Below are 57,671 nucleotides of genomic sequence, written 5' to 3'. Positions count from 1 at the left end.
AGCTTCGTTCTACAGCCCGGAGAGCGGCCGCTGGTGCTGCTCAGCGCGGGGATCGGGGCGACACCTGTCCTGGCGATGCTACACGCCCTCGCGGCTGTCCGGTCGGCACGGCGGGTCCTGTGGCTGCACGGGGCCCGCGATCGCCAGCATCATCCGTTTTCCGCCGAAGTCCGTCGGCTCATGCCCGCGCTCCCGCACGGTCGCAGCCATATCCGTTACAGCAGGCCAGGACCGGGCGATGAGGTGGGCGAGGATTTCGACGCGACCGGGCACCTGTCGCGATCGGTCTTCGAAGAGGTGGGCGTCCCACGGGACGCGGATGTCTATCTCTGCGGGCCGACCCACTTCATGGCGGAGATGCGACAGGCACTTGCAGAATTCGGCATGAAGCCGGAACGCATCAACGCCGAGGTCTTTAACGGCGGTGGGTCGATGACCCCTGGCATCGTGGGCGCACCGGCGCGATCGCCGCATCCGCCAGGGGACGATGCCAACACCGGTCCGCTGGTGTCGTTCGCGCGCAGTGGCATCGCCGCACACTGGAACGCCGCGTCCTATCAGAGCCTTTTGGAACTGGCCGAGGCCTGCGACGTACCCGTCCGGTGGTCGTGCCGGACCGGCGTCTGCCACAACTGCGAGAGCGGACTGGTCTCCGGGTCCGTCGCCTACCAGCTTGATCCGCTCGATTCACCAGCGGAGGGAAATGTCCTGATCTGCTGCTCTTGGCCACAGGGGGATGTGGTGATCGACATCTGAGCAACGTCCCAGGCGTGGTGGCACGGGAGGAGGCGTCCACGTGCGGCCAGCGATCCGGTGATATCTGCTTCCGGGTCGTGGCGGCAAGCGCGCGAAGGTCCGGGAAGGGCGCGAAGCTACCGGACCTGTCGTCCCAGGCCATGTGGCCACTTCACCTTTATGACCGGACATTGGCGGGCTGGAGGTAAACGTCCGAGAAGGGGCGGGTCCAGCCACTCACAGCGTGGTACCATCCGTCGGATTTTGGCCAATAGGTAGATTAGTATTAACATACATGCTGCTGTTTGGATTTAAGAGAAATGTTAATATAGGTTTGATGAGCAATTTTAATATGACTGGCATAAATGAAAATAATGCTTTTTAAGCACGAAACTCTCGACACCAAATTTCACATGGCTCATATCCAAGCAAACTACAGATAAACGGCGCAGCTCCATGCATTATCTATATTAATATGCCACAATATTATTGCTTGCATTTTGGTCTTTCATTCTGGATTAATATTTAATTCATGGCCATTTGATTTCGACGTTTCAGGTGATACGGTGGATTGGTGGCCTTTGATCCTGGCCATGATGGCGCGGGCGGCGCGCTGATGAAGCGCTTCGTCCTCGTGAGGCTGTTCGGCCTCGACGACAATCTGGCTGCGCGTGGCATTGCTGACGGCTTCCTGAGTGGCGTCGCGGACGCGGGTGATCAGGCTGGGGTCGATGGCAAGGCTCTTCTCGCCGGCACGAACACCGATCGCCTCCTCTAGGAGGGCACGGTCATCCGTGATGATGGTGCCGCTGGTCGTACCGCGTGAGATGCCGACGTACATGCTGCGCCAGTTGATCAGGTTCACCCGCCAGGATTCCGCGTGCAGCACCCAATCCTTGGTCATGCCCTGCGCGCTGTAGGCGGTCACGGCATAGGCGTAGTCGTAGTGCTGGTGACGAGGCTCGGTGACGTCGAGCCGTAGCTCGCGTCCCTTCTCAAAGCCGATGGTCGCCTGATTGCCGTCGATGGCCGTGACGGTTCCAAAGTCACCGCGCGCCAGCCCGAGCCGGGTGTCGTTGCGGTTCCAGCGGATGCGGTCGCCGAGCTGCAGGTCACCTTGCGCCGGCTGGAAGACGTCCAGGTGGCGTGGGTCGATGCCGCGGGTGGCCAAGGTGCGGGCCTGGCCATCCCCGGTGCGGAGGGTCAGGCGATCCTGGCGGGTGTCGATCGCGCTGATGACGGCATATTCGCCCGGGCCCAGCCGTCCGTCCTCGGTGTCCAGGCCCTTGGCCGTGCGGATCACCTGGCCGACCGTATAGGAGACGGCCGACTGCTTCTCCGCGTTGCCGAGCCCGGCATCGAGCAGGCGGGTGCCGTGCGCCGTGGGCCCGGCCAACTCGCCCTGCATCCGCAGCAAGGTGCGGACCGTGCCCTTGATCGCCTCGCTGCCCTCCCGGCTGGGGTCGATCAGGAGGGTATTGGCCCGCTCCGCCGGAGAAAGGCCGGCGTAGTGCCGGGCCATCATCATGATCCGGTCGTTGGCGGTGGCCTCTTCGACGATCCGTCCGCTGTCGCGTTCCAGCGCCTGGAAGGCGGTGGCGGCATCGCGGGTGATGATGGCCTTGACCGCGGCGCGACCCTCGGCGGTTTGCTGGCGGACGATCTCATCGAGCCGGAAAGTCTCCAGGCCCCGCTCCTGCGCCTGGGTGAACGCCTGGCCGGCTTCGACGCTGCCGAGCTGGAGCCGGTCGCCGGTGAGGATGACCCTGGCGCGCTGCTCTTTCGCCGCCTGCAGCAATTCCACCGTTTTCCCGGTGCCGAGCAGGCTCATCTCGTCGACGATCCACACCTCGCGGCCATCGGCCAGACGGTCGAGCAGCCCCGGGGAGGCGCCGTCCCGCGCCAGGTCAGACAGGAAGCGGTGCACGGTCTGCCCTTCCAGATGGAGGGCCTTGCCGAGCGTCTGCGCGGCGGAGGCGGACGGCGCGAGGGCCCGCACGGTGTGGCCCGCGGCGCTGGCGGCAGCGGCGACGGTGGCGAGTACAGTGGAGGTCTTGGCGGTGCCGGCCGCGCCTTGCAGCACCACGGTCCGGTCGCGTGACCTGAGAATGCCGGCGGCGGCGGCGCGCTGGGCGTCGTTCCAGCCGTGCCCTGTCGCCGCGGAGCGCTCCTCCGCGGCCCGGACAGCGGCCTGGGCGGCGTTGGCGGAGAGGAATGGCCGTGCCGTACCCTTGGCATGGTCGAGCAGGTCGAACAGCTTGAGCTCGGTGCGGATGGCGGCGGGGGTCGTGTACCCGGGACGTATGGTATCGGCCCGGATCTGCGGCGAGGGCTCGGTGACGTCACGCGGGACCAGGGCGCCGGCCGTGACCAGGTGAGCGACCGCCCGTTCGACGGCATCCGGCGTGGCGCGCCCGAGCGCGAAGCGGCTGGCCGCCTGCATGAGCCGGTCATGCGAGAAGGCCTGCTCCCGTTCCGAGAGAGCGGAAATGGCAGTTTCAACCGCCTCCCGGGCGGCCCGCTGCTGCGACCAGGCGAACCGCGTATAGGACTGTTCGTGCCGCGTGGCGGTTCGCACCAGGGAGGCCAGCGCCCGCAGGTCCTCGCCGAGGCGGGCCCGCCACGCGGCCGTCAGCACGGCGCGGTCGACCGGCTCTTTGGCGCGGCGGCTCCGCAGGGCCGCATCCATCTTCTGCCCGGTCGACGCGGTGGCCCGGGTCAGCCCCTTGTCCTCGAGGCGCGCCTCGACCTGGGCGGAGCGGGAGGAGAAGCGGTCGAGGGTCTCCTGGCCGATACCGGCGATCTCGAAGGTGCCGTCCTTGCCGGGCACGATGTCATAGCCGAGGCGGCGGATTTCGGCGGCGAGATGGGCCCGGTAGAATTCCCCGCTGGCTTTGATTGCCTTGAGCATCGGCCTGCTCTCGATGCTGCGCCACTGCCCATCTTCGGTGCGGGTGGCGTTGCGCACGACGGCGTGAGTGTGAAGTTGCGGCTCCTGGTTGCGGTTGACGTCGTGGCGGAACAGGGCGGCGGCGAGGTTGTCGGTCTGGACGAGCGCGACATCTCCACCGTGGCGGACGCGGGTATGGACCTGGGTGCCCTCGATATGCGCCATCGCCACGCGCACGGCGTTGTCGTGTGCCGTGATCAGCCGGGTGTCGCCCCCGACCAGAGCGAGGAGGGAGACCGATTTCGGGGCCGACCAGGTCAGGTCCCAACCCGGCTTGTGCTGCCATTCACCGTTCCGCTCGGTGCCGAGCCGGGTGCCGTCCGGCAGCTCGCCGCGCAGGGCGGCCTCGAACCGCGCAGCGTCAACGCCGCCGGAGAAGCCCGCCGCGGTGGCGCCGGCGCCCCACCAGGCGCTCGGGCCCTCGGCCTCGGCGGTATAGTAGTTGTCCTTGGCGAAGTAGCTGGCGGCCTGGTTGGCGCTCTTGATGGCGGCGGCGGAGAGCATGGGGGACGCGGCCCGTGGTCAGAGCTGTGGGAAGGACTCGAGCCCGTCCTGCGCGGGCGCAAAGGTCAGGGCCTGCTCAGGGGGGCGATCCCTTGCTGGCTGGTCCGGCGTGGGTGGCTCCTGCGGTCCGGGGGCGGGCTGCGTGGTGGACGCCGATGCGGTGTCGGCCGGGAGCGAGGCGGCCGTCCGCAAATGGGCCGAGACCGACCCGGACAGATCCGCTTCCTCAAAGGGCGCATGCCGCTTTGGCCGGGCGGTCTTGCCGGGATCGGGTAGGCGGGTCCGGGCCACCGGGTAGGCGCCCGGCAGGCGCACATAGCAGTGCAGGTCCGGCAGGGTCATGATGTCGGTGGGCAGCACCACCCGCTCGACATCCCGCCGGGTGCCCAGGTTCAGCGATTCGTAGCTCATGTGTGCGCCGTAGCGGGCCGACTCCTCGGTGCGCTCCCGCTCGGCCTCGCCGAGCAGCCTGGACATGTACTCGGCGCTGAAGTTGGAGTTGAGCCGGAAGATGGCGGCGGTGTTGAACATCGAGAGGATCGCCTCGCCGCGCTCCTTGCCCCAGACGTCCATCAGCTGCTGCAGATCCTGCAGGCCGGCGACGACGCAGATGCCGTATTTGCGGCCTTCCTGCAGGGCAGCCGCGAGGCTGGGAAGCTGCTGCAGGCTGTCCAGTTCGTCGAGGAAGATCCAGATCCGGCGGTTCAGGTTCTCCGGCAGCGACAGGGCGGCGGCGATCGCGGTGTCCAGCAGGCAGGTGATGAGCGGCCGCAGAGCATCGTGCTCCCGCCGGCGCGAGCTGATGAACAGCCACGGCTGCGCGGTGTTGGTGGCGATCGCCTGATCGGCCGAGCGGACGAAGTCGGAGAGGCTGAAATCGTTGCTGCCGGCATCGGCCCGGAGGAAGCGCAAGCTGCGGATGTAATTGGCGGCGGTGACGTCGATGGCGGCGGCGGTGCGGCCTGCCTCCGGGTCGTAAAACCTGGCGATCTCGGTGCCGGCGAAGCTCCGCTGCTTTTCCTCGCGGGAGGCGACCACCAGCAGGCGGAACAGCTCAAGGACGGTGCGCGGCTGAGCCTCCTGGAGCAGGCGCAAGCCGGTGGAGAAGATGGCGCGGGCCGCGTCGGAGAAGAACTGGTTGGGGCCGGACGGCGAGGGGATGAGGGACGCAGCGAGGCGATCGGCGGCAGCGGGGTTGTTGATCTCGGCCCAGGGCGACCAGGACGCGGAGCGGCGGTCAAGCGGGTTGAGAATCCGGTCGCCGAGCTCGGGGCGGTAGAAGCTCGGGATGTAGGCACCGGCGATGTCGTAGAGGATGGCAATGTCGCCGCGGGCACGGATCTGGTCGAGCAAGCGGTACATGGCCTGGGTCTTGCCGGCACCGACCGTGCCGGCCATCAGAATGTGCTGGGTTTCCTTGCCGAGGACGAGGGGGATGGTGCCGATGGCGAGATCGCTGGCGGCGCGGCGGCGGATCAGGTCATCGGCCAGGCGCTTGTCGGTGGTGAGGCTGCGACCACGCAGGAGGTAGGGATCACGGGCCGCGCTGCCGATGGCGCGGACGCCAAGATAGAGGCAGAGGGCCAGGATCGGGGTGACCAGGACGCCGTACATGACACCGCGCCAGAACAGGTCGGTGATCGCGGTGGCCTGGGCGGTAAACCAATGGTTGGAGATGATTGACCCAGCGGGCCAGATCCGCGGGTCTCCCATCGGATGCAAGGGGCGCTGGCAGGCATTGCTCTCGCAGAGAATGGCGGCGATCTTCCACCAGGTGGCCCCAGCGATGGCGTGCTTTTCGGCGAGGGCCCAGATGGTGAGCAACGGCGTCACCGCGAAGCCGGCCAGGGAGATCAGTACGATCCGGATGAGGCTCTGCAGCTGGATCCGCAGGCGCAGGTGCAAAAGCCCGACGCCGCGGGAGACGTCGTCGGCGATGTGCTGAGCCTGCTGGTTCATCCCGTCGTGGCTCCGTGGCTTTCCGCGGCGGCCAGGGCTCGGCGATGCAGTTCCTGGATGTCGCTGAGCATCTGCGACGGGATGCCGGAGGGCGGCCGGAGTGTCTCGTCGGCGAGGAGCCGCCAGACCTGGATGGCCATGTAGGATGCTGAGGTCGCCTGGAGGGCGGTGGAGCGCACCAACCCCTCAAGAAAAGACAGGTGCGCCAATCCCGCCTGGATCAGTTTTTCGATCCGGCCTACCTGCTCCGACAGCTCGGCCAATCTCTGTTGGAGTTCCTCGATGCGACCATCGGGGGGAGTCGCTGGGCATGCCGGTCCGGTAGAGGGCGGAATCGCTTCGGCCCGAATAGCACGTTGCCCCAGATACCGCAGGAATCCAGCGGCGCTGGCGTATCCGGCGGATTGCGCCAGGACCGTGAGGACCTTGAGTTCCTCTTCCGAGACGCGCACGCATAGCTGCGGCCCGCGTTCTGCCTTCGGTTTGCTCATCAGTTCCGTGCTCTGCCGGTAACAGCCTGGGTCAGGAAAAGGCCGCCGCGCACCACAACGTTGTCCTTGATGGGGATGACACAGGCCTTGATCGACCGCGTGCCGGTCCGGATCACCCCGTCCGGCACCGCGGCGATGCAAGGAGAAGGAACGGTGTCCTCCGGAACCTTGCCAATCGCATTGAGGGCGATGACCTCGTTGAGGCTCGCGAGGCTGGTCAGCTCAGCAGCGGACATGCCGTGCGTGAGCAGGCCAGAAATCGCTTGCAGGGTGGCAGAGGTTTGCTGCGTGGCCTGGGTCAGGACAGCGAGGTTGTGGACATCGGCGGTCAGCCTGGTCATGGCGTCGGCGCCGCGGGCGTACCAGCCTATGATCAGACCGACCACAAGAAGCCCGACTGCAGGTACCATGAGAGCTGCCCAGGTCCGGAGGCGGGTATGCTTGCGGTCGGCGCGGAGCAGTTCCTTCAATGCGTCCTGGGCCGCGTCGACGAGGCCGGCGCGGATATGAGCCTGCTGTGCCAGCTCTTCCGCCTTGACCCGGGCCAGCGCGGCCTCATGCTGTATCGCGAAATCCTTGTTGAGCTGCTCACGCTGTTGATGCGCAGCCGTGGCAAGTTCAAGCTGCTGGCGTTGAGCCGTGGTAAGGATCTGACGCGTTGAGGTGCGTAGACCATCGTAGAGGGTCTGCAGGCCGCCCACGGTGGCAATCAGCGCCTGGATGATGGGATAGGCCGGATCCCCCTGGTAGGCGGGATGGCTCCGCGCGGCGTGGAGCTGCGCCTGGGCGGCGGCCAAGGCCGCCACCACTTCTTCGGGAGTTGGGACGCCACCATTGGCGGGAACGGCGGGTGGAGTGGTCGTCATTCGAACCAGCTACCGACCGGCTGATAGACCTGTTCCATGTTCGCGAGCCAGCCGCCGAGAATCAGCTGCTCGAACAGCCGGAGAGGTGGCGCCTGCGTATCGGGTTGGGCCCCTTCCTTGGCGTCGAAGAAGTTCAGCCGACGGGCCTCGACAGCCTGCGCGACCTTCAAGGCGGGGATAAGCAGCGATACGGCCGCATGTTCGTCGGTCAGCCGGCGATAGAAGGAGTGAGCCTGGATGTCGGCGAAAGACGAGGGATGCAGGGTGGGCGCAGCCGCTTCGTTGAAGAGGAAGGCGGTGGCGGTTGGGCGGAAGCCAAGGTTGTAGAGATTGGCGAAGGGTGACAGGTCATCGACCGACGTGCCAAGGGCGCAGCAAGTGACGACGGCGCCGCCCATCTGCTCGATGCTGCCGACGATGTGGGGCAAGAAGCGGACGACATAGGCGAGGCTTGTATCGCCGCCACCGAAATCGACCAGCACATGGATGCCATGAGGGATGGCGCTCAGGATGGTTTCAGACAGCCAGGAGGCGATGGCCTCGTCTTCGTAGGAGGGAGGCATGCCAACGCCTCCGATATATTGGCCGAGCACTGGATTGGTTTTATCGGCATCGAGAGCGATGAAGTTCTTTTGCTTCCGTGCCAGCTGCGCAATGTGATAGCGGATGTTCGTGCTTTTCCCCGTGCGGCCGCGCCCGATGAAGAATATGATCTTTGTTTTTCCTGAAACGTTGGTCTTTTGTGCTTGAAGCTTGGCACTTTGCGAGAATGTATCACGAAGATCGGCGTCCGGCATCGGCCGTCCCAGGGCAATTTCGGGAAGCTTTGCTGGCGGCTGAATCAACGAGACCGGATTGATGGGAGAGAAAGAGGTTGGTCCGCTCGCAGGCCTGCCCTTCTTCTTAACGTCGGTCTGCTCGTTCAAGTCTTGTTACCTCCGCTTCCAGTGTTTGTTGGTGCCTTCTTGGGGAAAATTCCCCGCTTTGGGTACGACAAAAAGGGCGGTGGCGGCGGCAGGTTGTCTCGCCAGTTCGCTGGTAAGCTCAGGGGCGAGGCCAGCTGCTCCGGAGAAGAGGCCGCAGCCGGAGCTTCCGGCGTTGTGACAGCGGCTTCGCCGTCATGTGGCGGGTCAGACGGTGCACAGGCAGCCACAGGCCGGGCAACTGAACTGGGAACTGCTGGCAAATGGAACGGGGCGCTGGACTGAGTCGTAAAGGCCGGCAAGGTTTCTACTGGCACGCTGAGCGGCGTCCCGCTTTCAAGATGAGATAGCGAGCCCTGAGAACGCTTCTCTCCAGGCAAAGCTCGCGTTGCCACCGATGAAGAAGCCGGCGCCCGGCTCGGCCGTCCTCCGGAAGCGCTCGTCTTATTGGGAATTTTCTTGGCGGATGGCCGTGAATGGGCAGCCGCGCGCCTCTGGCTTTTCCGAAGGGTATATGACCTTGCTTCCGACAATTTCTTTCGCAACTGCTTTTCTGACCAATCATTCTGGGTTCTATATTTAATTCCAGCGATATTGAGAGCATTGGCGATATCTGAGATCGCCACAGACTCTTCTTTCATTATTCTGCTAATTTTGGGCAGAATTTTCCTGATATGCCCCATCACCTGGTCGCCTGGAACCCAGCCAACGCGAAGCTGCGCAGCAATTTCCTGTAGTTCGTGAGAGGTTCGTGGACGTTTGTACACGCTGCGTTCTCGGTGCGATGATCTCGGAAAATCTGCTGGGAGAGTCTCAAGAGTCTAAAATTCTGTTTGGACTCGAACCAGTATCAATGCCGTGAGAGGCGGGGACAGATGGAGGAGCAGACGCGGGAATGGATGCAGGGGCGGATGCAGGGGCGGATGCAGGGGCGGATGCAGGGGCGGATGCAGGGGCGGATGCAGGGGCGGATGCAGGGGCGGATGCAGGGGCGGATGCAGGGGCGGATGCAGGGGCGGATGCAGGGGCGGATATGTTCCGGTTTTGACTGCTTCTGGATAGAAATCCGATATCACCGAATGTGATTAGTCTATGGATATTTCAATAAATTTTCGAAACTGGATATCCGCTGGCAGGCCCGGCCCAGCACGTCAGTGCGTATAGTGTGCGAGTTTGGACAGGCATGGCGGGCGGGGTTTGATTTTCTGCGTGGAGGTTCGGGCTTCGAAACCGCATCGGGCGTGCGGCGCCAGTGGCACCACCGGTGCAGGTTCGGCGCGCGGTGCCGTCCGTTTCCCGCCGCGGCTTCCTCTTTCGCGTGTACGTCACCGCGAAATGCGGTGTTGCTCCTGATGGCAATCGCGCCTCGTGAAGACCGGGCCGCGAGGACAGCTATCCACGCAAGCCTGGCTGCCCCGTGCCGGAGCAACGTGGCGCCTCCTTCATGCTGGGGCGCGGCCGCAAGGGGGGCTATGCCAGAGGGGCTCGGCCTACGGGTTCGTGGTGGCAGCGCAGGGGCGCCGCGGCTACCGCGGCCCTTTGAAGGGTGAGCGGGCGGAGCCCGCTCTCCGCTTGACTTCGCGGTCAGCCATCGCCGGTACCGCGTTGCGTGAGACGAAGGCGTTCGGCAGTAGGTCGGCAATCAGGGGGCCGGTGTTCTCGGTGACGCCGCCGGCGAAGACGACGTGGAATGAGCGGGCGAAGAGGGTGAACATTGGCCGGTCCTTCCGGGAGCGGGAAGGGCGGCGCGCGGCCGCCCTGGTCGGTCAGTAGGGCAGGTCCGCTTCAGTGATGGCGGTGTCGTCGCGGCCCCAGAGGATCTCGGTCTCGGTGACGCCGTCGTTCCATGCGTGGGTTTCGATGGCGATGATTTCGTAGCCGGCGGTGCGCATGCGGGTATTGTCGAAGGTGCAGTCGGCGCAGCGGACAACGGTCATGGTTGGAACTCCCTGTGCTCGGCTCAGCGGAACTGCTGATGAGCAGCGGGAATGCTGGGCTTCGTGACGGCTCAACCCCCGTGGAGGGAGGACCGGAGCCACGCGCAGCCACGCGCAGCGCCGCACGATGGTGCGGAATCGGTAGAGTGGTCAGGGGCGCGAGCATGGTGAGCATGGCGAGGACCGGACCGGAGCGGCCGCGCTCTTCGCGGCGCCGCAGGCGGGGTTGAACCGGCGCGACCTTGCCCGGCATTACACTGGCAAGACAGCAGCAAGCGTTTTGGTGGTGGGAGTTGGTGCTGTCGCAGGTGATGTGGATGCGCTCCCGTGCGGCAGGGGTCGTTACCGGTGGCCGAGACGCGCCGGTGGCGAGATGATGCGGGGCCGTGGTGGTGACAGGCGCCCGATCAGGCCTTTCACTCTTTGCGGAGGTGCAACGCCGGGTTTGGACTCTCCTGACACGGCGGGCCGGATGAGGTGGAGAGCTGTGTTGGCGCGGCCTGAGCCGAGGGATGTCAGCTGGTGGGGTCGTGTCGTCGGGGATGGAGCAGGACGAGACCGGCCTGGAAGCCGAAGGGCTTGCCGATCCGGTTCAACGTTGCCAGGGTCGGGTTGGCCTTGCCGGCTTCGATCTCCCAGACCTGGCGCTCGGTCAGCCTGAAGGCGCGGGCGAAGTCGGCCTGGGTCATGCCGAGGGCTTCGCGCATCCGGCGGACGGCATCGGCGACCGGCAGGCCGCCGGCTTCGATGTCCTCATGGAGCGCGCGGCGGCGTTCGCGGATTTCCTCCGGAGAGGGTGGCCTAAGGCGCGGCATGGGAGGCTCCATGCGCGAGACCGGCGACGGCGTCAGCCATCTCGGGGCAGCGCCCCATCGCCCGCTGGATCACCTGCGGGTCGAGGCCAAGCGCGCGGGCGCGATCGGGCAAGGCGCGGAGGATATCGGCCTTGGCGGCGAGGGTGCGCCTGAGTTGGCTTGCGTCCATGACGCCTGCGGCGGCGACCTCGCAGACGGTGTTCCAGTCGGGCGTCAGGTCGCGGCTCGGGCCTCCTGGCGCCTTCATGCAGGCCCAGGTGGTGGAGCGCCGCACGCCGGTGGCATCGAGGCGCATCGGGCAGAAATCGTAGAGCGGCGTCAGCCGGATGGTGCCATCGGTGTCCTTCTGCAGGGCGGTGTTGCGGCCGTGGTTGTCGGGGTTGCCGAGGGCGAGGTTGAGCAGGTCGCGCAGCACGTACTCGGTCACCTCGGTGGCCGGGTCGGTGCAGACCTCCCGGATGACGGCGAGGTAGTCCTCGTGCGCCGCCTCGTGGCCGAAGGCGGCGATCACGGCGGCGGCGACGAGGCTTTCCTGGCCGAGGCGGATGACCCGGCCGTCCTCGACGCGGCGGTCAAAACGGGGGATGAGCAGGACGTTGCCCCGGTGGGTGAGGGGCCTGGCACAGCGCAGGCCGAAGGCGCGGGCGAGCTCCAGGTAGGGGGGCTCGGCGGCGAGGATGAGCCGGGTGGCCTCGTGCCTGTCGCCGGGCCACTTGACGATCGCGTGGTCGCGGGCCTGGTCGTCCGGCACCAGGGGATCGGGATACCAGAGGCCGTCCCGCGCCTGCGTCAGCAGCACCTTCGGCCAGGCGCCCTGGACCCCCGAAGAACCGGCGGCGATGGCGGCGAACTCCTTCGCCAGTTCGAGGAAACGTTCGTCGAGGGCGAACACGTCCTCCAGCGTCAGGCCGGGCTGGCGCATGCCGGCGATACGGGCCTGTTCTCCGTCCCAGGCCTGCTTGACGCGGATATTGCCGATCGGCCCGCCGCCGGCGCGCAGCAGCAAGGGCAGGTCACAGGCGTTGGAGTCCGGGCTGATGCGCAGGGCGTCGGCGAGCACCTTGCGGGCATGACCTTGCGGCAGCAGGTCCATCAGGAAGGGGGGCCAGTGGCCGAGTTTCCGCCATTCGATGCTGAGCGGCAGGCGCACGCTCAAGGCGGCGTTGCCGCGCACCCTGCCGGTCATGCCGGGGTCGTGAGTGAAGCAGTAGCCGGTATCGTAGTCGAGCGTGGTGGCGCCCCGGTGCCCGGCCGCATCGGTGGTGAACTCGACCGTGGCGGCGTCCTGCCAGCGGTTGTCGAGGTGGATCTGCAATGTCACCCTGGCGGGCATTTTCTCCATTCCGATGGATGCCAACGAGACTATGGCGGGTTGTTAGCATCCACTGCAATGGATGTTTTTTGAGATGGCACTGCGACCAACCGCGCCGCGGTTCAGGCGAGGGGGGATGCTCCTATGTGCGGGCAGCCAGGCGGGGGGCGTAGAGCCACTTGCGCAGCTTGCGCGCGCCGATCCCGGCGCTGGCAGCGAGGCGCGGATTGATGAGGATGTTGGTTTCTTCCGGAGCGATCGCCGACGGCACAAGCAGGAGCGCGGTGTTGCCGGCGCGGAGCCAGGGGGAGGCGAAAGTCATGCTGGCCCGTCTCGCCGGCTCGGCATCCCAACTGACCGGCAGGCTGGTGAGGCTTTCGCGTTGCGCGGCAGCCCAGACGTCGTCGGGGATTGTCACGGCGACAAGGTAGCGGTTGAGCGGCAGGTCGTCGGCGTTCAGGTGAACAATCGTTTCCAGGGAGGCGAGCGCCGGGCTTTCGGAGGCGTACACGACGGGCAGGCCCGCCTCGTTCCAGCGGCCGCCGGTGGTCTTGGCGCCGGCACCGGTGAGGTCGTCGGCCTCATAGCCGGGCGCGTCGGTGGCGATGCGCCAGACGGTCCGGGTCACGCGTAGGCACCGGCCTGGATCTGAGCAAGGGCGGTGGCGACGACGGCCTGGCCTTCCATGGTGTCCATCAGGTCGACCGGGCGGATGCCGCCGAGGCTGGGCAGGGGCTCGGTGAGCCAGCGCGACAACCAGGCGGCGGCGTCGAAGCCCTCGGGGTTGCCGGAGTCCTCCATCATGGCCTGGAACTGGCCACGCAGGCGGGCGATGCCGAGGACCCGTTCGCCTTCATCACGCGAGAGCGGCAGATCCTGCTTTACCTTTTTGTTGAAGGTGGCGGCCGACATGTTCAGGGCCTTCAAGGCGGCGCCCTGGCCGATGGCGCGTTCGGCGAGAATGCGCTTCGCCTCGGTGGCCCAGAGGCCATGGCGGATCATGGAGATGCGCTCCTGGGGGGGGCGGAACACGTCGAGGTAGGAGAGCTCGGCGGGTGCGGTGCCCGAGGAAGGGGGGATGGTCCCGACCGAGGAGGCAGCGCGTGGCATGGCCATGCTCCTTTGAGCTTGATACCCAAGGGACCGGGAGACATCGCATTGCCAGGCATGCGATGGTCAGGCGATCAACCAGTCCTCGCTGCGCAGGCCCTCGACGCGGCGGAATTCGCCGAGATTGCCGGTGACGACGATCAGGCCACGGCTGCGGGCATGGCCGGCGATGAGCACGTCATAGGCGCCGATCATCTGCCCCTGCCGCTCGAGGGTAGCGCGGATCTCGGCGGCGTGGGCAGCAGCGGTGTCATCGAAAGGGAGCACTTCCAGACGGGTGGCGAAGTCGAGGACCGCCTGGCGGTTTTCGATCGGCCGTATCGACTTCTCGGCGCCGTAGAATAACTCGGTCAGCACCACGGTAGAGATCGACAGCGCCGCCGCCTCGGCGTTGAAGCGCGGGCGCAACTGCGGCGGCCGGTCGCGCAGCACACGGATGCAGAGATTGGTGTCAAGCATGTAGCGTAGCACGTCAGAATATCTCCCGTGCCTGGGCGGGGGGCTGGATGCGCTCGCCAAGGTCGATGCCAGGAGCGTCGAAGAAGTCATCCCAAAGCGCGCCGGCGGGGACGATGATCCGGCGTGTGCCATCGCGCAGCACTGCGACCTCGCGCACGCCGGGCGGGAAGGCGACGTCCTTGGGCAGGCGAACCGCCTGAGTGCGGTTGTTCTGGAAGAGGATGGTGCGTGCCATGGGGCTGGTCCTTGGGATATACAATCAGTATATACACCCTTGATCATGTGGTGACCATGCCTGAGACGGGCTCCCGTGAAAGCCCGTTGCTGCGCCTCCAGCACACACATGGATCCGCCCGCTTTCGACGTTGATGCGGAACTTCCCGCCCTGCCGCAGTCGCAGGTCGGCACGCATGTTGACCGGATGACCTGGGCGGGCGATGGGCAATGGCGCGGGCACCGCCGCCGAGGCCGGCGAACGGGTGCGCGTGATTGATGACGGCGTCCCCGGTGCCGAGGCGCAGGGCGCGATGGTCCTGAAACGCCAACGGCAGAGCCGAGGCCCTGCCGTTGGATGGATGTCTCGGCGGTAGAGGAGGGGCGGGCCCCAGACTGAAACGGGACCCGGATGATCTGTCAGGGGTCGCTGCACGGTTTGCTCGAAACTGCACGCTAAGCGGCGCGGGGCAGGAACGCGGCGCGAACATCGCGGAGCGGTCGGAGACCGCTGGGCGGCGGGGAGGCGGCTGCCCAGTCGTAGTCGCCGATGAGTGAGATGTGCTCCCATCCGAGCGGCGCGACGTGGGCCAGCAGCTCATCGGGGACCGGGACGTTGTCGGCGCGCAGTCGCCTGACGGCAAGGTCGAGGTAGATCGTGTTCCAGTGGACGATAGCGGCGGTGACGAGACTGAGGCCCGAGGCGCGGAAACTTTGGTCTTCGAAGGTGCGGTCGCGGAATTCGCCCTGACGGTGGAAGAAGACCGCGCGGCGCAGCGCGTTGCTGGCCTCGCCCTTGTTGAGCCCAGCGTGACTGCGCTGGCGGAGTGCCGGGTCGGACAGCCATCGCAGCACGAAGAGCGTGCGCTCGATGCGGCCGCTGGCGCGTAGGGCGCGCGCCAGCGTGTTGCCGGCGCCCGCCGCGGCGAGCCGGCGCAGGATGACCGACGGTGCGACGACCCCAGCCTCGATCGACGCTTTGACGCGCACGAGTTCGGACCAGCCGCGGATGATGGCAGCCGTGTCGATTGGGTCGCCGATCAGCGGCTCAAGCGGCGGGTACCGGTTCGGCTTCTCGATCGCGTACAGCTTGCGCTCGCGCAGGTCCCGGATGCGCGGCGCGAAGGAGTAGCCGAGCAAGTGACACAGGCCGAACACGTTGTCGGTCGCCCCGGCCGTGTCGGTGTAGTGCTCGGCGATACGGATGCTGGTGCCGTGCGCCTCCGGGCGCAGCCCGTCGAGGACGTAGGGTGCCTCGCTGGCTGTTGCCGCGATGACGCGGCTGAACATCGGCGCGTAGCGGCCGGAATGATGGGTGTAGAGCACCACGCCCGGGTCGATGCCGTGTCGCGCGTTGACGTCGCCGGCGGGTCCGGCGCGGCCGCCGGCACGGAAATACTGGCCATCCGAGGAGGCGTCGGTTCCATCGCTCCAAATCGCCGCCATCGGGTGTCGGTGCTGGGCTTCGACCAGCACGGCGCAGGCGGCGGCGTAGTTCTCCTCGCTGATGTGCCACTGCGCCACATTGACCAGGTGATGGTAGGTCAGACCGCGGGTCGCGTCCGCCATGCGTGCGAGGCCGAGATTGGTGCCGTCCGCCAGCACCGCGGCGAGCAGGGCGGGCCCCTCGGCAGCCGGGCTGCCGGTGCGCAGATGGGTGAAGCAGGCAGCGAAGCCGGTGGTGCGCTCGACATCGGCCATCACCTCAGTCACCCGCACCCGCGGCAGCATTCCGTAAACGCGATCGGCCAGCAGGCGGGCCTCGTCCGGGACGGTCGGCTTGGCCCGGGCGATATAGAGGCTGCCCTCCTCAATCTCGACGCCATCGAGCGCGCCGCGGGCGGCGAGGTCGGCAACGGCGGTCAGGCGCTCGTGCAGCAGTGCTGCCCGGGCGGCGAGGTAGTGCTCGGGGTGGCTCTCGCCGCCGATGGCCGGAGCGAGACCACCCCGATCATCTCCGCCGGCAGCAGGTAGTCCTCGAAGGCGCGGTGGTCGCGGGTGCCGGCGACCCAGACGTCGGAACTACGGAGGCGGTCGCGGAGGATGGCCAGCACCGCGGTCTCGTACAGCCGCCGGTCCGGAATCGCCTCGGCGAAAATCAGCTTCCGCCACCGCGGCGGCAGGAACGCCGCCGGCGGCCGCTGCGGCAGGGCGCGGGTGCCGTCGCGGTCCAGCGCCTTGAGCAGTTCGAGGGCGGCGAGCAGCGGGTCGTGCGGGGTATTGGACCGGAACTCGAAGGCGGCGAGGAACCGCGGCGTAAAGCGTCGCAGCACGGCGTAGCGCTCGGCGGCGGTGATCAGGATCTCCGGCTCAGCGGCGCCGGCGGCCGCATCGATCACGGGCACCGCATCCGCGAGGCGTGCCATGCCGACCTCGCGCTCGACCGCGGCCACACCTTCCTCACCGGCCGCGCGCGCCTGCTGCAACGCCGTGATCGTGCGGCGGAACAGCAGCAGCGTCCGCGCCACGTCGCGCCGGCTGGCCTGGAATCGCCTGTCGTCGCGGTTGCGGGCCTTGGTGAACAGCGCGCCCGTGTACTTGCCGAACATGGCCAGTGTCGCGTCGGCGAGGCGGGTACGCAGGTCAGCCGCCTGCGCGACCAGCAGCGCCGTTCGCCGGGCAGGCTCGACGCCCGCCAGGTGCTGGGCGGTCATGATGCCGGCTTCCTCCACCAGCCGGGCCAGGCGGGCCGGGTGGATGCGCGCTGCGCGCCCGGCGTCGATGCCGATGCCTCGCACCCAATCCAACCGGTCGAGCAGCGCCAGCATGTTGGCCGGTCCGGGCGCCTCCGGGGTGTCGCGCAGCCAGGCGAGGCGCGAGCGGCCCCGGAGCGCCGGGTCGGGCACCAGCTGGGCATCGAGCGTCGCACGCTCAGCGTCGCCCATGCCCTCGGCCAATCTGACGAAGGCGAGCCGGCGGGCCCTTGCCCGGGCGGCAAGGCCGATCCGCTCCAGCACTGCCGCGCCCGGCACGACGACGCCCTCCAGCCGCAGGTAGGCGAGCATGGCCGCGACGATCGGCTCGCCGCGGTCCGTGGCCCAGGCTGCCTCGGCGCCAACCTGGAGGCAGCCACGCCAGTCGGCCAGCCGGAAGCTCCGCAGGCGCAGCGCGGACTGTAGCTCGACGACGTGTTCGCGGCGGGTCTGGTCGCGGGCGGCATAATCGGCGAAGGCGGCGGGTGGGACGCCAAGCTGCTCCGCAACGAAGGCGATCAACGGTGCGGACGGGTGCTCTCCGGCCCCGAGCCCCATGCCGGGATAGCGGAGCAAGCAGAGCTGGACAGCGAAGCCGAGCCTATTGGCGGCGCGCCGCCGGGCGCGGACGAGGGCCAGGTCCGCCGCGTCCAGGACGTAGTGCCGCGCCATCTCGGCACGCTCGATTGGGATGCCGAACAGGCGGGAACGCTGTTCGGGGGAGAGCAGGGTGCGGCGGGGCATGGAGGCGACCTTGGCATCGGCGGAGCCGCCGTTCGTAAACCGATTGCCTTTCGAAGCCGATCTGAAAGAGGATACTGAAAGCTGGAACCGGAGGTTCTGCCGTGGCACGGCGACCCGTGCACAAACCCTCGTTTGCGAAAGCCGCCCCTGAGGCGACGAAGGCGATGCTGCTCGGCTACGCCCGGGTGTCGAAGGGCGACGAGCAGACGAACGCCCTGCAGGTCCGCGCCCTACGGGCGGCTGGCTGCCGGAGGCTGTTCGAGGAAGCCGCCTCGGGCGGACGGTGGGACCGACCGGAGCTGCATCGCCTGCTTGACCAACTGCGCGAAGGCGACGTCGTCGTGGTCTGGAAGCTCGACCGCCTGTCGCGGTCGCTGAAGGACGTGCTGCACATCATGGAGCGGATCGCCGGAGCCGGCGCGGGCTTTCGCTCGCTGACCGAAAGCGTCGACACCACCACGCCAGCGGGGTGGATGATGATGCAGATGGTCGGCGCCTTCGCCGAGTTTGAGCGCGCCATGATCCGCGAACGCACCTCGGCCGGGCTCGCGGCAGCCCGCGCCGAGGGGCGCGTGGGGGGGCGACGCCCGAAGCTGAATGCGGCCAAGCGGCGCGAGATCGCGGAAAGCGTCATTACCGGGCGCAAGTCAGGCGCAGAAATGGCGCGCCTTTACGGTGTTAGTCAGCCTACCGTGTCGCGCATCGTGGCGCAGTACAAGATCGGGATGCTCTGATAGATGTTCTACACGCGCCCGAATATCGATCCACTCAACTTGGATCTCGTTCGGCTCGATGGTGGCGGAAGCTGCCCGTCTCAGTTCTTTGGAACTACGGTAGACGGCCGATCCCTGTACATTCGCTACCGGAATGGCTGGCTCAGCGCTGAATGGGACGTCCCTGATTGTGAGCTAAGTCCGGGACGCAAGGAACTTGTGGAAGCGCAAATCGGCCCGATGTTCCACGGGGACATCCTGATGGAGCAGGTTTGTGACCTCTTGGGCCTCACTTTCTTCGGGGTCACACCGCCATTCACAGAAGAGGACAGGATCAAAGCGGCCGACCGTAGCCGGATACTCGACTGGTCCGGGCGGACAACCTACTGGGAGGAACTACTCCAGGTGACAAAGGAGGGCGGGACACACTTCGTCAAAACGCTGCAAGCAGCGTTTGGTGACGTGACCATTCTCGAAGCCGGCTGGAGACACTCGGGGCACGCATACATAGAGCGCGCGAGCGTCGAAGAGTGCGAAAGGCAGGCGACGATTGGCATCAACGCAGACCGAGCACGTCTGCACTCCATTCTGAATTCTGAACACGCGCGGCTTTCAGATTTGCGAGATATGTTCTCGCATGTCATCGACTTCCGATTTGACTGGAACAGTCGGTCAGATAGGGAGCGATATGTAAACCATAAGGAATTCAACAGCAGATTCTTTGAAGCGTTCGGCAACAAATCCGTCCTCGCCGAACGAAATTTCGGCATCATTAGCGGGGAGTTTGCCACCAACGACCCCAACTCGCGGGATTTTGTGAGCAGACTTTACGAGCTGATCGACGCGTGCTTCTCTCGTCAAGCAGCTTGGGTTGATCCGCAAGGAACCCTTCTTCGGCGGTTGGACAGGCATTCTTTCCACAGCCGCGATCTGACCGAGTGGTGTCGCCGGTCCCCAAACCACTACATCAGTTGGGGAGATGAGGATTTCGGCAACGGGAAGATCATCGCTGGCCTCAGAGCCTTGTGAGCCACCCAGGCGTGCATCGCCACAGCAGCCTCTGAGCTTAGCGTGCAGTCTCGAGCAAATCGTGCAGCGACCCCTGTCAGGTGGTGCCTTTGATGAGATGGACATTGATGGTCGATGAAGCCGCGGTCACCGTGATTTCGTAATGGCTGCACTGGGTGGCGTGATTGATGGTCCTGGTGCGGTAGGCGACGACGTTCACGCCGCCTGCGTGGCGGATACTATCGTAGATGATGCCGTTGCCGCCCGATGCCCGGATCGCTTCGCCGAACGGCTGCGAGGCGGCGTAGGTGTCCGGTGTGTAAATATCTGGCCGGGCGGCTTGTTGTCCCCGTATGTCCAGATAGGACCCGTCGATGTTGGCTGTGTACTCGCGGTACACCCGTTTGAGGCTGGCAACGCTGGTTGCCGCAGCTTCCCGGCGCAGATGATGCCCCACCTCGATGACCGCCGTTGGCAGAGACGCCGCCGCGTACCAGGCGCCCAGGTCCGCTCCGTTGAACCGCATCCCGCTGGGAGCCACGTGGAGGAAGGCCGCCATGATGATGCTGGAGTTCGGGCGGCTGTAGACCCAGTCGCTCTCAGGCAACCGCCGGACGCGTTCAGCCAAGAGGCGGTCGTTCGTCCACCCCACGAGGTCCAGCACGGCCGCCAGGTCGGCCGCCGTCGCGACGGTGTCGAAGAGGCCGATCGGCGGGAACCTGGACGGCACCAGCCGGTAAGACGGGACCGGGGCTGCCGAAAAACCGTCGGTTGTCACCTGAAGACGATGTCTGCGTCGGTGTAGGGGCGGAAGTCCCGGTCGGTTTCGTTCGGCTCCATGTAGATCCCACCCCTTGCCGCATCCAGGAATCGCCGGACGGCCATCAGGCCGTCCTGGGTGCCGCACGTGACCAAATCCAGGGGTGGCTTTCCGCCGAACACGGCCGCTCCATGGGGGCGCCGCAACCACTCCACTCCCTCTCGCTCGGTCTCGTGCAGGATCATCAATCCTTGGTGGATGCCGAGAACGGCGGAAATCCGAATGAGGACGTCCAGGTCAAGCGTCAGCTCACCGTGCTCGCGCGCCGTCCTGGCCCAGTTGTGGAAGGTTGAACGCGCTGGCAGCCCCAGGACGAGGCGTCGCTGCTCCTCGGACAGCCCCCATAAGTCAGCAATGGCCAGGAAGGTCCTCATTCCAGGCGCGCTCATCCGGCGCCGGATGGTCGGCTCAAAGCGGCTGACGTCCAGGATCCGCCTGCCATCCGGGACAGGCGGAGCAACTTGCGCAGCGTGCGGCACTTCATCCTCCGTTTTGTCCAAAATGGGATATAGTCCAAAATTGGACATCCATCAAGGCTCTCACGGCTGACGGCCAACCGACTGGCAAAGCCGAAGGCCGGCGAGGCACAGGCGCCAGATGCCTCCCAGGCAGTCGGCAGGCCCGGACGAGCCTCTGCCACCGGCCTGTGCCGCAGCGAGCCAGTGTTTTGGTGGCTGGGACGTGCATGATGAGCGAGACATTCGAGCGCCGCGATGGTAGCCATGTTGGCCTCCGGGGGAACGGCGCTATCCCCAGCCGATGTGGGTGGCACCGGCGGCCCGGCCGCGCTGGACGAGAGCGGCGAGGCGACGTTTGATGTGTCCCTCCGGCGCGCCGAGATGGATGATGGTCAGGCGGTCGGATTTCGCGTCGATGATCGGCGGGCGCTCGGGAGAGCGGTGACACAGGCCACGGCGCAGGGCCTGCGTAATGAGGCCGGAGAACAGGGGGATCGGCATTTCTCCCGTGCCGCCGTCCCAGCTGAGACCCAACGCCGCGAGCAGATCGGCGGCGTTGGCGTTGCCGAAATTGACCTGGAAGTCCTCGGGCTCGGTCGTTGCCGTGACCGGCCAGATCAGCCTGCCGTTGCGCGGGTCGGTGCGCAGGACAGAAAAGGTGACAGACATCGCGGCGCCCCCTGGCGGAAGACGTGCGGGAGCCTTTCGGCTCCCGCGTCGGAACTCAGGTGAAGGCGTCGAGCTCGGCGGCGGCGACCTGGCGGGAAACCGGAGCGGCGATTCCTTCGTAGGGCTTCCACTGCTCGCCGGTGAGGTGCTCGTAAGCGGCCTGGGCGCCATCGGCGGCACCGAGCAGGGCACGTGCCTGCAAGGCGGCCTCAGCGGCGAACTGCCGGGCGCGGGCGGCACGGCTCTCAAACCCGGCAGGACCGTCACGGTCGTCCCGGTCGTCGTTGCCGGTGGTCAGCTCGCGGGCCCTGGTGACGCGCTCGGAGTAGAATTCTCCCGCGCGGACAGCGGAGACCACGTGGGCGCCCACCAACCGCTGCAGGTGGATCTTCAGCGCCACTTCGTTAAGGACCAGCACCTCGGCGAGGCGGGTGATGGAGTCCCGGGTGGCCTCGCGGATTCCGGTGTAATCCACTGGATCGAGGGCGTAGGCAGCCGAGATCTTCTCGGCCTGGGCTTCGGTCGGGGCCAGCATCCGGGCCTTCTCGAAGGTCGGCGCCTCCTGGCGGAAGGTAGTGCGGGGGGCGGTGGATTTGTTCTGGGACTTCGCGGCCATCTCACTGCTCCATTCATTTTCATGCCCAAGGGTGGCCGGCCTGCTGCCGGCGGTTTTCCCCTCGGGTGCGGTCCCTTGGGCAGGGAGGGGCGGCAGATGGAGCCCCCGAGGCATGTGAGCGCACGGGGCTTGGCTGCGGCGGGCGGCGATGATCGCATCAGCGATCGTTGCCGCAGGACGCGGCTATGCCCCGTGCGGCGAGCGTGCCGAGCCGTCGGCGCGCGCTTTGCGCGCGGGGGTTCTGGCTGCCGCTACGCCCTGCCAGACCGCACGCATCCGAGGGGACGGGCCGGTGGCAGCGGCAAGGCGATCCTGTTTTTCTTCATGAATGAATGGAGTTTTGCTATTCGGCCGCGGGTTCGAGAACAGGCATGGCCATCGCCGTGTAGCCGTCGACAGGTGGCAAGTTCGGCATGGCGATGGTCGCGGTGTCCCAGAACCAAGGCGTGAACTGACTGTCGGCGGTTTGAGCGGCAAGATCTGCGCGGAACGCCTCGCTGGCACCCGACGGCAGCAGGTAGAGGCCAACCGGCCTGGGATGGGTGTCCACCACGACGGCGGTGGCGGTTGGCGCGGTGGCGGACAGGCCGTAGCGGAGCACCTTGAAAAAGGCACGGCTGCCGGCGGTGAGCGCTGTGACCAGGCGTTCGTCCGGCTCGCCTTCGATCGGGATCCAGTTGGCGTTCGTCGCCATCGCGGTGATGTCCTCAATGATGGCATAGCCGGCGCCATTCACCGAGAAGGTAGCGGCGACGACCAGGTGGTTGCCTGGCTTCTTGTTCCAGAGAGCGATTTCCTGCTCGAAGCGCTTCTGGAAGCTGGTGTGCAGGTCGGGCGACAGCCCGAAGTGAAAATCCGGACTGTGCTTGACGATGATCTTGAAGGCGCTGCGGGCGGCGGTGATCTCCTTGACGTCGCCAATCAGGATCATCAGGGGCTTGCTGCCAGTGCCGTGGCTGACAAGTCCTTTGGCCAGATGGATGCGGCGCCGGTCGGCGATAGCCTCCTTTTGCTCGGCGATGAAGGGCTCGGCTACGTAGAGGGTGCTGGCAAGGGGGGCTGTGGACGTGGCCTTGGAACCGGCGGCTGCCAGCAGGTGGGATTGCACCACGTGCCAGGACCGACGCCCGGCCCATTTTGGCGTCCAGTGGGTCAGGCGGGCTTCGTCCCAGAGATAGTGCAGCAGGCCACGGAGAGTAAGCTTCTTGCGCTGGAATTTGACGGTGTCACCAGGAGCGGCGCCGCGTTCCGGGGAAGACTTGAGACGGTTGGACCGACGGGACAGTGGAAAGCCGAGACGCAGGAGCGTGGTGCCTTCCTCGGGGTTCTCGACGATCGCCTGACCGATCAGCGGAGCGAGGCCACCGAGTTCCGGCGGCGGCTCCCAGGAGGGGCAGCTGGGGGCGTGGTGAGGGCCGGTCTCCGGCATACGCTTGACGATGATGCCGCTGGCGGTACGCGCGAGATACATCTCGAGCGGTGGATCGACACAGGGGCAGAGGAGGCGCGCGCCGCGGCTGTGCAGTTGTTCGAGGCGGACACGATCGGCCGGGTTATCCGAGTCAATCGTGGTACTTTCGTATCGATAGGTTGGCATGGCCCTTTCCTGGGGGATCGGCCACTTTCGGCCTGGAAAGATGCAATGGCTTCGCTGTTGGCCTGGGTTTCGTGGGCAGGGGCGGGGCCGCTTTGCTCGACGGAATGCCTTCTGTCTTCCGATCTGTTTAGATTTTTCCTGGAAAGATCGCAGGCGCTGTCATTCTGCAAGGAAAAAGTGCGCGTGCAGGTTGATCGTGGATTGGGACGCCTGGGAAGACACCGCACATTCAGGAATTATCAGCGTGCCCGCCCCACCCTGATTTCAAGATTCTGCTGAAAATCCTGGTCCTTCTGCCCGTTAGCGGGTGCTTCCCGTCAGAATCAACCTGCCTGCATTCATTTCTCGAATTCAGGCACATTTCACCAAATGGAAGTTCGTGACGCATTGGTTCAATCCGGGGCCGACACACATCTCAGATCGTTGCCAGTATGCGAACACATGTATGCAAATGTCTCTTGAGAATTCCCGTTTGCGTGAGCTGCAGTCAGGGTTCACACAGCCGTCCGCAGATCTTAGTCTATCCTTGCGGAGTTTTCACAGGATCAAACAGAAAAGTCCAGTTCTTATCAACGAATTACTTGATTTCCTCAGCATGGAAGCTACACTGCCACTTCTCACTGAGGAGACAACAATGCGGGTCGAGATCATCCCCGGGACACGGAACGTCGTGCGTTTTCCCGTGGAACTGCGGGCCAGGCCCAGCCTGGAACTGCTGCATGATCTGGCGCCAGACAGCCGGCGGATCGATATCATCGCTGAAGCGTTCGGTCTTGACAAACCACCGGACGGTCTCCGCGATCAGGCGGACCGGCGCACTGCCGAGCTCATCCAGGCACGGGTACCGTCTGGACCAGATGAGGCACGGCGGGCGGCATTGGATGCTCTGCTGCGTCCCGTGCTGGAAACGGCGGTAGCGGCGTGCCGGAATGCGTTTAAGGCTGATCAGGAAGCTCAACAGATGCAAATGCAGGCGGCGCAGGCGTTGGTGGCAGGCAGCTTCTCCGCGTCCGGCCTGCAGGCGCGTGCCGATGCACTGACTGAGACCGCAGCCGAACTGACCCTGCTGGCACACCAGCACGCTGAAGAAGCCTTTGGCGTAGCGCGGGCGGTCGATTATGCACGCCGCGGTGAGCCCTGGGTACCGTTGGATGTGCATGCAGAGGCAGAAGCGCTGTTCTTCGGCTCCGCCAAGACGGCCTGACCTTTTGGGGGATGATCGCTGCTGGCCGGGGGTGTGCCTCCGGCCTCGCTGCAGCCTGCTCATTCTGGTATCCAGCTGTTCAGGCCAGTTATCCCTGCGATAGTGGTTGGATCTCCTGCGCGCAGGCAATCCTCGATTCATCGTCCTGTCTGCCAGTGGTCGTTCTCGCAGAGTTCGGCGACCTGCCCCATGGTACCTGCACCCCGAGATACAGGTTCCAAAAGCACAGAGCTTGAGTTGGTGCAGCAATGGGGCGCACCGGGGTCGCGCCTGACCGTGAGGACCGATGCGCTGCTGGGAAGCATGAGCATACCCGAGGACAAGATCCCGGCCGGGGCGCACGCGCCAGACGCTGGATGCTGCGGACACGAAGCGCCGTGTTCAACCCAAAGCCGACTCATGCATGCTCCGCGAGCTGCCGCGCGAGGCCGCCTCGCGCTTCACGGCGATGACGTATCGGTACCGCTCTCGGTTGTCGTCGCACAGCGAATAGTTCCGCAGCTCGAAACAGGGGGGCCGCACGAGCAGGCTGCTGCCTGCGCAGACGATCTCGGTCAGCATCCGTCGCGAGTGCGCCACGAGCATCAGGCTGTTTTCCAGGGTCGTGACCATGCTCCTCAGCCGATAGAGATCGGGGAGCCAATCTCGACGACGCCCCCTTCCAGGACCTCGGCATAGACACCCATGTCGGCGTGGCCGAAATGCTGCATGAGGGAGCGAGGGATTGCCATGTTCCGCTCGGCAGTGACGGGATCGACATCGGTTGCAGCGCACCGCCGCGTCCGCCTGAATATCCTGAGCCTGGCCGGGCCAACCTGGATCTCCCGTCCCAACATCTCCAGCTCCTGGAAGGCGTCCAGCCCGTCGAAGTAGAGGTTGGCACGGAACCTCAGGGGGTCGATCTCCGCGTTCGTCCGGGCTCCGAGATCCCTGACACTGTTCAGGTTGACAAGCGAGATGGCGTTCATCATCGCCTTCGAATGCACGGAGATGTCGGTGAAGCGATTCTCACCGCCGACGGCCACGACCGGCTCCTGCCCACCGTTCAGGTCAAACATGTTCGAGAAGAACCTGCTCACGTTGCTCCGGCCTACCTCGGTCTCCAGTTCCTCCTGGAGCACCAGCTGGCCCTGCACGCGGATTTCGAGCCTCCTCGTGTCGCGGTCGACGAAAGTGGATAGGGCGGCCAGCCGCTCCTCTTTCACAAGCACGATGAAACGCGTCTTCGGAAGTGGCTTGTAGTCCACCGGATCATAGCCGCTGTCGTGGCGCGCAAGACCGTAGACACGGTCGAGCGGAAAGCCCTCGCCCGGGACCAATCGGACGCTGGACAGAGCCTGTGCGCTCAATCCTTTCACTGGGTAATGAAATAAACCGCTGACCTTCGTCGACATCGCTGATCCTTTTGGCACCGGTGGTGGACGACCCAGGGCCGCCCAACACCGGCCCCATTAGCCGTAGTCGCCCCCTTCTCGCAGACTACGAGCAGATTCTTCCTACTGACGACTGTCAATCAAAAGGCGGCGGCAGACCCTGGGGCGTCTACGCCGTTCCGCGTCTCTACGACGGCGGGACCACGCCGGGGGAGATCACGCAGGCCACCGCTCTCTCGCTACGGCAGGCGCCGATGCATTTGTGTTGGCGGCGACTACGACGCATGGCGAGACGCGCCATGATGGTGTCCCGGTCCATGTGGTCCTCCTTGTCAGAAAGCGGGTAAGCCGCAGGGTCCCTGTGAGGCCGCCGAATGGATCAGGCCGCCGCGCGGTGCCTGGGCATCGTTGGTGGTGTCATGCGCTCGTCCTCATCGGCACCACCATTCGGCTTGGACGGCTTATTCGATGTATCAAGCACGGTATCGTCGGGCTCATCGGTGCCTTCGGCTTGGTCGTTCCACGCCTCGTCAGGGTCGACGTCCTCATCCGTGAGGCCCTCCCTGGACGCAATCGAGAGGCTCTCCTGCAGCTTTGTCCGCTCGGCCTCGGTGAGCGCAAACCGTGCCGCCGGCAGGAGATAGGTCCCCCGCCCGACATGCCCGATCAGCGCCGCGCGGGTCGCTTTGCCGGTGTCGCGCGGCAGGACGTTCTCGGCCCTGGCGACCTGCTCGATGGCCGCTTTGCTCAGGCAGGACAGGAATTCCTCGGTTGCCATATTCGGCAGGAACCGGTCGGCGCCGAGGATATCGCCGGCAATCCGTGCCACCATGCCGCTGCTCGTCATCCCCTCCCGGCACGACAGCACGGAGCGAAGCATCTCGCGGGCCGCCGCGCGCAGCAGGCTGACATCGTTGGTCAGCACGCCGCCCTCGATCAGGCGTCCAGCCACCGCCAGACGGTCGAACCGGCTGTTCGCGCGGGGCGAGTGGACCGACACATTCTGCCCCGCCAGCGCCAGCACCAGCAGGCCAATCAGCACAGAATCGTCGGCGGGGCTTTCCTGCAGGGCCTCGTGCAGCGCATCGGTGCGGAAGTCGCCGATCATCGTGACGCCCTTCTGGGTCACATCGGGACGCGAGGGGAGCGGGTTACCGGTGGCGGCCGTGGTGCCATCGCCTTTCGTGGCGACGGCTTTGGCTGTTTTCGGTGGGGGTAGACGGAAGGTGACGGTTTCCACCTCACCGGTGCGCCGGTCGAGATAATGGCCGATGCGATCCTCGGGACCTGGTGTGCTCCAGATACGTTGGGCCCTGGGCGGCAGGTCCGGCCGGCCCCACTGATCCACTGTGAGCAGCACGCCGTTTTGCGGCAAGTTGGCAGTGAGCCATTCCTCCTGCGCGGCAAAGAACGCGTCCACCTGGGTGGTGTAGAGGTTGTCCTCGCCGCCGGGGCCGAACAAATCGTCTTCCCAAACAATCCCATGACGGCGGGCGCTGTCATCATCGAAACGGGCGTGTTGTTTCAGCAGACGGGTTTTCTGCAAGGGGCGGGCGATGTCCCACCAGGTAGCCGCCTCGCCGCGCTTCGGCTTATGCCTTTTCCAAATTTCGGCCTGTTCCTCCAGTGCCGCCGCGGCGATGATGCGGATCTCCTCCTCGCGGGGCATGTCGCCTTTGGCGATGTGATCCAGGATCGTAGGGTGGATATTCGCCAACAGGCGCAGGCGACGGATGAAGCGGACGGGATAGGCGAAAGCAGCAGCGATGGCTTCCTCGGTCCAGTCATCGCCGATCAGGGCCTCGATTGCCCGCCACTGGTCTACCGGCCCCATCTGCGCCCGCACGATGTTTTCAGCGAAGCTGCGTACCGCGTCGGCGCCGTCATCGGCATCGCGCACCAGCACTGGGATTTCCGTCATCTCGGCCTTGATGGCGCAGCGGACGCGGCGCTCGCCGGCAACGATGATCAGCTTGTTGTCGATGGGACGGACCACCGGGGGCTGGAGCAGACCGATTTTACGCAGGCTGGCGACCAGCTGGGCGTCCTGTTCCGGTGTTGCCTTGGTACGGCGGGGATTGTTCGGGTTGAACTTCAGGCTGCGGGGATTGACGGTCCTGAGTTCCATTGCGGTCACTCCTGGTTGCTTGACCCCACCCGACGCGCAGCGCGGTCGGCCTGGCACCATTGCCGGTGAGCGGCCCGAGCCGGCGCTACGGGACGCGGCCCGGAGGGCTGCGGCCCAGCCGGCCGGGGTGCGTGACCGGCGATGGAGCGCAGCGGTGCCGGGACGGATGCGATGCTACCCGTTCCCATTCCTCCATGCTCGCCTGGCCTCTTGTGTGCGCACCCGCCGGAGCAGTTTCAGTTCCGGCCAGTGCCGGAGGGAGGTGCCGCGAGGGCGCATCTCCCGGCGTCTTGCCCCGTTGGGAGAGATGAACAGGAGGCAGCGCATGGCCGAGACGAAGGACGGGATCAGGGTTAACCGGGCGCCGGTCCTGACGTTTTGGGCGGCCGTGGTTGCCGAGCGGCTGGGCTATAACCGGGATGCCGCGATCACGCTCGGCCGAGCTGTCGCCGGCTCGAACGCGCGGGTGAAGGCGAAGGCGCTCGGCATCGCCGAGGATCACCGGGAGGTGGGCGACCTGCGCGACGAGGCCCGCAAGCTGCAGAAGGAGAGGACGCACGCGCCGAAAGCCGTGCATCTGCTCGGCCGCGATGTGCCGGTGGTGGAGGAGAAAGGCTCCGTCCGAGCCCTCGATCACGACAAGCCAGCCGCGCCGAAGGCGGCGGCTGGCTACGTCGAGCGGGCGTTCGGGGAGGACCTGCCGGCCGTGCGGCATGCCATGGAGGAATTGGCGCGGTCCATGGAGCCGGAGGAACTGAACAGGGTCGGTTTCCGCCTGTACGAGCACTTCCGACCGGAAGTGCCGACCGGGGCCACGGGCTGGGGCGCGAAGGGTCTGCTGGACCTCCAGCGGATCAGGACCGCAGGGACCTGATCCGCGGCATCAGGGGCAGCAACCAGCCAGGCAGGTCTGGCACGGCGCGGGTGATCCGTTGCTCCGCCATCTCCAGGACCACCCGATGCACCGCGCCGGAGTTGTCGGCCAGGATCGCCCGGTCCACGATGGCCAGGGCCTCCGGAAGATTGGCGAGGCTGGCCGAATAGCGGCGCCGGATATCTGCTGGCGCGATGAAATGGCCGCCCCTGGCGGCACGCGCCCGCACGCGCTGGATGTTTAGCGCCACGGTTTCCAGGGCAACGTAGCGGAGTTCGATGTCATAGCCGGCCGCCTTGGCGGCCCGGAAGCGGCGTAGAACGGAGTGCCCTGCGAGGGTCGTCTCCAGAGAGATCGATCTGCGCGCCGCCAGACTGTGCCCGAAGAGCGTGAGCGCGGCCTTTCCGGCAGCGCGGTCAGCCGCGCGTGGGGCGGTTGGATTCAGGCTCCGGGCGATCTGGTCAGGGTCGATCACCACCTCGACCGGGTCCAGTTGGGCACCTTGGTCACGCAGGCTGCTCTTTCCCGACCCGTTCGGCCCGGCATAGACGAGCAGGCGCGTCATGCCGGATACGGGAAGTCCTCGTCCCGGAACTCGGCGATGGGTGCCAGGCGCTCGATATGGCCGTCCGGATACTCGCGGACGATCCACCCATCGGCCATATAGGTCATAACCTCGCCGCTCGCGACCCGATGGGCACGAGCGGCTTGGGCTGCCTCCTCGACCGCCTCGAAGCTGGCCCAGGCGGGACGGGGTGCGGCGGGGAGATTCTGGTCAGGCATGGCCTCCTCCATGGGGCAACAGGGGAATAGATAGTGTGTCGGGGGGCGCGCGGCGAGTTGCAGAGGCCGCTTCTCAGGCTGCCCCCCAGCCGTTAGCATCTGGTCGTTCCTGTCCCGGCTATCATTGGCGGCCAGATCTGCCTCGAACGCCTTGAGCTCGGTGGTCTTGGCCTCCAGCTCCACTGTCAGGGCGAAGGGCTCGCCCAGCCGGCGCTCGTAGCCGGGCAGCCGCGCCTTGGCCTCGGCCAGGGGCGCGCGCAGTTCCTCCAGGGAGGAGCACTTTTCCAGCCAGCCGCACACAAGCAAGAAAGCGTTGTTGCCGCTTGATCCTCGGGGGTCGCCCACATAAGGCTGATTTGGCTGCCGATCGAGACAATGGCCCCCGATCGCGGCAGCTCAGCGCTCGCATGGCGCTGACCCGGAAGGGGACCGTGACGATGCCGCCGCCCGCCTCCAGGCGGCGATGGGGAAGCCCGCGATGCCTGGCCGGAATGCCGGCAGTCCGCTGTTCCCGAGACATCATCCCCGGCGGCTGGTGCCCATCCTGGCCAGGAAAGCCTTCACATTCAGCGGAGAGGCTTGTCGCCTGCCGGCATCGGACCGTAGCAGGGACGGGCAGGACATGGAGAAAGCAATGAGCGGTTCGCAGAACACCGCCACGAATGTCGTGCGGTTCCCGATCGAACACCGGATGCATCCGACGCTCGATCTGCTTCGCGAACTGGCACCGGATGTGCGGCAGGTGCTTCAGCGTGCCGAGACGTTCGGGCTGCCTGTGCCCGACGCCATGCTGCGGCACGCGGTGGACCGGGAGACGGCCGGGCACATCCTCAACCACGTGCGCGCGGAGCCTGGTCCCGAGCGCCGACTCGCCCTGAAGGCGCTGCTGGCATCCGCGGTGGCGCCGGCGGTCGCCGCCTGCCGGGTCGCCGACGAGGCCGGTGAGGCAGCCCAGGCAGCACGGCAGCGGTTCGTGGCCATGACGGCGGCCGGCCATCATGACGCACCGGCGCAGGAGGTGGACGCTGACCGGCTTGCTCTCGACGCGGCAACGCGGCTGCTGGAGGCGCATCTCCGCTGCGAGGAGGCCGAGGGCGTCGCGCGCGCGGTCGGCTTCGCGCTGCGCAACGAGTCGTGGGTGCCATTCGATCTGGCCACAGAAACGGAGCGGCTCTGCCGCGACGGCATGATGCACGCCGACTGACCTTGTCTCGCGCAAGGCGGCTCCGCCGCGGCGGAACGCTCAGGTCAGATCGCGTTCGACGACCTCGCCGAACCCGACGCTCCGGCCGCGCGTCGGCGTCAACCAGATCGTCGGGATGCCCGGATCGACCGGCTCGTCCGCGGCGGCAAGGTCGGTCGCGTAGACGATCGCCGCCGCCTGCGGGAGGTTCGTGGCAATCCAGTCGAACGCCGGCTGGAACTTCGTGCCCCCACGGCCCTCGACCTCGATGCTGTCGAAACCCTCGCCGGGCCGCAGATCCTCGACGCGGCAGACGGCGGTGTCGCATTGGATCAGGACGATGCGGTCCGGGCTGGTCTCCTCCAGGATGCCGAGCACCTCGGCCGTATAGGCGGCGAGCTCGCGCGGGCTGATCGAGCCGGAGGTATCCAGCACGAAGGCGATCACCCCGGCGCCGCTGCGCCGCCAGCCCGGCAAATAGAGGCCATGCGGCAGAAACCGACGGTTGGGCCGTCCCCAGTCAAGCGCCTCGCGTCGTGTGCCGTCGAACACCTGGCGGAAGCGGTCACGCCAGTCGATGCGCGGCGCGCCGGCGGCGATCATCTCCACCAGCGTGCTGGGCAGCTTGCCGGCGCGCCGGGCCATGGCGGCAGCCTGCCGGATGCGCACGTCAAGATCGCGACCCGCCTGCCGCCGGCGGCTTTCCGGCAGCGGTGAGCCATCCATCTGGGTCAGGTCACGAACTTGCCCCCAGCGCGGCTCCCCGGCGGGACCGGAGGATGCCGGCGCGTCCAAAGACGTTGCTCCCGGGCCGGATGGCCCAACGTCGGGCGCGGCCGGTGCCGGGCGGGTCGGCTGCTCCTGCAGCAGCCGTTCATAGATCGCTTCCGCCGGCAGGCCGGTGAAACGGCCCGCGTGGTCGATCAGCAGATCGTCCGGCAGGACAAACCCGTCCTTGAGCAGAGTGGCGTTGATCGCGAAATCCGCGGCAATGTTCCACAGCCCCGGGAGACGCGCCCCGCGACGCAGATGGTGCTTCAACACGATGTGCAGCACCTCGTGCGCGATGACGGCGGCGGTGCGTTCGGTCCCGATCTCCGCGCACCAGCCCGGGTTGTAGAAGATCGCCCGCCCGTCGGTCGCCATGGTGTCGAGCCCGGGCTCGGCGATCCAGTCCAGGCCGAGCGCCAGGGCACCGAAGAACGGGGCACGGGCCATCAGCCGCGCCCGTGCCCGGGTGATGATGGGGGGCAGCATGCGCATGCCCCCCGTCACGCGAAGGCGCCCTGCATGCGGCGCAGGATGTCGTCGGCCTTGTCGGCGACGCTGCTGCGCAACGCGGGCGAGGCGCGCAGATCGTCGGGGTGATACGCGGTCAGGTGGTCCTCGATCTCGCGGCAGAAGCCGGCGATGCGTGGGTCATCCATCAGGTTCAGCAGCGGCGCCAGCTGCACGATGGCCCGCACGTTCTCGACCAGGCTGTCGCGGAACGGATGGCGGGTCCGGCCGTCCTCGCGGCTGAACAGGCGCAGGCGGGTGGCCATGCGCGCCACCGGCTCGCGCAGCCGCTCCAGCAGGCTGGCGACCGCGTCGTTCACCGTGCCACGCAGCGCCTCCTCGGCATTGCGGCGCACCGCGTCGATCTCGTCGGCGGCCAGCTGCACGCGGAAATCTTCGGCGCTCGGGATCGGCAGGAAGGTCAGCTTCACCCCGAAGCGCTGCCGCAGCTGTCCCTGGGTGGGGAAATCGCTGTCGCTGTAGGCGTCGCCGAGGCGCCGGCGCGCCTGCTCGCGGATGTCGGGATAGGCAGTGATGAAGGCGCTGACCGCGTCGTCGAAGCCACGGATCGGTTCCGCCATGGCTTTGGTGAAGGCCAGGTAGGCAGTTCCCTTGAGGATGCGGGTGCCGTCGTCCATCCATGGCAGGGTGCGTTCGGCGACGGCGGCACGGACGACGCGCTCGGCCGTCTGCACCGGCGCGATGGCGTCACCGAGCAGGCTCTTGTTGGCGCGGATGGCGTTCTGCTCGGCGCCCTTGCTGTCACAGAGCTCGCGGGTGATGGAGCGGTCGCGCTTCTCGCCGCTCCAGACGCGGACGCGGGTGGCAACCAGCAGGGCACGGGCCGACAGGTCGATGGCCGGCAGCAGCGCATCACGGGGAGAGATGTGCATCGGAAATCTCCTGGGATGGGAAAGCGTGTGCGGGCGCGCGTGCGGCGCCCGGCGGCACGCCGTCCGGGGCGGGGTGCTGTGGAAGCGGCGACGTTCAGCTGGCGCTGAGCAGTTCGCCATGCGCGGCGGCCCAACGCGTGTAGGCCGTGGTGAGGCGCAGCGTCTCATCGCGGGCGGTCGCGTCGAGCACGCCGGCCACGGCGAATTCCTGCTCGGGCAGCCGGTCGAGGTAGGCGATAATGGCAGCGAAGTTGCCGGGCCGGGCGTTGTAGGCCAGCGCGCCCATCAGCGCGTAGAGGGTCATCGCATCCGACGGGATCGGTGCCGTGGTGGGATCGGCGATGATCGCCTGCACATCCGGCAGGCTCTGGCAGACCTGCCGGAAGCCGGCGAAGTCGGCACCGGCAGCCTCGCCAACCGTGCCGTCGAGGCACTCGCGGCGCAGCGCCTCGGGCAGGTCGAGGCCGAGCACCTGGCTGCCCATCTCCCACGAGCGTGGCGTCGGGTAGGCATTCGAGGTAGCGCAGAACCGGTGATGGTACTCGGCGGCGCGGAAGCGGTTGTAGGCGATCAGCATCGGGTCGAGCCCCTTGCGGCTCGCCCACTGCGCCCAGGCATTGGCATCCGCCTCGATGGTCAGGTGCAGCAGGCGATTGCGCAGGTGCGAGGGCATGGCGCTGGTGCCGGCGCGGTTGTGCTGGAAGTTGCCGGCGCAGACCACCATCCAGCTGCGCGGGAGGTGATGCTCGCCGATGCGGTGCTCGCGCACCAGCGTGGCACCGATGTTCATGTTGGCGACGCCGGCCTGTGGCAGTTCGTCGAGGAACAGGATGCCCTGGCCGCTGTCGGGCAACCAGTCCGGCCGGCAACGGATGGCGCGGCCGTTCTCCACCCACGGCATGCCGCCGAGTTCAGCCGGATCGCGGGTCGCCAGGTCGGCCTGGATCACCTGCCAGCCGAGCGTGGCGGCGACCGCCTCGACGATGGTGGTCTTGCCGAGGCCGGGATCACCCCAGGCCATCGGAATGAGGAAGCTGGTCACCGGCGCGCCGGCCTCGGCGAGGCGTTGGTTGTGCCGCAGGATCTCCAGCAGCACGGTTTCAAATTCGGCGAGCTTCATCTTGCGTCTCTTCCAGGATCGGGGCTGAACACCCCTCGCAAGCCGCCGGCCGCTCCCGGCGGGCCAGCGCGCGCGCAGCGCGGGACCGCAGCCACGCGCAGCCGGCGCGCAGCACCCGGCGAGCATGGCGAGGACCCACCGCTTGCCCGTCCGGGGGCGGCGCGGTGGCATGTCCTCCGTTTCCGTCCTGGTTTCCGGTTATCTGGCACTGCTGTTTCTCAGCACGTCGTTCCAGTCTCCCCGCACCGGCCGCAGCCGGCTGCACCGCACGCCGGAAGCAGCCGCGATGTCCGCGATGCGCACGGCGTAGCAGTCTCCGGCCGTATCGGCGTCGGTCGCGGCGACGATCTCGGCGCCGGTCGTGGCTGTGGCGAGCGTGGCGATCAGGCGTTCGGTCGCCGGCCCGATGCCGCCGCCGGTGCTGGCGTAGAGACTACCCGGAGCGAAATCTTCGAGCGTGGCCAGGCTGAGCGCGTCGATCGCCGCCTCCGTGAGGACGACGCGCGCCGGCGCCACGGCGCCGATGGCGAACAGGGTCTTGCTGCCGCCGGTCGCGAAGCCGCGCCAGTGCGGACCGCGCATCTCCCAGCCGGCGATGCCGCCGGCACCATCGCGGTGCAGCGCCCACAGGCTGGCCGCCGGTCCTTCGCGCAGCAGATCGGCAGCGATGGCGTGGCCGAGAGTGGCGTCGGGCAGGCCACGAACCTCAGTGAGGTAGCGCCAGCACGGCGAGCCGGGACGCGGCGGACGCCGACACTGCCAACGTTGCGCCAATGGTAACGATGCGCCGGTTGGTCGGCCCGGCAGGGCTGCCGACGCTGCCACGGCGACACCGGCCAGCGATCGCAGGATCACGCAGGCGTCGCGGAAACTGCCGCCCCAGAGGTATTGCGCCAAGGCAAACACGTCGCCCTTGGCCGGGGAGAGCGGATCGAACCAGCCCTGACCGCCATGTGTCACGATGACGATCCGGCCAGCGCCGCAGCGGTATTTCACCGCGCGGCGCGTGCTTTCCCGGATGTCCATCCGCCATCCCGCGTGTTCAAGCACGGCGCGGCAATCCACCCGCACGCGCAATGCCGCGATCTCCGCGTCGTCGGTCCGCATCGTCCTGCTCCTGTCCACCGGGGCGCCACAGAGCAGGGGCGAATGCCTGTCCTGACGCGGCGCCGGATGGTGCCCGCAGGCCGCGAAGCCGGACCGGGGCAAGGGCGCGCCGCACCGCCGGCGCGGGACCGCAGGGCCGCATCCTTGCCGCGGGCCAGGCGCAAGCGGCAGAGATCTCACCGCCAGTCGCAGATCATCACTTTATCAAAGACTTGAAGCGGCCCGTGAGGCCCAGGGATGGCTCAGTCGTGAATGAAATTCAGGAAAATACGGTATTGTGATCGAAATTCCGTCGCGGTGATAGCGTCGCAGCGGCAAGCGTGATACGCAAATTCAGATAAACAGCCACTTTATGAATGATTTTCCGTCACGATGAATGAAATTCCGGAGGCCGATGACTCTCCTGCAGCCGGAGAGGAGATGTTGCCCCTGCCGATGCGGGTGACGTCCGTGCTGGGGCACGTCGTGCCGAACGGCGCCCGCCCGCTCGGCTACGCCGCCTTGGCCGCAGCCTACGGGCTGGATGCCCCGGCCCCGGACAGGCTGTTTGCCGCCGGTGAGCGCCATACCCTGCGGACCGAAGGCCGCTGGTCGGTGCTGACGCCGCGCTACCAACCACCGGCAGACACCCTGGTCTCCCACCTTGGCTTCGCGCTACGCCACGAAGCGATCGACCTGGGGCTACTGGCAGCACTGTTCCGCCGTCCCGAAGCTCGGCGGGCCATCACCGCCTGGGTGCGGCGGCAGCCAACCGGCCGGCATCCGCGCCGCGCCTGGTTCCTCTACGAGTGGCTGACCGGCGAGCAACTCGATCTGCCGCCGGCGCCAAGGGTAACCGCCGCGGATGTGCTCGACCCCGCGCATCAGTTCGCGATCTCCGGCGAGGTGGTGCCGCGCTACCGGGTGCGCAACAACCTGCCGGGGACGCCAGCCTTTTGCCCACTGGTCCGATTGTCCCCGGACCTGGTGACGATGCGCGCCAGCGACCTCGCCGAGGAAGCACGCGCCGTCGTCCGGCGCACCGCCCCCGACCTGATGGCGCGCGCCGCCGCCTTTCTGCTGCTGCTGGACAGCAAGGCGTCCTACGTGATCGAAGGCGAGCGCCCGCCGCAGGACCGCATCCAACGTTGGGGCCAGGCGCTTGGCGAAGCCGGACGGACCGTGCTCGACACGGACGAACTGCTGCGCCTGCAGCGCCTGGTGATCGGCCGCGACACACGCTTCCTGCGTCTCGGCTGGCGTAGCCTGGGCGGTTTCATCGGCGCGCGCGACCGCGACAGCAACGCACCGTTGCCAGACCATGTGAGCGCCAGGCCCGAGGATCTCGCCGTGCTGATCGACGGCCTGCTCGCCTTCGCCGCCCGGAGTGAGGCCGGCGTGCTGGACCCGATCGTGTCGGCTGCCTGTCTGGCCTTCGGCTTCGTCTTCATCCATCCTTTCGAGGACGGCAACGGACGCATCCATCGCTGGTTGCTGCATCACGTGCTGGCGCGGCGCGGCTTCAATCCGCCGGGCATCAGCTTCCCGGTCTCGGCCGTGTTCCTGGCGCGGATCGAGGCATACCGGGCGGTGCTGGAGCATTTCTCCCGCCCGCGCCTGGCGCTGACGGAATGGGAGACGACCCCCGACTTCAACGTGCGTGTGTTGAACGAAACGCGGGATCTGTTCCGGTTCTTCGATGCCACCCGGCAGGCGGAATTCCTGGCGTCCTCCGTCGTCGAGACGGTACGGACGATCCTGCCACGCGAGGTGGAGTATCTCCGCCGCTACGATCTGTCCAAAGTCCGCATCCAGAATTTCCTGGAGATGCCCGATTCACGTTTCGATCTGATGATTGGCTTTCTCCGGCAGAACGGGGGCCGGTTCTCCCGGCGCGCTCGCACCAACGAATTCGCGGCTCTGACCGACGTCGAGGTGCTGGCGATCGAAGGGATCTATGCCGATCTCCTCCTCGATCATGGGTAGGGAGCCACCTCACCCGGGATTGGTCGGGAGCAAATCACCTGAGGCAATAGGTTAACCGCTCGAGAGCATTTCAGGTAAGGCAATGCGCGCCCCTTGAAGCTTGCCACCGTCAGGCCCTAGTGTCCTGATCGCGAAATTTCTCAGATCTGGGTTGTGCGCTGGCAAAAACGCTTGATGGCCGCAAGGATATCGTCGGCGGACTTGATCCAGCGGAAAGGTTTGGGATCGGCGTTATGGGCGTCGATAAAGGCGTGAATGTCGCTCTCCAGTTGCTGGGTGGACCGGTGGACACCACGCCTGATCTGCTTGTCGGTCAGCAGGGCGAAGAACCGCTCGACCTGGTTGATCCAGGACGCACCGGTTGGCGTGAAGTGGACATGCCAGCGGGGGCGCTTGGCCAGCCAGTCCCGGATCAGCTTGGTCTTATGGGTGGCGTAGTTGTCCATGACCAGATGGATATCGAGGTCAGCGGGCACGTTGGCCTCGATCTGGTCAAGGAACTTCCGAAACTCGCTGGAGCGGTGCTTCGGGTAACAGCGGCCGATCACCGTGCTGGTGGCGATGTCGAGCGTGGCGAACAGCGAGGTGGTGCCGTGCCTGGTGTAGTCGTGGGTGCGGCGTTCCGCCTGCCCCGGGCGCATCGGCAACAGCGGCTGGGTGCGGTCGAGCGCCTGGATCTGCGATTTCTCATCGACGCAGAGTACCAAAGCCCGATCGGGCGGCACCAGATAAAGCCCGACGATGTCGCGGACCTTTTCCACAAAGAGCGGGTCGGTTGAGAGCTTGAAGGTCTCGCTCCGGTGTGGCTGCAGTCCAAAGGCCCGCCAGATGCGGTGGATGGTCGACGGCGCGTAGCCCACCGCCTTTGCCATCGAGCGCAGCGACCAGTGCGTGGCATCGGACGGCGTCGCTTCCAGGGTCAGCCGAATGGTCTCGGCAATCGCGTCATCGCCGATCTTGCGCGGCGTCCCGGGCCTCGGCTCGTCCAGCAGCCCATCCAGCCGATGCGCAGCGAAGCGGCGCCGCCACTTCGAGACCGTGTTGGCATCCGCACCCACTTCAGCGCAGATCGCCTTGTTCTCTCGCCCCGCCGCCGCGGCGAGCACAATGCGTGCCCGCCGTGCCATCGCCTGTCCGGTCTTGTGCGCCCGCGCCAGCGATTCCAACTCCCGCCGCTCCGCCGCCGTCAACTCGATCGCTACCGCAGCCTTGCCCATCACCACATTCCTACGACTATCACCATAATCGTAGGAATTTCGCGATCAGGACACTAGGTTCTGTTGCAAACTCGGTGAACAGGTCGAGCGCTTCCTTGGACGAACTGAGATTCAGGCGGCGATGTCGAACAAGCTGGCGATGAAGACAGCCTGGGCCTTCATGTCCCGACCGTCGATCCTGCGAACCTGCCCTTTCCTCATCATCGCCATTGCCTCGTAGCCCGCCAACGTTCGTCGTGCTGTTCGGAAACTGCCGAAGCCAAGCCCAGGCTCCGTCAGCCGTTTGATCCGCCGATGATCCTGTTCGACGATGTTGTTGAGGTATTTGCACTGCCGCAGTCGGGTTCGCCGCCACAGCTCGGCATCGCTCTTCATCTCGGTGACGGCCTTCGGATAGGCGGCGTTCCTGTCGACGGTGATCGTACGCGGGTTCACGGTATGCGGCTGACCGAGGGCCTTGCGGAAGAATCGCTTCGCTGCCGCCGCATCCCGTTTCGCAGAGAGCAGGAAGTCGATGGTCTGGCCCCGGCTGTCGACCGCGCGATAGAGGTATGTCCAGCTACCTTTGACCTTCAGGTAGGTTTCGTCGACCCGCCAGGAACCGGTGCACGGGCGCAGATACGGCCGCAGCCGCTTTTCGAGTTCGGGCGCATAAGCCTGGATCCAGCAGAAAATGGTGGTGTCGTCGACCTCAACGGCACGATCCGCCAGCATCAACTCGAGGTCGCGATAGCTCACTGGAAACATCAAGTACCAGCGCACCGCCCAGAGAATTACGTCGGCCGTGAAATGCCGCCCCTTGAAACGTGCCACCACCAGCTCCTCAGCTTCCTTCGCCGCCAGCGATCATACCCCGTTCCAATCGCGCCGGGAATTTGCAACGGAACCGCCGCGAGCGCGGTGTCGGTTCGCGGGAAGGGAAGCGTTCCGGCACCGCCGAGGATGGCGATTTTTGCTTGCCGAGGTCCGTTCCGGACGGCGGGGAACAGACACAGGGCCACGCCCTGCCGGGCGCGGCTCAACTGTCCATCTTGGCGGTGAGCAGCGCCTCGATGCGGCCGACCAGCATTTCGACCGTGATGGGCTTACGCAGCAGGGAGAAGGTGCCGCTCAACGCTCCATCAACGGCAAGCTGGGCGCTGTCCCCGGCATAGCCGGTCAGCAGGATGGCGGGCAGGCCCGGCAGCCTGGTCTGCGCTTCGCGGATGAGCACCAAACCGTTGATGCCAGGCATGGAAAAGTCGGACACCAGGAGGTCGACGACCTCGCCCGCTTCAAGGAGCGCGAGAGCCTCGACCCCGCTCTCCGCCGTCAGGACTGCGAAACCGGTGTCCTCGAGGGTGGCGGCCATGGTCTCCCGCACCATGCTGTCGTCGTCCACAACCATCACCCGGCGAACCTCATCGGACGGGCGTCTGTCACTCCTGGGCACACCTTCGGACGGTGCCAGCACCACTGCCTCCGCCGTCGGCAGCCAGAGGGTCACCGTGGTGCCGCGACCAGGCTCGCTGTCGATGGCCAGGGCGCCACCGGACTGCTCTGCGAAGCCTTTGGCCATGGACAGGCCGAGGCCGGTGCCACGCTCCCGCGGCTTGGTCGTGAAGAACGGCTCGATTGCCCGCGCCTGCGTGGCCTGGTCCATGCCGATCCCGGTGTCGGCGATCTCGATGCGGACGTAGCAGCCAAGCTTGAGGTCGGCGCGATGAGAACTGTCATCTGCCACCTCCTCCGCTTTCGCGGTGAGAGTGAGGATTCCTCCGCCCGGCATGGCGTCCCGGGCATTGGTGGCGAGGTTCATCAGGACCCGCATGAGTTGGTTGCGGTCAGCCAGCAGGACGGGCAGCCGCTGGTCGATGCGGGCGCGCACAGGCACTTTGGTCCCCAGGATGTTGACCAGCATCTCCCGGAACGTGTCCAGGAGCGCGGCTGGCTCGATCCGCTCGGCGCGCAACTCATCCCGGCGCGCGAAGGCAAGCAGCTGGCGGGTCACGGCGCTCCCCCGTTCGGCCGCGCTGGCCACCACGCGTGCGAAGCGCCGCACACTCTCGGCGTCGGCGGCACGGCGCTCGATTACCGAGATGCCGCCCTGGACCGCCTGGAGCACGTTGTTGAAGTCATGCGCGATGCCGCCGGCGAGATGGCCGAGCGCGTGCAGCCGCTCGCCCTGGGCGGCGCGCGTCTGTTCTTCCCGCCGTGCCGTCACTTCCCCGCGCACCCGGTCCTCGCCCTGGCGGTTCAGCGTCGCCAGGGCGGCCTCCGATTGGCGCAGCGCGGTCACGTCGGTCAGCGCTTCCAGGATCGCCGGCGGACGCCCGCCGGCTCCCCGCCGGAGCACCTTGTGGGCGCAGACGATGATTTCCTTTCCGTCCTTCGTCCGGTGGCGCAGGTCACCCGTCCACTCGCCGTCGCGCTCCAGCGCGGCCTCGATGTCGCGAAGGGAAATGGGAAACCTGGTTTGAAGGAGGTCGTGCGAGATCCGTCCCACTGCCTCCGCCGCCGTCCACCCGTAAAGGCGGACGCATCCTTCCGACCAGGACCGGATGGCCCCAGTCATGTCCCGCGTCATGTACGCTCCAAGGCCGAGCGTCTCCAGCAGGTCGCGCAGGTGGGCGCGCTCCGCCGCGAGGGTGGCCACCGTGCGGCGGTCGTCGGTGACGTCGCGGCTGATGCCGACGAGGCCAACCACCTCGCCCGTGGCGGGATCACGCAACGGCGCCCTGGTGGACTGCCATACGCGCGTCTCACCCCGGCGGGCATCCGGCACCTCTTCTTCCGTTGCCTCCGCTTCACCGCGTGCCAGGATGCGCTGGTCGGCCTCCATGATCGCCAGGGCTTTCACAGGCTCGGCCAGGTACTCGGCGGCCGTGTGGCAGATCACCTCGTCCGCCGGACGGCCGATCACGGCCATGGTCGCGGGGTTGGCGTAAAGCATCCGCCCCGCGTGATCCTTGGCGTAGATCGGATCCGGCATTAACTCGCCGATGAAGTGGAGCAGGTTCGCCCGATCAGGCAACGGAATCGGCGCCGCACACGGCTGCATCGTCTGCCCTGGCGCACTGAGCTGCTCTGCTGATCCGGCCGGAGTTGTGCCAGATGTGCGTTGCCGCCGACCAAAGATATTCCACATCGGTCGTTCCCCCTTGATTTAAGAGGTGCATTACATGTGGCGGTGTGGAGTTGATATAAGATAAGGAGCGGAGTTATCAAAGTTGTGAAGCCAAGTCATTGATTAGAATTTTGGGATAAACGCGTCCAAAAAACCGAATTTATTGCCAATATTCAGGGTCACGGCAATCGCAGTCCGGCAGGCCGAGGCCGGGAAAACCGAGCGCGGCGGCGATGACGTTGGCATCAGCCTCTCGGCCTTGATGGCGTCCGAGTGTCCGCATGGCCTCGTTCGACCCGCTCCTCACGGTCAAGGGAGGCGAAAAGCCTTTCGGCGTCAGCCTCCGTGAGTCGGGTGCGCCGCATGGACAGGATTCTGTCCACGGCGGCTTGGAACGCCGCCATTGAAACGAACTCCGAGGCGTCGGTGCCGGACAGCGCCAAAACCGCCCCCCGGCCCCATCTCATCCTGGAACTCCGCGAGCGCCCGCTCCCGTTCCGCAGGCGACGGCCGGACCGGCAAGGGCCTGTTGAAGTCGCGCGCCGACAGCGGGCGCGCCTGTTCCGGTGTGGCTTTGACCGTCATCAGGTCACCCGCCCGAACCCCGCGCCGCTTCACACGGTGGACATCACGCCCGGTTTTCCCTGTCTCAGAACCCGCGACAGGCGCTCGACCAGCACGGCCGGCGGGGCGGGTTTGCGCACCAGGGCGAACGGGCCGCCCTGCTCAACCGCTTCCAGTCGGCCGGGTGCCGCGGAACCCGCATGCCCGGTGACCATCACCGCGGGCAGGCGGGGCAGCCGCCGTCGCGCCTCCTCCACCAGCCCGAGGCCATCCATCTCGCCTGGCATGGCGAGATCGGTGACGACCGCGTCCGGCCGCAGCCCGCCATCGAGCAGCGTCAGTGCCGCGGCGGCGTATCCCGCCTGCGACACCGCGAAGCCGCTTTCCGCCAACTCGGCCGCCATAACTTCGAGAATATCCGGGTTGTCCTCGACCACGAGTACTGTCGGCGTCTTCCCGGGCGCGACGGCTCCGTCGGATCCGTCCGGCGCATCCGGTTGCGGCGCGGGAACAGGAACGGCAGCCGCGGCGTATATTTGTGGCAGCCACAACGACACCGTCGTGCCATGGCCGGGTTCGCTCTTGATCGTCAGCGTGCCACCGGACTGCTCGGCGAAGCCGCGCGCCATGGAAAGACCGAGGCCGGTGCCCTTGCCCTTGGGCTTGGTGGTGAAGAACGGCTCGGTCACCCGCGCCAGCACCTCAGGAGGCATGCCTTCGCCATCGTCCGCGATCGACAGGCGCAGGTAGGCGCCGGGCACGAGTCCCGGAGGTGCCGCCTCACCCTCCGAGGAGAGGGTTTCCGCCCGCAGGGCCAGCGTGCCGCCGCGTGGCATGGCATCGCGGGCGTTGTTCGCCAGGTTGACCAGGACGGCTTCGAGCTGCCCGCGGTCGGCGGACACCATGGGAAGATCCGGTTCCGCCTCGATACGCAGGACGACGTCCGCCCCAAGTGTCGGCCGCAGCATCTCGGCGAGGCCATCGAGCATCGGCGCGGGCGCGACCGGCTCGGCATTCAGCTCGCCGCGGCGGGCGAAGGCCAGTAACCGCCCGGTCACCCGCGTGCCGCGCTCCGCCGCATCGGCAGCCTTGGCGAGGTGCTGCCGCACGCCGTCGTCATCCTCGCCGAGCCGCTTCTCCGCCAGCATCAGGCGGCCCTGGACGGCCTGGAGCACGTTGTTGAAGTCGTGCGCGATGCCGCCCGCGAGCCGCCCGAGCGCCTCCATCCGCGCCGCCTCGGCGAGGCGCAACTCGCTCTCGGCCAGCGCCCATGCCCGCCGCTCGGCCAGCTGCTCCAGCCGCAGGGCGTCGCCCGCCAGCACCGCCTCGGCCTGCTTGCGCGCGGTGATGTCGACCGAGGTGCCGACCAGGCCGATCACCTCGCCCGCGGCGTTGCGCAGAGGCGCCTTGGTCGAGAGCCAGACGGCGGGCGTGCCGTCGGCCAGGCTCACCTCCTCCTCGATCTGTTCGGCGGTCCCGTTCTCCATGATCCGGCGATCATTCGCCATCACCGCTGCCGCCTGCCGCTTGTCCTCGAGGAATTCGGCATCGGTCCGGCCAAGGAACTCCTCCGGCCGCCTGCCGATCAGCGCCGCTGTGCCCTCGTTGGCCAGCAGCAGACGACCCTCGCGGTCCTTGGCATAGACCACGCCCGGCACCGCCTCGGCGAAAGTCCTGAGCAGCGCGGTGGCGCGGTCGCGCTCGGCCTCCGTGGCGCGGCGCCGCTCGATGTCGAGCAGCACGCCGGGGAAGCGCAGCGGCGTACCGTCCGGGGCGTGGTCCACCCGCCCGTTCGCCTCGATCCAGCGGTAGACGCCGTCATGCTGGCGGACGCGGTACTCGCAGCGGTAGAGGCCGCCGCGCGCGATCGCCGCGGCAATGGCCTCATTCACCCGCGGCCTGTCCTCGGGATGGACCGAGGCTAACACCGCCTCGCTGCCGAGGCCGGTGCGGCAAAGCTTTGGATCCAGGCCGAAGGAGCGGGCGAAACGCTCGTCGGCGGTGATGTGGTTGGCCGGCAGCTCCCATACCCACGTGCCGATGATGGCACCCGCCGCGAGCGCGAGCTGCACGCGCTCGGCGGCCAGCTGCGCCTCCCGGCTGCTCGCCGCGAGCGCCGCCGCGGCCTCGCGGCGTCCGGTCACATCGAAATTGAGGCCGACCATGCCCGCGGCGCGCCCGTCCGGGCCGGGGACCCCATGACCGTGGGCGTCGATCCAGCGGACGGTCCCGCCGGGCAGAACCACGCGGAACTCGTGGCTGAACACGCCGTCGCCTTGATCCCGTGCAGCCCCGATCGCCTCCTGCAGGGCCGGCAGGTCGTCGGGATGCACCCGTGCCAGCGCCTCTTCGCCGGAGGGCTGGCCGATGCCCGGGTCGATCCCGAACAGTTCGAACTGGCGGGTGTCCCACTCCAGGCGGTCGGTCGCGAAGTCCCACGACCACAGCCCCATCCGTCCTGCCTGCAGGGCGAGTCGCAACCGCGCCTCGCTCTCCGCCAGTGCCGTTTCCGTCCGGCGCTGGGCTGTCACGTCGGTGACCGCCTCCAGAACCGCCGCCTGGCCCCGCGTGTCCGGCCGCAGCACCATGCGGGCGGCGACCACCAGGTCCTGCCCGTCGCGCGTGCGGTGGCGCAGATCGCCCGTCCACTCGCCGCCGCGGTCCAATGCCGCTTCGATGTCCACGAGCGGCACGGGGAAGCGGCTCCGCAGAAGGTCGTGGGTGGTGCGTCCGATCGCTTCCGTCGCGGTCCAGCCGTACAAACGCTCGCAACCGGCGGACCAGTGCCGGATGGTCCCGTCGGGATCGCGCGTCATGAAGGCGCCAAGGTCCACGGTCGCCAGCAGGTCGCGCTGCCGCGCCTCGCTCTCGCGCAGCGCGGCCTCGGCGGCACGCCGCTCCGTCACGTCCACGGTGATACCCACGGCGGCCACCGCGTTGCCCGCCCGGTCGCGGACAGGCGCGGTGTTGTTCAGGTAAAAGCGCCGTTCACCCGTGCCGAAGCGTTGGCATTCGACCAACTCATCGTGGACGATCTCGCCCTGCAGCACCGTGCGCGCCATCGCCCATTCATGCGCCTGGATGCGCGCACCCGTTTCGGGCCAGAAGCCCACCCAATCGCCATACTGCTCCGGGCCCGTCGTCTCCGGCGGAATGCCCCAGAGTTCCCGCAAGGCGGCGTTGTCGCGGATGATGCGGCCCCGGGTGTCCGCGATGAGGACGCCGACCGGAAGGGCGTCGAGCATGGCGACAAGCGTCGCCTCGTTTCCGGTCAATGCCGCCTCGGCCCGTCTGCGCGCCGTCACGTCCAGCAGGATGCCCGCGGTCCGGGCCGGCCGCCCGTCAGGGCCACGTTCGATCCGGCCGCGCATGACCAGCCAGCGTTCGCTCCCGTCGGAGACGGCGGCGGGCCGGAACTCCATCTCGTAAGGCAGGCCGTCCCCGACGGCGCGTGCCCAGTGCGCGACGGCACCCGGGCGGTCCGCGAGATGGACGTCCTCCAGCCAGTCCCCGGCTGTGAACTCCGAACGCTTTGCACCAAGCAATGCCACGGCCTCCGGTGACCACGAGCCTCGGCCTGATCCGAAATCCAGCTCCCAGGTGCCGACGCCCGCGCCTTCGGTCGCCAGCATGAGGCGCGCCTCGGTGCGACGAAGCGCCGCCTCCGCGGCCATGAAGCCGCGGCGGAGCTCCTCCAGCTCGCCGATCTCCGCAGGCACGAGCGCCGCAGCGGATGCAGCGGTCAGGCCCCCGGTGTCTCCGGACGCGGCGAGGGCGCGGGCATGGGCGCCGAGGCGACGGATCGGCCGCAGGATCCGCCGCGCCGCCAGCAGGGCGGCGAGGCCGCCGAGCAGGACCGCGGCGGCCCCGCCGACGCCGAGGCCAAGCAGGGGCTTCCTCCAGGCCGCCGTTAGGGACGCGGCCGGCTGGGCCACCAGCAGGGTCCAGCCGGGTGCCGACGGCACGGTCCGGAAGGCGAACACGCGTTCCACGCCGATGATCCCCGGTCCGCGGTACATGCCGAATTCCTGTCCGGCGAAGGAGCGCACGTTCTCACGGGGGATGGGTCGGCCGACGAAATCGTCGTGCAGGTGCGAGCGCGCCACGATCACGCCCTGGCTGTCCAGCAACACGGCGAAGGCATCCGCAGGCAAATGCTGCGCGGCCAGCAGGTCACGCAGCCGCTGCACCTCGAACGACACGCCCACCATCAGCACGACCCGGCCGCTGGCATCCCGGACAGGCACGGCGGCGGTGAAGACGAAACGGCGGGACAGGGAGCCGACCACGAGATCGCCCACGGCCGGGCGTCCGGTGGCGAACACCCGCTCAATCAGGTCAAGCGAGCTGATGCGGGGCATGGCCGCCCCGAGCGGCCGCTGCGTGCTCAGCAGGGGCATTCCGTCCCGCGCAGCGACGTAAACGGTGCCGCCGAGCCAATCCGCCACGCGGTGTGCGTGCGCGTCGAGCGCCGGGAGATCGGGCCGCGCGGGGTTCGGCCCGAAGGCGGGAGAAGACGCCAAGGCGGCCAGCGCGGCGATGTCCCCGGCGATTTCCCGGTCCACCGCGGATGCCAGGGCGCTGGCGGTGTCGCGCAGCCGTCCCTCCGCCGCGGTCCGGTAGCTCGCTGCCAGTTGCCAGGCAGCGACGCCGCCCACCGCAAGTGACGGGAGCAGCACGGCCACCACCAAGCCGACCAGCAGCGCGGCAAGGCTCCGGCCGCGGCGGCCGCCGACAGGAGCGGCACCGGACCCGCCTGCGACGGGCGGACGCCGACCCGCCGGGCAGCCCGTGCCGGCCGGATCCGGTTCAACCACCGGCAGACGGGGAAGCCGTCTGAAGCAGGATCCGGTCACGTGTTGAAATCCGATTCCCCGCGCCCCGGCTTTGCGGCCAGCATCTCTGCCAGGCATTCGGCCAGGCGGGCAGCGGCAATCGGTTTGTGCAGGACCGCGCATGGCCCGCCGGCCCCGGCTTGTCCCCCGGCAGCGGTGTCGACGTAGCCCGTCAGGACGAGCGCGGGCAGATCGGGCCGCCGCTCCTGCGCATGGCGGATGAGCTCCGCTCCATCCATGCCCGGCATCGACAGGTCGGTGACCAGCACGTCGACCGGTTCGCCCGCATCCAGCAGGGCAAGGGCCTCGGCACCGCTTTGCGCAAGCAGCACGGCGAGACCGGCATCCTCGAGACCGACGGCGAGGGTCTCGCGCACCATTTCCTCATCGTCCACGAGCAGGACACGCGTCGCCAGCTTCGCGGAGGTCACGCGCTCCCGGGCCGCGTGGTGCCTTCCGGCCATCCCGTTATCTCCGTCCGTCACCGGCAGCCAAAGTGTGACGGTGGTGCCGTGGCCAGGCGCGCTTTCGATGGCGAGGCCCCCGCCGCTTTGCTCGGCAAAGCCCTTCGCCATCGACAGGCCAAGGCCGGTTCCGGAGCCAAACGGCTTCGTCGTGAAGAAGGGTTCGGCGGCGCGCGCCAGCGTGGCCTCGTCCATGCCGGTGCCTCCGTCGCTGACGACGAAGCGGATGTAGCGGCCCGGTTTCAGCGGAGTCGGACGGGACCATTCAGCCTCCACCGTGTCCGTCACGGCGGCAAGGGTGAGCGCGCCGCCGTCCGGCATGGCGTCGCGGGCGTTGGCCGCAAGGTTGACCAACGCCGTCTGCAAGTCGGCTTTGTCGGCGGTCACGGCAGGAAGCAAGGGTTGGAGTTCGAGGCGCACTGCGACCCGGCCACCGAGCGTGTGCGCCAGGACATCGCGGATGGCATCCAGCATGGCGGCGGGTTCGATCTGTTCGGGGCAGAAGCTGCTGCGCTGCGCGAAAGACAGCAGGCGGTAGGTGATGTTGGATCCCCGCTCGGAGGACTTGAGGGCGATGCCCGCGAACTTCCGCACGCTGGCCGGGTCCGCCGCCCGGCTCTCGACCAGCCTGACGGCGCCCTGGACTGCTTGGAGGAGGTTGTTGAATTCGTGGGCCACACCTCCGGCGATCTGCCCGAGCGCCTGCATGTGCTGGGCGTGCTTGGCGCGCTCCTGAGCGGATTCGCGCGCCGCCACCTCCGCGCGCACCCGCTCCTCGAGGTGCCGGTTCAGCTCCGCCAGGGCAGCCTCGGCTTCGCGCTGCTCGGTGACATCGGTGTGCACGCCCACCCATTCGCGGATCGTGCCGTCCTCGCGCAGCGCCGGGATGGCGCGGATCGCGAAGCGTCGCCACACACCGTCATGCCGCCGGACCCGGTGCTCGAAGACGAAGGTCCTCCGCTCGGCCACGGACGCATTCCAGGCATCGACGGTCGGTTGGGCGTCCTCCGGATGCACGGCCTTCGCCCAGCCATAGCCCTGGTATTCTTCCAGGCTTTGCCCCGTCAACGCCGCCCAGCCCGGCTGCTCGCCCGCCATCTCACCCGCGGCGTTGTTGGTCCAGACAATCCCGCTCACGGCCCGCACGGCGGCGCGGAACCGCTCCTCACTCTCACGCAATGCCGCCGCCGCGACCTTCTGCCGGGTCAGGTCGCGCAGGACTGTGACACGCATCCGGCGGCCCTGGTAGGCAACGGTGCGACCGTTCGCCGTGAACGGGAATGTGCTTCCGTCCCGGCGCAACCCCACTGTTTCGTATGGTTCCGCATGTTGCGCTGTGACCTTGCCGAGCGCGTCGTCCCGGAGATCCGGGACGACCAGTTCGAACGGCGATCGGCCGATCACGTCCTCACGCGAGGCGAAGCCGAACATCCGCCAGTAAGCGTCATTGACCTCGACGATGCGCTCGCCGTCATGGAGCACCACGCCCTCTTGCGTGGCGGTCGCCAGAACCCGGTAGCGGGCCTCGCTCTCGGCGAGCGCCTCCTCGGCGCGCTTGCGCTGGGTGATGTCCTGCACCGTGCCGCGCAGTCCGACGACGCGCCCCCCGGGATCCCTGACGACCTCGCAGCGCATTGTGATCCAGATCGGCCTGCCACCACTGAATGCCTCGACATCAAGCTCGTACCCGACTCCCGTCTCGAGCGCCCTCTGGACAGCGTCGTTGAGCCTCACCCAACTGTCGGCAGGGTAGAGCTGTCCCCGCTGCTCATGGAACGCGGGCATATCCTCGGTGGCCGGATCGAGGCCGTAGATGCGGAGCAACTCGTCCGATCCTGTCGTGGCGTCCGTCGCCGCGTCCCAGTGCCAGCTGCCGATATGGGCGACCCGCTGCGCCTCGCGGAGCTCGGCGTCCCGCTTCGCGCGCGCCGCCTCCGCTTGACCCCGCTCGCGCAGGGCGCCGAAGAGTGAGGCGGCCGTGGCGTCGGCCTCCCGCAGCCCAAGGGAGGGGGGAGCCTGAACGGACGTGCCTTCCAACCCTGCGAGATTCGCCAGGGCACGTATCGGACCGGCGATCCGGGCCGCGACCAGGCTGGCCAGGGCAAGGGCCGCGAGCAGCGCGAGGGCGGAGATGGCAAGGGTGATGCCGAGCGTCCGCCAGAGCGGCGCGTAGAACTCGGCAACGGGAATGCCGACGCCGACGCACCAGCCGGAAGGGCCGGGGCGGCTCCAGGCCGTCAGCACCGACGTGCCCTCGAGCGTCGTCACTTCCGCAATGCCTTCATCGCGTGAGAACAGCAGCGGCCGGAAGGACGCGGACGTAGGTGTGCCCACGAAGCGCTCCGGGCTGTGCGTGCGCGCGACGATGGTGCCCTTTCGGTCCAGCACTGCGGCCACCCAGCCGGGCGGCAGGTGCTGCCGCCGGACTGCCTCGTCGAAAGGGCGAAGCGGCAGGTCCGTCGACAGGACGACGCTGACGCTGCCGTCGGCGCGCCTGATGGGCACGTCGACCGCGACGGTGGGACGGTGCAGCACGGCCCCGAAAAACGCGTCAGAGACCGAAGGCTTGCCGGTGGCGAACACGCGCCGCACGCTCTCCGCGTCCGGCCGCACGGGAAGCGGCGCGCCGGGTGGAACCGCAAGGTTCATCACCTGCTGACCGTCCTCCCGCAGGAGCGTGATGTTTGCCCCGGGGTCCAGGCGCGCGCGGACCGCTTCCGCCTGGGCGCGGAACGCGCCCAGATCGCCAGCGGCCAGATGGGATGACTCGGCGAGCACCTCCGTCGCAGCGATGTGGGCGCGGAGTTCGCCCTCGACGGCGAGCGCGATGCCCCGGGCCATGGACTGCGCCTGCTGCGCGGCCTGCTTTCGGTTGGTTATGTACCCGGCAAGGACCACGCCAGCCACGAGCAACACCAGCGGCAGCACCGCGGCGGCGACCAGCTGAAAAAGACGCGCACGCAGCGCAGGCGGTGCACCTTTCATCGGTATCCCCCGGCTTCACCAGCGCCAGCGCAGCATTTCGGTCGGAAATGAACCTAAGGCGGTGATTAAGCCAATGAATCGAGTTCCGCCGCACCTTCTCTACAAGCCATTCAGCCTTTTCCGATCCACGGTCAAACTGAATTGATCTAAATCATTATTATGTAAGAAAATTTTACTGTTGTATGTTTATGCGATGCTGGAAATTTCTTGCAGTTAATTGAAAATTATTTTAGTCATTGCTGGAAATATTTTAGTCTGCAATCTTCGCTGGCTCATGAGGGCACAGGATGGCCCGCGACGGCATCATCCAGCATCCCCTGCCCGAGAGCGCCGGTAGACGTTATTCCCCCTCCCGACTGTTCGGCGAATCTCCCTGACCATCGGCAGTTGCAAACCCGTTCCCTGAACGCCCCCCACGTGACGCCCGGCCTCGGGGCGCCTGGCAAGGACGGTGCCGCTGCCATCCGTGATGAAGGCCACGGCCCTTTCCGGCAGCGGCAGGCTGCCCAGCCGATCCTGAAGCCATTTGAGATCTGGGACGACATTGATGACGCCAGTCACCTGTCCGTCGGGGTTGCGATAGCGGGAGCGAAATGAACGCTCGGACGTCCCGATCCGCGGCCGACGGCATAGTGACCCACAACGACGAGGGCCGGGAGCAAGGCAAAGGAGGTGGTGGGTAATAGGCGGCCCACGAGGCTGCGCACGAAGGTTGTTCCCCACCCGGCAAGGCGTCGTGCTCGCCGAGCAATGAATTCACATTACCGTGACATTTAACACAAAGATGGGTGACTTAAAACGAGCCAATTGCGAGAATATCTTGGTATGGTTTTGCGCTTATGTGTCGTGGATGAGTAAGGCCCGATTAGGTTGGTAGTTCTTGCGAACTTACATTCAATAAAAACCAGATGCAAACATCCGGCAGGCATTTTTCAATCCAACAATTCTTTGCTTGGTTTCTGATAACCAAAAATCGGAAGAATGCGGTTGTGATGTTCCCGCCTGCCGTGAAGGGGAACCACCACCCCGCACCGTTGCCCGGAGATCCGAGTGACTGAAAGCCCGACGCCCCGCCATCCCACAGCTCCGTCCTCGCACGGCACGAAGTCGCAAATCACCACTCCCGACCCGTTTTCGGACCGCAGGACCGCCATCCTGGTAGCCGGTGCGGTCTGCCTGGCAATGGCAGTGATGGGCGCGGCGGTGTTCGGCGCTTACAAACTCGTCACGGACAGAGAGCATGGTGCCGCCGCGGCTGCCGCCTGGGTTGAACACACCTACGAGGTCATCAGAGTCGTTGACGGCATCCTGACGGGTGCGGAGGACGTCAAGACGGGGCAGCGCGGCTTCCTGCTGACGGGAGAGGCCGAGTATCTCGAACCCTACCAGGAAGGCTCCGAAACGATCTGGCGGCACTTGGCCAAGGCCCAGGATCTCACTGCCGACAACCCGCGTCAGCAGGACCGCCTGCGGATCCTGGAGGGCCTTCTCCGGGCCAGGGGGGCGGTAAGTGCCAAGACGATCGAGCTGGCTCAGAGCGGCGACAGACAAGCTGCCTTGGACACTGTTTGGTCGCGCCAGGAAAAGCACCTCATGGATGCGGCCCGGCGGACCGCCGCGGAAATGGTCGCCGAGGAACAGTCGCTGCTCGAGGCGGGGCGCGCCGAGCGGCAGCGGCTCCAGGGCGGGTCGGTGCAGGTTCTTGCCGGGCTGCTTCTTGCCGCAGGCTTCGGCATCACGCTGGCTGTGGCCGTGTTTGCCCGGTCGTTCGCCGCCTCGACGATCGCGAGGCGCGCTGCGACCGCGGCGGCCGAGCGCCAGCGCCTGCTGGACATGATGGACATTGCCGCCATCATGGTGCGGGATCTCGACGGCGCCATACGCTTCTGGTCGGAGGGATGCCGCCGCCTCTATGGCTGGACGGCCGAGGAAGCGTTGGGACAATCGGCGCATGACCTCCTCCGAACAGCCTTCCCGGTGCCGCTGTCCGACATCGAGGCCACGCTGCTGCGCGACGGCGAATGGACCGGCGATGTGCGCCAGCGCAGCCGGGACGGCAGCGAAGTGGTCGTGGCCACCCGGAAGGTCCTGCGCCGCTTCCCAGACGGGGAGGGTTTCGCCGTCATGGAGAATATGACGGACGTGACCAGGCTGCGCGAAGCGGAATCAAGGATGCGCAACCTACTGGACATGATGGACCTTGCTGCCGTCATGGTGCGCGATCCGGACGGCACCATCCGCTTCTGGTCGGAGGGCTGCCGCCGCCTCTATGGCTGGACCGCCAAGGAAGCGTTGGGGCAATCGGCGCATGACCTTCTCCGAACAGCCTTCTCGGTGCCGCTGGCCGACATTGAGGCCGCGCTGCTGCGCGACGGCGAATGGACCGGCGAACTGAGGCAAAACACCAAGGAGGGCACCGAAGTGGTTGTCTCCTCCCGCAAGGTGCTGCGCCGGGAGGCCGGGGAACACACCTTGGCGATCATGGAAAACGTGACCGACATCACCGCCCTACACCGCGTCGAGGCCACGCTGCGCGAGACCCAGGCGGAACTCCGCTCGGTCCTGGACACCGCCGCGGAAGGCATTGTCGTCGCCCATGCCGACGGCCGGATCGTCTCGGTCAACCGCGCCACGCTGCGCATGTTCGGCTACGATCGGCCGGAGGACCTCGTCGGCCGCGACCTCGGCGTGCTGATGCCCGCGGCCGAGGCGGCCCGGCACGGTGCCCACATCGCGGCCCACCGGGCCGGAGCACCACCACGCGTCATCGGCGTCCCCGGACGGGAGTTGATGGCCGTCCGCCGCGACGGCTCGGAATTCCCGATTGACCTGTCGGTCAGTTCGTTCGGCACGGGGGATAGACGGTGCCTCACCGGCATCATCCGCGACGCCACCGCCCGCAAGCAGGCCGAGGCGGCGGTGCGCGACAGCGAGGCCCGGCTGCGCCTGGTGCAACAGGTGGGCGGGATCGCCTTCACCGACCGCAGCTTCGCGGAGGACACGGTGCTCGTTTCCCCGGAGTTCGCCCGCCTCTACGGCCTGCCGCCTGGCCAGCCCCGCCTCCCGGCCACCGCGACCATCACCCTGGTGCATCCGGAGGACTGCGAGCGGATGAAAGCCGAGGCGGGTGACATCTATGCAAAGGGCGGTGCCTTCGCATCGGAGTTCCGCATCCGCCGTCCCGATGGGGCGGTGCACTGGGTGGCCATGCGCGCCGAAGTCTTCCTCGGGCCGGACGGCAGGCCGGAGCGTGCCATCAGCGCGCAGCAGGACATCACCGAGATCGTCGCCGCCCGGGAGGATCTCACTGCCCGCAAGGACGAGCTGGAGCGCTGCGTCGCCGAACGCACGGCGGCACTGGCCGCGGCGGAGGCGCGGTTCCGCGCCATCTTCGATTCACAATTCCAGTTCATCGGCTTGCTGTCATCCGACGGCACGCTGCTGGAAGCCAACCGCACGGCCTTGGAGGCGGGCGGCCTCGCGCGTGACGACACGGTCGGACGCCCCTTCTGGGAAACCGGCTGGTGGCCCGCAACCGAACGGGACCGGCTGCGCCGGGAGATTGCCGAAGCCGCCCGGGGTGCGGTCATCCGCCGCGAGGTCGAGGTGCTCGGCGCGGGGGGGCGCCGCATCCTGATCGATTTCTCCCTCAAGCCGGTGCGCGACGACGCGACGGGCGAGATCATGTGGATCATTCCCGAAGGCCGTGACATCACGGAGCAGCGCGACCTCTCCGGCCAGCTCGCGCAGGCGCAGAAAGTGCAGGCGCTCGGCCAGCTCGCGGGCGGCATCGCACACGACTTCAACAACATCCTGCAGGCGGTGTCGGGGGCGGCCACGCTCATCGAGCGGCGGCCGGAGGACCACGAGAAGACACGGCGTCTCGCGCGCGCCGCGATCGACGCCTCCGTCCGTGGTGTCTCCATCACCCAACGTCTGCTTTCCTTCGCGCGCCGGGGAGAGTTTCGGACCGAGGTGCTTGTTCCGGCCGAACTGCTCCACAATGTTCGCGAAGTGCTCGCCCACACGCTCGGCACCACAATCACGGTGCGCGACATGGTTGCGGGGTCCGTTCCTTCCCTCCTCGCCGACCGGGGGCAGCTCGAGACGGCGTTGGTCAACCTCGGCACCAACGCGCGTGACGCCATGCCCGACGGCGGCACGCTCACTCTCTCGGCTGAAGCCGAGCACGTCGGCGAAGGCGACCGCCATCCGGTCGGGCTCGCGCCGGGGGCCTATGTGCGGTTGAGCGTCACCGACACCGGAACGGGCATGGACGCGGCGACCATCGCCAAGGCGACGGATCCGTTCTTCACCACCAAGCCCCCCGGCCACGGCACCGGCCTGGGGCTGCCGATGGTGAAGGGCTTCGCCGAGCAATCCGGCGGCGCCATGTCGATCACCAGCACTCCTGGCTCAGGGACAGCAATCTCGTTGTGGCTGCGTCAGGCCACGGGCGACGCCGTATGGGTTCCAACCGATGAAGGCAATGGGTACCCGGCCCTCGACACGTCGGCCCGCATCCTTCTCATCGACGATGACGATCTGGTCCGGGAGACCCTGGCCGCGCAACTCGAGGACCTCGGCTTCGAGACGCTGACGGGTGCCAGCGGCGCCGAGGCCATCGCTTTGCTCGACGCGGGCGAAATCGTCGACGCCCTGGTGAGCGATCTCTCGATGCCTGACATGAACGGAGTGATGACCATCCAGCACGCCCGCGAGCGCAGGCCGAAAATGCCATGCTTTCTGCTGACCGGCTACGTCGGGGAACGGGCGGCCCTGTCCGGCAAGGGCGACTTCACGCTCGTCCGCAAGCCGGTGTCGGCCCAAGCCTTGGCCGCGCGCATCGAGGCCAGCCTCAAATCGGCGAAGCGGTGACCGCGGATGGCCCCAGCGACGGACATTTCGCCCAAGGCCGTGCCGGCGAACCAGGCACGCCGGTTGATTATTGAGCCGGCTTGGTGGTCTGGAACAAATCCGAGGAAAAAGGTATCCCATTCTTCTGGGATCGCGTCCACCCATCCAAGACCACCAGGCCGGCTCAATAAAAGCGCCGACTTGGTGGTCGGGTTCCGCCGTCTGGCCGATGCCGGCAGACGATGCTTCAAGTGCCGGGCGTCGTAGCCGCAGATTTCCCGATTTTCTCCGCCAGCCGGGAAGCGGGACTGATACCAATGCTCGTTGACCAGAACCGATCGATGCCTTGGGATGCGCTGCTCTCGACAGCAGCACTCCGGGGCATCGGTTCCGATCTCTGAGCATTGATATGACGTCGTCGCAGCACTTCTATCTTGTGGACGCGGGTGTCTCCCGGGTTGAATTGTGGGCGTTGCGCGACAGAAGGTCGGCATTGTGCGCCTGCTGCACGGCCTGACCAGCGAATTCAAGCGCCGCCGCATGGTTCCCCCGCACGCAACTCTCGGCGGCGAGACGATGAGCTCTGGCAGCATGCTCGTGAGTCTCGGCGGCAAGGGCATGGCCCATGTCGGCACGCCGAGGCATACCAATGGAAGACGTGCGACGGTTGTTCATTGCGGCATCCCAGTCAAAGGAAGCTTCGGCCTGCGGGCCCACTCCTGCCGAACTGAGAGTCGGCCGTCAATGTTCTGGCGCCGCCGCACCGGTGCCACATCGGCGCCCGGTTGGCGGATGCGGTCGCGGTCCGGGACCGTTCGGGGCGCGTTTTCCTTGATCGCCGGCAGGCCGCGTTGGCCCCCGACCTGCGGGGGGCGTATTTTCCTTGGCGATTGCGTTGCAGAAACGCTGCGGCGGATGGTGGGCATCAGTGCGGCAGGCAGCCGAACGGCGTGTGCAAAGGCGCATGATCCCGCCTGGACCGCAGATGGCGATGCTCCGCCACAAGACGCAATCTGTGCTGACTGGCAGAAGGCCGAATATAATCGAGTTTAAATTTAACAACATCCCGCTTATCAACCAATCTGCCCGCTATGCGTAGACGGTTCGACGAGTGAGGCGGGACGAACGTGCGGCGGCGCTGCATAGGGCGTCGACCATGCCGCGCATGTTGCGCCGACGATTGGCTGTCCAGCAGAAGGCCCCGAGATAGTCGGGCAGATGTTTGGGCGAGAACAATTTGAAGGTCGCCTTCAACGACGTGCTGAGATTGGAGATCAGCGTGTTGACGTTGAAGAATGGCGCACCGCGCTCGCGTTCGGGACGCTTGCCGCCTGTGACGGTGGCGACGTGGGTGCGCCCGCCCTCGCCAAAGGCGTGGAACGCCGGCATACCGTCGGTATAAACTTTCGCCCCGGCTGCGAGGTGGGTATCTCGGAAAGCTGCGGCCTCGGCGTTGGAGAAACCGCTGACCACTTGCATGGCGACAGCGCCCATACGGCCACTCGGATGACGCTCGGCTGCGGCGATGACGCGGGTCTTGCCGGCAGTGCCACTGCCCTCGTTACGTTCACCGCCGAGATAGACGTCATCGGCCTCCACGATTGGTGTCGATCTGCCTTCGATCGGCGCACTAAGCTGACAGCGATCACTCTCCTGCGTCATCGCGTGGCGAATGCGTTTGTGCAGGTACCACGCCGTCGGATAGCTGACGCCCAGTCGGCGCCCGAGTTCGACGGCGGAAATGCCCTGCTTGGTGCTGGTCATCAGGTGCATCGCGCGGAACCAGGCGGTGAACGGAAGCTTCGTGTCGGCCATGACGCTGCCAGAGGTGATCGACCAACGCATGTCACACCGCGTGCAGCAGACCCGCTCACCATAGACGTAGCTCTTCGGATTGTTGCAGCGTGGGCAAGGCATTCCTGCGTCCTGGCGTACTTTCACCCACGCCGTCAGACACTGCTCTTCCGTGCTATACAGCCGCTCGAACTCTGCATCCGTCAGCCCCTGCATGATCGCTCGCATCGGCCCCGCTCCTTTCCGCTGCAGGCGATTCTGCGCTCATGCCCGCCAGGGTACAAGAGCGGGCAGATTGGTTGATAAGCGGGCAACAACATGACGTCACTTTTGTCGCTGATTCCAAAAT

The 57,671-nt window shown here is 67.0% G+C and carries 45 protein-coding genes (1 of these 45 running past the window's edge); 9 read left to right on the top strand and 36 right to left on the bottom strand.

What is annotated here, in order from left to right:
- Window positions 1-756: the end of an MOSC and FAD-binding oxidoreductase domain-containing protein gene (locus NBY65_RS31385; protein WP_150045209.1), read on the top strand. The gene continues 1,002 nt to the left of window position 1, outside the view; only the last 756 of its 1,758 coding nucleotides appear in the window; its start codon lies beyond the left edge, outside the window; its stop codon occupies window positions 754-756.
- A 487-nt stretch (window positions 757-1,243) separates the two neighbouring features.
- Here NBY65_RS31385 and mobF read toward each other — a convergent pair whose 3' ends face one another.
- Genes mobF through NBY65_RS31360 form a run of 5 tightly spaced genes read right to left on the bottom strand, consistent with a single transcriptional unit; the run spans window position 1,244 to window position 8,431 of the window.
- Window positions 1,244-4,189, bottom strand: a complete 2,946-nt coding sequence (gene mobF, locus NBY65_RS31380) for a MobF family relaxase (RefSeq protein ID WP_150045210.1) — start codon at window positions 4,187-4,189, stop codon at window positions 1,244-1,246.
- Between the two features lie 18 nt (window positions 4,190-4,207).
- Complete coding sequence (locus NBY65_RS31375; protein WP_150045211.1) at window positions 4,208-6,148, bottom strand: type IV secretion system DNA-binding domain-containing protein; 1,941 nt, start codon at window positions 6,146-6,148, stop codon at window positions 4,208-4,210.
- Window positions 6,145-6,639 (bottom strand): hypothetical protein, encoded by a 495-nt coding sequence (locus tag NBY65_RS31370; RefSeq protein WP_150045212.1) that lies wholly within the window; start codon window positions 6,637-6,639, stop codon window positions 6,145-6,147. The genes NBY65_RS31375 and NBY65_RS31370 overlap by 4 nt, the downstream gene beginning before the upstream one ends.
- On the bottom strand, window positions 6,639-7,505 hold the full coding sequence (locus NBY65_RS31365) for a hypothetical protein (protein ID WP_150045213.1): 867 nt from the start codon (window positions 7,503-7,505) through the stop codon (window positions 6,639-6,641). The genes NBY65_RS31370 and NBY65_RS31365 overlap by 1 nt, the downstream gene beginning before the upstream one ends.
- Window positions 7,502-8,431, bottom strand: a complete 930-nt coding sequence (locus tag NBY65_RS31360) for a hypothetical protein (RefSeq protein ID WP_250265987.1) — start codon at window positions 8,429-8,431, stop codon at window positions 7,502-7,504. The genes NBY65_RS31365 and NBY65_RS31360 overlap by 4 nt, the downstream gene beginning before the upstream one ends.
- 872 nt (window positions 8,432-9,303) lie before the next feature.
- Between NBY65_RS31360 and NBY65_RS31355 the strand changes: the two genes are divergently transcribed.
- Complete coding sequence (locus NBY65_RS31355; protein WP_250265985.1) at window positions 9,304-9,513, top strand: hypothetical protein; 210 nt, start codon at window positions 9,304-9,306, stop codon at window positions 9,511-9,513.
- Between the two features lie 441 nt (window positions 9,514-9,954).
- On the opposite strand, the gene NBY65_RS31350 is transcribed toward NBY65_RS31355, so the two are convergent.
- The 10 genes from NBY65_RS31350 to NBY65_RS31305 all read right to left on the bottom strand — a co-directional run bounded on the left by NBY65_RS31350 (window position 9,955) and on the right by NBY65_RS31305 (window position 17,711).
- Complete coding sequence (locus NBY65_RS31350) at window positions 9,955-10,143, bottom strand: hypothetical protein (RefSeq protein ID WP_150045873.1); 189 nt, start codon at window positions 10,141-10,143, stop codon at window positions 9,955-9,957.
- Between the two features lie 51 nt (window positions 10,144-10,194).
- Complete coding sequence (locus NBY65_RS31345; protein ID WP_162530947.1) at window positions 10,195-10,365, bottom strand: hypothetical protein; 171 nt, start codon at window positions 10,363-10,365, stop codon at window positions 10,195-10,197.
- Between the two features lie 515 nt (window positions 10,366-10,880).
- Complete coding sequence (locus NBY65_RS31340) at window positions 10,881-11,180, bottom strand: helix-turn-helix domain-containing protein (RefSeq protein WP_250266034.1); 300 nt, start codon at window positions 11,178-11,180, stop codon at window positions 10,881-10,883.
- Complete coding sequence (locus NBY65_RS31335; RefSeq protein WP_250266033.1) at window positions 11,167-12,513, bottom strand: type II toxin-antitoxin system HipA family toxin; 1,347 nt, start codon at window positions 12,511-12,513, stop codon at window positions 11,167-11,169. The genes NBY65_RS31340 and NBY65_RS31335 overlap by 14 nt, the downstream gene beginning before the upstream one ends.
- 121 nt (window positions 12,514-12,634) lie before the next feature.
- Window positions 12,635-13,120: an RES family NAD+ phosphorylase gene (locus NBY65_RS31330; protein WP_250266032.1), complete on the bottom strand. Its 486-nt coding sequence runs from the start codon at window positions 13,118-13,120 to the stop codon at window positions 12,635-12,637.
- Complete coding sequence (locus tag NBY65_RS31325; protein WP_150045830.1) at window positions 13,117-13,602, bottom strand: antitoxin Xre/MbcA/ParS toxin-binding domain-containing protein; 486 nt, start codon at window positions 13,600-13,602, stop codon at window positions 13,117-13,119. The genes NBY65_RS31330 and NBY65_RS31325 overlap by 4 nt, the downstream gene beginning before the upstream one ends.
- Window positions 13,603-13,668: 66 nt before the next feature.
- Window positions 13,669-14,073 (bottom strand): type II toxin-antitoxin system tRNA(fMet)-specific endonuclease VapC, encoded by a 405-nt coding sequence (gene vapC / locus NBY65_RS31320; protein WP_250266031.1) that lies wholly within the window; start codon window positions 14,071-14,073, stop codon window positions 13,669-13,671.
- A 1-nt stretch (window position 14,074) separates the two neighbouring features.
- Window positions 14,075-14,296 (bottom strand): type II toxin-antitoxin system VapB family antitoxin, encoded by a 222-nt coding sequence (gene vapB, locus NBY65_RS31315; protein WP_150045828.1) that lies wholly within the window; start codon window positions 14,294-14,296, stop codon window positions 14,075-14,077.
- Window positions 14,297-14,730: 434 nt separating this feature from the next.
- Window positions 14,731-16,140 carry a Tn3 family transposase gene (locus NBY65_RS31310; RefSeq protein ID WP_239003302.1) on the bottom strand — a complete coding sequence of 470 codons (1,410 nt, stop codon included), beginning with the start codon at window positions 16,138-16,140 and terminating at the stop codon, window positions 14,731-14,733.
- Window positions 16,137-17,711: a DUF4158 domain-containing protein gene (locus tag NBY65_RS31305; RefSeq protein WP_150045793.1), complete on the bottom strand. Its 1,575-nt coding sequence runs from the start codon at window positions 17,709-17,711 to the stop codon at window positions 16,137-16,139. Before NBY65_RS31305 ends, NBY65_RS31310 begins: the two co-directional genes overlap by 4 nt.
- 164 nt (window positions 17,712-17,875) lie before the next feature.
- Here NBY65_RS31305 and NBY65_RS31300 point away from each other — a divergent pair, with 164 nt between their 5' ends.
- Together NBY65_RS31300 and NBY65_RS31295 are read left to right on the top strand one after the other, a co-directional pair.
- Window positions 17,876-18,445 carry a recombinase family protein gene (locus NBY65_RS31300; RefSeq protein WP_150045792.1) on the top strand — a complete coding sequence of 190 codons (570 nt, stop codon included), beginning with the start codon at window positions 17,876-17,878 and terminating at the stop codon, window positions 18,443-18,445.
- Between the two features lie 3 nt (window positions 18,446-18,448).
- Window positions 18,449-19,453 carry a hypothetical protein gene (locus tag NBY65_RS31295; RefSeq protein WP_150045791.1) on the top strand — a complete coding sequence of 335 codons (1,005 nt, stop codon included), beginning with the start codon at window positions 18,449-18,451 and terminating at the stop codon, window positions 19,451-19,453.
- Window positions 19,454-19,529: 76 nt separating this feature from the next.
- Here the strand turns inward: NBY65_RS31295 and NBY65_RS31290 are convergent, their stop codons facing one another.
- From NBY65_RS31290 to NBY65_RS31270, 5 genes are all read right to left on the bottom strand, one after another.
- A complete protein-coding gene (locus tag NBY65_RS31290; protein WP_250266029.1) occupies window positions 19,530-20,210 on the bottom strand; it encodes an RES family NAD+ phosphorylase in 681 nt (226 codons plus the stop codon).
- Complete coding sequence (locus tag NBY65_RS31285) at window positions 20,207-20,779, bottom strand: MbcA/ParS/Xre antitoxin family protein (RefSeq protein ID WP_150045863.1); 573 nt, start codon at window positions 20,777-20,779, stop codon at window positions 20,207-20,209. Before NBY65_RS31285 ends, NBY65_RS31290 begins: the two co-directional genes overlap by 4 nt.
- A gap of 219 nt (window positions 20,780-20,998) precedes the next feature.
- Window positions 20,999-21,379: a hypothetical protein gene (locus tag NBY65_RS31280; protein WP_250266028.1), complete on the bottom strand. Its 381-nt coding sequence runs from the start codon at window positions 21,377-21,379 to the stop codon at window positions 20,999-21,001.
- Between the two features lie 55 nt (window positions 21,380-21,434).
- Window positions 21,435-21,995, bottom strand: coding sequence for a hypothetical protein (locus NBY65_RS31275; RefSeq protein WP_150045848.1), 561 nt, complete (start codon window positions 21,993-21,995; stop codon window positions 21,435-21,437).
- A 343-nt stretch (window positions 21,996-22,338) separates the two neighbouring features.
- Window positions 22,339-23,592 carry a DUF1173 family protein gene (locus tag NBY65_RS31270; protein WP_250266027.1) on the bottom strand — a complete coding sequence of 418 codons (1,254 nt, stop codon included), beginning with the start codon at window positions 23,590-23,592 and terminating at the stop codon, window positions 22,339-22,341.
- Between the two features lie 634 nt (window positions 23,593-24,226).
- On the opposite strand from NBY65_RS31270, the gene NBY65_RS31265 reads away from it, so the two are divergent.
- Window positions 24,227-24,796 carry a hypothetical protein gene (locus NBY65_RS31265; RefSeq protein WP_150045811.1) on the top strand — a complete coding sequence of 190 codons (570 nt, stop codon included), beginning with the start codon at window positions 24,227-24,229 and terminating at the stop codon, window positions 24,794-24,796.
- 381 nt (window positions 24,797-25,177) lie between these two features.
- On the opposite strand, the gene NBY65_RS31260 is transcribed toward NBY65_RS31265, so the two are convergent.
- The 3 genes from NBY65_RS31260 to NBY65_RS31250 all read right to left on the bottom strand — a co-directional run bounded on the left by NBY65_RS31260 (window position 25,178) and on the right by NBY65_RS31250 (window position 28,297).
- A complete protein-coding gene (locus NBY65_RS31260) occupies window positions 25,178-25,408 on the bottom strand; it encodes a ferredoxin reductase domain-containing protein (RefSeq protein WP_150045812.1) in 231 nt (76 codons plus the stop codon).
- A gap of 5 nt (window positions 25,409-25,413) precedes the next feature.
- A complete protein-coding gene (locus NBY65_RS31255) occupies window positions 25,414-26,190 on the bottom strand; it encodes an MOSC domain-containing protein (protein ID WP_150045813.1) in 777 nt (258 codons plus the stop codon).
- A 358-nt stretch (window positions 26,191-26,548) separates the two neighbouring features.
- Complete coding sequence (locus tag NBY65_RS31250; RefSeq protein ID WP_250266025.1) at window positions 26,549-28,297, bottom strand: ParB/RepB/Spo0J family partition protein; 1,749 nt, start codon at window positions 28,295-28,297, stop codon at window positions 26,549-26,551.
- 325 nt (window positions 28,298-28,622) lie between these two features.
- Here NBY65_RS31250 and NBY65_RS31245 point away from each other — a divergent pair, with 325 nt between their 5' ends.
- Complete coding sequence (locus NBY65_RS31245; RefSeq protein WP_250266023.1) at window positions 28,623-29,171, top strand: hypothetical protein; 549 nt, start codon at window positions 28,623-28,625, stop codon at window positions 29,169-29,171.
- Here the strand turns inward: NBY65_RS31245 and NBY65_RS31240 are convergent.
- Both NBY65_RS31240 and NBY65_RS31235 read right to left on the bottom strand, forming a co-directional pair.
- Window positions 29,152-29,736: an AAA family ATPase gene (locus tag NBY65_RS31240; RefSeq protein ID WP_150045859.1), complete on the bottom strand. Its 585-nt coding sequence runs from the start codon at window positions 29,734-29,736 to the stop codon at window positions 29,152-29,154. The genes NBY65_RS31245 and NBY65_RS31240 overlap by 20 nt on opposite strands.
- A complete protein-coding gene (locus tag NBY65_RS31235; protein ID WP_239003306.1) occupies window positions 29,733-30,299 on the bottom strand; it encodes a hypothetical protein in 567 nt (188 codons plus the stop codon). Before NBY65_RS31235 ends, NBY65_RS31240 begins: the two co-directional genes overlap by 4 nt.
- A 289-nt stretch (window positions 30,300-30,588) precedes the next feature.
- On the opposite strand from NBY65_RS31235, the gene NBY65_RS31230 reads away from it, so the two are divergent.
- Window positions 30,589-31,158, top strand: a complete 570-nt coding sequence (locus NBY65_RS31230; RefSeq protein ID WP_150045883.1) for a hypothetical protein — start codon at window positions 30,589-30,591, stop codon at window positions 31,156-31,158.
- Between the two features lie 39 nt (window positions 31,159-31,197).
- Here NBY65_RS31230 and NBY65_RS31225 read toward each other — a convergent pair whose 3' ends face one another.
- From NBY65_RS31225 to NBY65_RS31210, 4 genes are all read right to left on the bottom strand, one after another.
- Entirely contained in the window at window positions 31,198-32,394 is a 1,197-nt protein-coding gene (locus tag NBY65_RS31225) for a vWA domain-containing protein (RefSeq protein ID WP_162530850.1), read from the bottom strand.
- Window positions 32,395-32,408: 14 nt separating this feature from the next.
- Window positions 32,409-33,308 (bottom strand): hypothetical protein, encoded by a 900-nt coding sequence (locus NBY65_RS31220; RefSeq protein ID WP_150045160.1) that lies wholly within the window; start codon window positions 33,306-33,308, stop codon window positions 32,409-32,411.
- Between the two features lie 94 nt (window positions 33,309-33,402).
- A complete protein-coding gene (locus tag NBY65_RS31215; RefSeq protein ID WP_162530851.1) occupies window positions 33,403-34,428 on the bottom strand; it encodes an AAA family ATPase in 1,026 nt (341 codons plus the stop codon).
- Window positions 34,429-34,626: 198 nt separating this feature from the next.
- Window positions 34,627-35,535 carry a DUF3991 and toprim domain-containing protein gene (locus NBY65_RS31210; protein WP_150045162.1) on the bottom strand — a complete coding sequence of 303 codons (909 nt, stop codon included), beginning with the start codon at window positions 35,533-35,535 and terminating at the stop codon, window positions 34,627-34,629.
- Window positions 35,536-35,955: 420 nt separating this feature from the next.
- Between NBY65_RS31210 and NBY65_RS31205 the strand changes: the two genes are divergently transcribed.
- Entirely contained in the window at window positions 35,956-37,500 is a 1,545-nt protein-coding gene (locus NBY65_RS31205; protein ID WP_150045163.1) for a Fic family protein, read from the top strand.
- 140 nt (window positions 37,501-37,640) lie between these two features.
- Here the strand turns inward: NBY65_RS31205 and NBY65_RS31200 are convergent, their stop codons facing one another.
- The 6 genes from NBY65_RS31200 to NBY65_RS31180 form a co-directional block, all read right to left on the bottom strand.
- Window positions 37,641-38,717: an IS630 family transposase gene (locus tag NBY65_RS31200; protein WP_150045164.1), complete on the bottom strand. Its 1,077-nt coding sequence runs from the start codon at window positions 38,715-38,717 to the stop codon at window positions 37,641-37,643.
- A gap of 111 nt (window positions 38,718-38,828) precedes the next feature.
- A complete protein-coding gene (locus tag NBY65_RS31195) occupies window positions 38,829-39,530 on the bottom strand; it encodes an IS6 family transposase (RefSeq protein ID WP_239003150.1) in 702 nt (233 codons plus the stop codon).
- Window positions 39,531-39,735: 205 nt separating this feature from the next.
- Window positions 39,736-41,844, bottom strand: coding sequence for a PAS domain-containing protein (locus NBY65_RS31190; RefSeq protein WP_150045166.1), 2,109 nt, complete (start codon window positions 41,842-41,844; stop codon window positions 39,736-39,738).
- Between the two features lie 224 nt (window positions 41,845-42,068).
- The gene (locus NBY65_RS34220) at window positions 42,069-42,290 is read right to left on the bottom strand and encodes a type II toxin -antitoxin system TacA 1-like antitoxin (RefSeq protein WP_150045167.1); all 222 of its coding nucleotides are present in this window, start codon (window positions 42,288-42,290) and stop codon (window positions 42,069-42,071) included.
- A 147-nt stretch (window positions 42,291-42,437) separates the two neighbouring features.
- Window positions 42,438-47,066 (bottom strand): PAS domain-containing protein, encoded by a 4,629-nt coding sequence (locus NBY65_RS31185; RefSeq protein ID WP_162530853.1) that lies wholly within the window; start codon window positions 47,064-47,066, stop codon window positions 42,438-42,440.
- A 173-nt stretch (window positions 47,067-47,239) separates the two neighbouring features.
- A complete protein-coding gene (locus NBY65_RS31180; protein WP_150045169.1) occupies window positions 47,240-50,671 on the bottom strand; it encodes a PAS domain S-box protein in 3,432 nt (1,143 codons plus the stop codon).
- A gap of 1,191 nt (window positions 50,672-51,862) precedes the next feature.
- Here NBY65_RS31180 and NBY65_RS31175 point away from each other — a divergent pair.
- Window positions 51,863-55,549 carry a PAS domain S-box protein gene (locus tag NBY65_RS31175; RefSeq protein WP_250266021.1) on the top strand — a complete coding sequence of 1,229 codons (3,687 nt, stop codon included), beginning with the start codon at window positions 51,863-51,865 and terminating at the stop codon, window positions 55,547-55,549.
- 1,068 nt (window positions 55,550-56,617) lie between these two features.
- On the opposite strand, the gene NBY65_RS31170 is transcribed toward NBY65_RS31175, so the two are convergent.
- Window positions 56,618-57,550 carry an IS1595 family transposase gene (locus tag NBY65_RS31170; RefSeq protein ID WP_239003152.1) on the bottom strand — a complete coding sequence of 311 codons (933 nt, stop codon included), beginning with the start codon at window positions 57,548-57,550 and terminating at the stop codon, window positions 56,618-56,620.
- Window positions 57,551-57,671 lie beyond the last annotated feature (121 nt).

The sequence above is a fragment of the Rhodovastum atsumiense genome (assembly GCF_937425535.1).
GTDB lineage: Bacteria > Pseudomonadota > Alphaproteobacteria > Acetobacterales > Acetobacteraceae > Rhodovastum > Rhodovastum atsumiense.
The sequence above is the reverse complement of the archived record's forward strand: the minus strand, read 5'-3'. Positions and strand labels throughout refer to the sequence as shown.

Bases quoted from the DNA above. Each gene is read 5' to 3' on its own strand.
- NBY65_RS31250 (WP_250266025.1), bottom strand. From the start codon at position 28,297: ATGGAACTCAGGACCGTCAATCCCCGCAGCCTGAAGTTCAACCCGAAC.
- NBY65_RS31260 (WP_150045812.1), bottom strand. From the start codon at position 25,408: ATGGTCACGACCCTGGAAAACAGCCTGATGCTCGTGGCGCACTCGCGA.
- NBY65_RS31350 (WP_150045873.1), bottom strand. From the start codon at position 10,143: ATGTTCACCCTCTTCGCCCGCTCATTCCACGTCGTCTTCGCCGGCGGC.
- NBY65_RS31240 (WP_150045859.1), bottom strand. From the start codon at position 29,736: ATGACGCGCCTGCTCGTCTATGCCGGGCCGAACGGGTCGGGAAAGAGC.
- mobF (WP_150045210.1), bottom strand. From the start codon at position 4,189: ATGCTCTCCGCCGCCGCCATCAAGAGCGCCAACCAGGCCGCCAGCTAC.
- NBY65_RS31210 (WP_150045162.1), bottom strand. From the start codon at position 35,535: ATGCGGACCGACGACGCGGAGATCGCGGCATTGCGCGTGCGGGTGGAT.
- NBY65_RS31325 (WP_150045830.1), bottom strand. From the start codon at position 13,602: ATGCCACGCGCTGCCTCCTCGGTCGGGACCATCCCCCCTTCCTCGGGC.
- NBY65_RS31175 (WP_250266021.1), top strand. From the start codon at position 51,863: ATGGGCGCGGCGGTGTTCGGCGCTTACAAACTCGTCACGGACAGAGAG.
- NBY65_RS31280 (WP_250266028.1), bottom strand. From the start codon at position 21,379: ATGTCTGTCACCTTTTCTGTCCTGCGCACCGACCCGCGCAACGGCAGG.
- NBY65_RS34220 (WP_150045167.1), bottom strand. From the start codon at position 42,290: ATGAGATGGGGCCGGGGGGCGGTTTTGGCGCTGTCCGGCACCGACGCC.
- NBY65_RS31170 (WP_239003152.1), bottom strand. From the start codon at position 57,550: ATGCGAGCGATCATGCAGGGGCTGACGGATGCAGAGTTCGAGCGGCTG.
- NBY65_RS31305 (WP_150045793.1), bottom strand. From the start codon at position 17,711: ATGCCCCGCCGCACCCTGCTCTCCCCCGAACAGCGTTCCCGCCTGTTC.
- NBY65_RS31275 (WP_150045848.1), bottom strand. From the start codon at position 21,995: ATGGCCGCGAAGTCCCAGAACAAATCCACCGCCCCCCGCACTACCTTC.
- NBY65_RS31270 (WP_250266027.1), bottom strand. From the start codon at position 23,592: ATGCCAACCTATCGATACGAAAGTACCACGATTGACTCGGATAACCCG.
- NBY65_RS31375 (WP_150045211.1), bottom strand. From the start codon at position 6,148: ATGAACCAGCAGGCTCAGCACATCGCCGACGACGTCTCCCGCGGCGTC.
- NBY65_RS31215 (WP_162530851.1), bottom strand. From the start codon at position 34,428: ATGAAGCTCGCCGAATTTGAAACCGTGCTGCTGGAGATCCTGCGGCAC.
- NBY65_RS31245 (WP_250266023.1), top strand. From the start codon at position 28,623: ATGGCCGAGACGAAGGACGGGATCAGGGTTAACCGGGCGCCGGTCCTG.
- NBY65_RS31205 (WP_150045163.1), top strand. From the start codon at position 35,956: ATGTTGCCCCTGCCGATGCGGGTGACGTCCGTGCTGGGGCACGTCGTG.
- NBY65_RS31355 (WP_250265985.1), top strand. From the start codon at position 9,304: ATGGAGGAGCAGACGCGGGAATGGATGCAGGGGCGGATGCAGGGGCGG.
- NBY65_RS31265 (WP_150045811.1), top strand. From the start codon at position 24,227: ATGCGGGTCGAGATCATCCCCGGGACACGGAACGTCGTGCGTTTTCCC.
- NBY65_RS31225 (WP_162530850.1), bottom strand. From the start codon at position 32,394: ATGCTGCCCCCCATCATCACCCGGGCACGGGCGCGGCTGATGGCCCGT.
- NBY65_RS31200 (WP_150045164.1), bottom strand. From the start codon at position 38,717: ATGGGCAAGGCTGCGGTAGCGATCGAGTTGACGGCGGCGGAGCGGCGG.
- NBY65_RS31190 (WP_150045166.1), bottom strand. From the start codon at position 41,844: ATGTGGAATATCTTTGGTCGGCGGCAACGCACATCTGGCACAACTCCG.
- NBY65_RS31230 (WP_150045883.1), top strand. From the start codon at position 30,589: ATGAGCGGTTCGCAGAACACCGCCACGAATGTCGTGCGGTTCCCGATC.
- NBY65_RS31335 (WP_250266033.1), bottom strand. From the start codon at position 12,513: ATGCCCGCCAGGGTGACATTGCAGATCCACCTCGACAACCGCTGGCAG.
- NBY65_RS31180 (WP_150045169.1), bottom strand. From the start codon at position 50,671: ATGAAAGGTGCACCGCCTGCGCTGCGTGCGCGTCTTTTTCAGCTGGTC.
- NBY65_RS31370 (WP_150045212.1), bottom strand. From the start codon at position 6,639: ATGAGCAAACCGAAGGCAGAACGCGGGCCGCAGCTATGCGTGCGCGTC.
- NBY65_RS31345 (WP_162530947.1), bottom strand. From the start codon at position 10,365: ATGACCGTTGTCCGCTGCGCCGACTGCACCTTCGACAATACCCGCATG.
- NBY65_RS31340 (WP_250266034.1), bottom strand. From the start codon at position 11,180: ATGCCGCGCCTTAGGCCACCCTCTCCGGAGGAAATCCGCGAACGCCGC.
- NBY65_RS31255 (WP_150045813.1), bottom strand. From the start codon at position 26,190: ATGTCGACGAAGGTCAGCGGTTTATTTCATTACCCAGTGAAAGGATTG.
- vapB (WP_150045828.1), bottom strand. From the start codon at position 14,296: ATGGCACGCACCATCCTCTTCCAGAACAACCGCACTCAGGCGGTTCGC.
- NBY65_RS31365 (WP_150045213.1), bottom strand. From the start codon at position 7,505: ATGACGACCACTCCACCCGCCGTTCCCGCCAATGGTGGCGTCCCAACT.
- NBY65_RS31295 (WP_150045791.1), top strand. From the start codon at position 18,449: ATGTTCTACACGCGCCCGAATATCGATCCACTCAACTTGGATCTCGTT.
- NBY65_RS31220 (WP_150045160.1), bottom strand. From the start codon at position 33,308: ATGCACATCTCTCCCCGTGATGCGCTGCTGCCGGCCATCGACCTGTCG.
- NBY65_RS31300 (WP_150045792.1), top strand. From the start codon at position 17,876: ATGCTGCTCGGCTACGCCCGGGTGTCGAAGGGCGACGAGCAGACGAAC.
- NBY65_RS31285 (WP_150045863.1), bottom strand. From the start codon at position 20,779: ATGTCCAATTTTGGACTATATCCCATTTTGGACAAAACGGAGGATGAA.